Below are 57,481 nucleotides of genomic sequence, written 5' to 3' on the forward strand. Positions count from 1 at the left end.
CCCCGCCCGGCTCGGGCTGGACCTGCGCAACATGAAGGACATCTGGGTCGCCGTGGGCAACCTCTCCGGCCGCGCCGGTGTCTTCCTCTACAAGCCGTACGGAGGGGAGTACCGCGCCTTCGCCTACACGGACTGAGCCCCTCCCCGGCGACAGCCTCTCGGGCCCGCCGGGGAAGCAAGCCGGGGCTTCAGCGCAGCGCCTGGACCAGCTCGCCCAGCCGCGTCAGCCCCTTGCCGAGCACCTCGCGCGAGGTGGCGAAGCTCATGCGGATGTACCCCTCCGCGCCGAACGGATCTCCCGGCACGGCGGCGACGCGGAAGTCGTCGAGGAGAATCTCCGACAGCTGCAGCGAGCCCGTCACCGCCTTGCCCTTGTAGGGACGGCCATACAGGCCCCGGACGTCCGCGAGCGCGTAGAAGGCGCCCTCCGGCATCCTGCAGCGCACGCCGTCCAGCGCGTTGAGGCCGCCCACGAAGAAGTCCCTGCGCGCGCGGTACTCCGTCACCATGGTCGCGATGGTGTCCGGCGGCCCCTCCAGCGCCGCCAGCGCGGCCTTCTGGCCGATGGACGAAGCGTTGGAGGTGGACTGGTCCTGCACCAGCTGCATCGCGGAGAGCACCTGCCGGGGCCCCGCCGCGTAGCCCATGCGCCAGCCCGTCATGGAGTACGCCTTGCTCATCCCGTTCACGACCACGAGCCGGGGCACCAGGTCCGGCGCCACGTCGCTGATGCCCAGCCGCTCTCCCGTGTAGAGGAGCTTCTCGTAGATGTCGTCCGTGACGATGAGGCAGTCATGGCCGCGCACGGCGTCGGCGATGCCCTCCAGCGCGGCGCGCGAGTACACCGCGCCCGTCGGGTTGCCCGGGCTGTTGATGAAGACGGCGCGCGTGCGCGGAGTGAGGGCCCGGCGGATGGCGTCCGGGTCCGGCGCGAAGCCGTCCTCCTCGCGCGTGGCGACGATGACGGGCGTGGCCCCCGCCAGCCGCACCATGTCCGGGTAGCTGACCCAGTACGGCGAGAAGATGAGGACCTCGTCCCCTTCGTCCAGCACCGCCTGGCAGAAGTTGTAGAGCGCCTGCTTGCCGCCGGACGTGACGAGCACCTGCTCCGGCGTGAAGCGCAGCCCGTTGTCGCGCTCCAGCTTGCGGCAGATGGCCTCGCGCAATTCGGGGATGCCCGCCGTGGCCGTGTACTTGGTGAAGCCGGCCTTCAACGCGTCGATGGCCGCCTGCTTGATGTAGTCCGGGGTGTCGAAGTCCGGCTCGCCGGCCGCCAGGGCCACCACGTCCACGCCTTGGGCCGCGAGCGCCTTGGCGCGGGAGTTGAGAGCGAGCGTTGGAGACGGCTTGATGGCCTGGAGCCGACGGGCGAGTTTCATGCGCGAATGCGTAGCGCGGCGGCGCCGGCCCGACAAGTGCCGCGACGGGGCTACGTCTTCCGCGCGAACTTCGCCTTGAGGGCGTCGTGCACGTTGGGCGGCACCAACCCCGTGACGTCGCCGTTGAAGGAAGCCACTTCCCGCACGAGCTGGGAGGAGATGTAGAAGTAGTCCTCACCCGTCATCATGAAGACGGTCTCCACCGTGGGGGCCAGCTTGCGGTTCATGTTGGCGAGCTGGAACTCGTATTCGAAGTCCGACACCGCACGCAGGCCCCGGACGATGACGCTCACCCCTCGGCGCTTGACGTAGTCCACCAGCAGACCGTGGAAGGCGTCGACCTCCACCCTCGGGTCCTTCACGGCGTCGCGAATCAAGTCGCGCCGCTCGTCCTCGGTGAAGAGCGGCGTCTTCTTCGGGTTCACCGCGATGGCGACAATGACCTTGTCGAACATCTTCAGGCTGCGCTGAATGAGGCTCAGGTGCCCGTTGGTGAGCGGATCGAACGAACCTGGGTAGATGGCGACCGGCATGTGACGGAGAGTCTCGAACGGCCCCGGATGCCGGTCAAGCAATGGTCAGGGAGCCCGGTAGAAGCTCACCAGGGTGTCCCCGAACCGGCGCTGGTCCTCCAGCGTCAACCCCGCATGGGCGTCCGGGGCGCCCTCCCGCTTGTCGTGCTCCACCACGAGCATCCCGCTCGGCGCCAGCAGCGCCGCCCCCGTCACCCCCTCCAGCACCGTCTCCACGACGCGCGCGGCATAGGGTGGGTCAGCGAAGATGAGCTCGAAGCGCTCGTTGCGCCGGCGCAGGGACTCGAGCGCCCGGACCACCGGCTGGGCGAGCAGCTCCACCTGGCTCGCGAAGCCCAGCGCGTCCGTGTTCTGCCGACAGAGGGCCTGGGCCTCCCGGTCCTGGTCCACCAGCACCACGTTCCCCGCGCCTCGGGACAGGGCCTCCAGGCCCAGCGCGCCGGTGCCCGCGTACAAGTCCAACACCCGCTGGCCGTCCAGGAACTGGCCCAGCACGTTGAAGATGGTCTCCCGGACGCGGTCCGCCGTGGGGCGGATGTGGAGCGACGTGGACTTGGGACCGGCGATGGCCCTGCCCTTCGCGGAGCCTGAGACGATTCGCATAGGCGGCCCTTCTACACCGCGCGGCGGCTACTCGCCCCGGTTCTCCGCCAGGAAGCGCATCACGGAGCCGCCCGTGCCCACCGCGCCCAGCGCGGCGAAGACCTCCGAGGCCTCCGCGAATGACAGCGCCTCCAGCCGCTCCCGCGCCTTCGGCTCCAGGGGCGGCAGGCTGTCCTCCAGCACGCTCAAGAGCTCTCCCGCCGCCACGCCCGAGGCCCGCGCCTTCTCCTCCACGCTCGCGCGGAGGTCCGCGGACCAGGAGCCCAGCGCGATCCGCTCGAAGGGGCCCACGCAGTCGACTTTGCGAGCGCCCGCCGCGACGTACGTGGGCAGCGTCCGGGGGAAGCCCTCGCGCACGTCGCCCACGCAGACCACCGCGCCGTATTCAGCGGCCAGGTCCACCACGGAGCGCAGCATGCCCACGTCCGGCTCGCCGCCGCCCAGATCACGCTCCGAGACGCGCACGAAGCGCACCGGCACCTTCCACTGCGTGAGGCCCTCCAAGAGCGTGCGGTACGCGTCCAGCAGGCCGCCATGGGCCGGCGCCGGGGCGCTCAGCTCCAGGGACAGCTCCCGCTCCGTCACGGGGCCCGCCAGCGCGTTGACGGCCTCCACCGCGGCGTAGGAGTCCAGCCGCGACAAGTCCAAGGACACCAGCGAGAAGCCCGCGTCCACCACCCGGAAGAGGCCTTCGCGCAGCGGACCGAGCGAGTCCTCGTCCGCGCCGTTGACCCGAATGGGCCCGGCCTGGAGGAACAGCGGCCGGGAGTGCTCGGCCTCCACTGCCGCCTCGTGCACCGCCGCGACGAAGCGCTCCGCCGCGCCCCGGTCCGCCGTGGGGTGGGGACACGCCAGGCCCAGGACGGTGTCCTCGGAGCGCGCCGCGCGCAGCAGCCCGGGCAGCGCGCCCTTCGCCTGCAGGGGCAGGCAGGGCAGCGCCACCGGGAAGCGCGCCAGCGCGCGCAGGGGCTCCCGGGGGTTGAGCAGCGGAATGCGAGAGCCCGGACCCACTCGGGCCACCGTGTTGCCGGGTCGCAGTGACAGCACCTTGTCCAGCACGCTCATGGGGCGCGGAGAATCGTCCGCGCACGCGTCAAAGCGCAAGGTGAAGCTTGAGGGAGCGTCCGCTCCGCTACGCGGCCCCCACCCGCGAGGGCAGGTCGGCGAGCGCCCGCTCTTCAGTGCACCTCGCCCAGGTGGGCGTAGGTCTCGCTCTCGATTTGAATGGTGGTGTGGTCGATGCCGAACCGGTCGAAGAGGTCGTGCTTCACCGCCGAGAGGATCTCGTCGTTGTTGCAGACCATGGGGTCCAGCACCACCAGGTGCGCGGAGAGCGCGTACACGCCGCTGGAGATGGTCCACACGTGCAGGTCATGCACCGCCGTCACGCCGGGCACGCGCAGCATCAGCTCCTTCACCTGCGGCATGTCCACGTGCGAGGGAACCGCCTCCATCAGCACGTCCACCGCGTCGCGCACCAGCCGCACCGCGCCCACGACGATGACCACCGAGATGACCGCGGAGATGATGGCGTCCACCACGAACCAGCCGGTCAGCGCCATGATGCCCGCGCCAATCAGCACGCCCACCGAGGACAGCGTGTCCCCGAGCACGTGAAGGAACGCGCCCCGGACATTCATCGAGTGCGTGCGGTGCAGGAAGCCCAGCGCGCCCAGGTTCGCGAACAGGCCCACCGTGGCGACTATCGCCATGGGCCCCAGCTTCACCGGCGTGGGCGTCTGGAAGCGCTCCCAGGCCTCGAAGAGGATGAAGCCGGTGATGCCCAGGAGCAGCACGCCGTTGAGCAGCGCGCTCAGGATCTCCATCCGGTAGTAGCCGTACGTCTTCTTCACGTCCGCCGGCTTGCCCGCGAACCACAGGGCGACGAGGCTCAGCCCCAGCGCCGACACGTCCGTCAGCATGTGGCCCGCGTCGGACATCAGGGCCAGCGACTGTGTCAGCCATCCTCCCACCGCCTCCGCCAGGGCGATGGTCGCTGTCAGAACGAGCGCGAAAATGAGGCGAGTGCGGTCCTTGCGTCGCTCCTCCGCCAACCCACCCTTCCGGGGGCCATGCCCATGCCCGTGCCCATGCCCGTGATGATGGTGACCATGCCCGTGGTCGTGGTCGTCATGCCCGTGTCCTGCCCCGCCGCGAGTGTGAGTGGAGGTAGTCACGGGAGAGAGAAGTGCGGATACAGTCCGGTCCTGGGGTATGAGAAGCGTGAAACACGATTCCGACGGCCCGGTTCCCTCCCCGGTGCGCGGGCCGGACGGAGGTAGGGATGGACTTCGAAAAGCACCAGAGCCTGCACACCATCATCATGCTGAGAGATGTCATCCGCAAGTGGTGGCAGATGGAGCTCTTTTTCGCGGACCGGCAGGGTGTGGTGCACGAGTGGCAACGCGGGGACATCGCCCCGCCCCCCAACCCCTTCTGCCGGATCTCCCTCTTCTCGAAGGAGGGCCTGCGGCGCTGCAGCCAATCGGTCCGGCAGCTGCACGAGAAGTTCCGCGGCAACAAGAAGCTGCGCCGCTCGCTCTTCCACGACTGCCACCTCAACTTCAGCATCGTGGGTGCGCCGCTCTACGTGGACAACGAGTACGCGGGCTGCCTCTTCGTGGAGGGCTTCGCGCGACAGACGCTCAACGCGCGCGACGTGGAGGTGCTGCGCTCGCGGCTGCTCCAGTTCGCCCCGCCCTTCTCCGACCTGGACCGCGCCGATGAGCGCGTGCCGGTGCTGGACGGCATGGAGCTGGCGAAGCTGTCCGACCTGCTGGAGTTCGCGGCGCAGGAGATCGCCACGCACGAAGCGGAGCTGGCGCGGCGCGAGGAGCAGGCTCCGCCCCCGTCCCCCGAGGCGTTGGAGCGCTACCGCTTCGAGAAGATCATCGGCCGCTCCGGACCGATGATGGAGATCTTCCGGCTGATGGAGAAGGTGGCCAACTCCGACTCCACCGTCCTCATCAACGGCGAGTCGGGCACGGGCAAGGAGCTGGTGGCCCGAGCCATCCATCACAACGGGCCGCGCAAGGACCAGCCCTTCGTGGTGCAGAACTGCTCCGCCTTCAACGACAACCTGCTGGAGAGCGCCCTCTTCGGCCACACGCGCGGCGCCTTCACCGGCGCGCTGCGCGACAAGAAGGGCCTGTTCGAGGTGGCCGACGGCGGCACCTTCTTCCTGGACGAGGTGGGCGACATGTCCCCCGCCCTCCAGGTGAAGCTCTTGCGCGTGCTCCAGGAGGGCACGTTCCTGCCCGTGGGCGGAACGCACCACAAGGAGGTCAACGTCCGCGTCGTCGCCGCCACGCACAAGGACCTGGGCGAGCTGGTGAAGCGGGGCGAGTTCCGCGAGGACCTCTTCTACCGCATCAACGTCATCCGCCTGCAGCTCCCGCCGCTGCGCGAGCGCCGCGATGACATGCCCGTCCTCATCGACCACTTCCTGCGCAAGCACCACCGCGAGGGCCAGCGCACGCGCGGCCTGGCCACCGAAGCGCTGGCCATCCTCGGGGCCTACGCGTGGCCGGGGAACATCCGCGAGCTGGAGAACGAAATCGAGCGGCTGCTGGTGCTCGGCGGAGACCTGGAGATGCTGCCCGCGGAGCTCTTGTCCAGCCGCATCCGCGACGCGGTCATCCCCGGCGGCGGTCCGTTCATCCCCCCGCGCGCGCACGGCCGGCTGCACGAGGCGGTGGAGGCGCTGGAGCGGGAGATGATCCACCAGGGCCTGTTGCGCACGCGCAACAACAAGAGCCGGCTGGCGCGGGAGCTGGGCATCAGCCGCTCCAACCTCATCTTGAAGATCGCCCGGTACGGGTTGGACCGGGGCATGCCCGAGGACGAAGAGGCGGAGGCCGAGGCATGAAGGCGGAGGCCGTCTACTTCCACCAGGACTACCTGCACGTCCCGGACGGCGCGGAGCTGTACTACCAGGTCACCGGCGACGGCGAGCCAGGCGTGGTGCTGTGCGACGGGCTGGGCTGCGATGGCTTCGCCTGGAAGTACCTGGCGCCCTACCTCTCCCGGCGCCACCGCGTGCTGCGCTGGCACTACCGGGGCCATGGCCGCTCCGGCATCCCCGAGGACCGCGAGCGCATCGGGATGCTGTACACCTGCGATGACCTGCAGCGGGTGATGGACGCTGCGGGCATGGAGCGCGCAGTCCTCTTCGGCCACTCCATGGGGGTGCAGGTGGCGCTGGAGTTCCACCGCCGCTACGCCAGCCGCGTGCAGGGCCTGGTGCTGCTGTGTGGCAGCTACGGCAACCCGCTGGACACCTTCCACGACTCCAACGTGCTCAAGAAGATGTTCCCCACGCTCCGGCGGGTGGTGGAGCGCTTCCCCGAGCAGTCCGCGCGCCTCATCCACGCGGCGCTGCGCACGGAGCTGGCGGTGCAGCTCGCCATCACGCTGGAGATGAATCGCGAGCGCATCGCCCGCAATGATTTGGCGCCCTACTTCGAGCACCTGGCCCGCATGGACCCCGTCGTCTTCGTGCGGACGCTCGACTCGTTGTCCGAGCACTCCGCCTGGGACCACCTGCTCCACGTGGACGTCCCGTCCCTCGTCGTCGCCGGAGAGCGCGACAAGTTCACCCCCGGCTGGCTGTCGCGGAAGATGGCCTCCCGGATTCCCGAGGCCGAGCTGGTCCTCATCCCCGACGGCACCCACACCGCCCCCCTGGAGGCCCCAGGACTGGTCGAGGTCCGGGTCGAACGCTTCCTCCGCGAGCGGATGGGCATGCCCTCCACCGCCAGCCCTGGGGGCTCCCAGGCACGGAATTCCTCCCAGGCAGGTTCCCGGGAGTGACGTCGGGGTGACGAGATGCCCCGGATACCCGGCCTTTAGCCCGTCAGGAGGGATGTACCCCCTGACTGAACGCCCGGGGAGCGTCCGCGCTCATTGCAGGAGCCGCACTCACGGCATATAAGCCCCCGCCTTCCGGGTTCCGGTGGGGATCGGGAGACCTGTCCACAACGCGGCTTCCCCCCCGCCATTCACCTCAGTTTGGTTCGTATGATTCCTCGCGAAAACATCCGTAACGTCGCCATCGTCGCCCACGTCGACCATGGCAAGACCACGCTCGTCGATCACCTGCTGCGGCAGGCGGGCACTTTCCGTAGCAACGAGCACGTCGCCGAACGGGTGATGGACTCCAACGACCTCGAGCGCGAGAAGGGCATCACCATCCTCGCGAAGAACACCGCGGTCAGCTACAAGGGCATGCAGATCAACATCATCGACACCCCGGGCCACGCCGACTTCGGTGGTGAGGTGGAGCGCGGTCTGCGCCTCGTCGATGGCGTCATCCTGCTGGTGGACGCGGCCGAAGGTCCCCTGCCCCAGACGCGCTTCGTGCTCACCAAGGCGCTGGCCATGGGCCTGAAGACGGTGCTGGTCATCAACAAGATCGACCGTCAGGACGCTCGCGCTCCCGAAGTGCTGGACCTGGTCTACTCGCTCTACATCGACCTGGGCGCGGACGATAAGCAGCTGGAGATGCCCGTCCTGTACACCGTGGCCCGTCAGGGTCAGGCGTCCACGTCGCTGGAGGTGCCCGGCAAGACGCTGGAGCCCTTGTACGACGCCATCATCAAGCACATCCCGCCCCCGTCCGCGTCGGAAGAGAAGACGCCGCAGCTGCTGGTGGCGAACCTGGACTACGACGACTACGTCGGCCGCCTCGCGGTGGGTCGCGTGCAGGCCGGTCGCTTCACGCCGAACATGCCCATCTCCGTCGTGCGCGAGGGTGGCAAGATCGAGCAGGGGAAGATCGTCAAGCTGTTCGGCTTCTCCGGCCTGAAGCGCGTCGAAATCCAGGACGCGGGTCCGGGCGAAATCGTCTCCATCGCCGGCATCGAGGACGTGTCCATCGGCGACACGTTCGGCGACCCGGAGAAGCCCGTGGCGCTGCCGCGCATCACCGTGGATGAGCCCACGATGATGATGATCTTCAAGGTCAACGACGGGCCGCTGGCTGGCAAGGAAGGCAAGTTCGTCACCTCCCGCAACCTGCGTGAGCGCCTGTACCGCGAGTCCTACCGCAACGTGGCCGTCCGCGTGGAGGACACGGAGACGCCTGACGCGTTCCGCGTCGTCGGCCGCGGCGAGCTCGCGCTGGCCGTCATCATCGAGAACATGCGCCGCGAGGGCTACGAGCTGACCGCCTCCAACCCGGAGCCGATCACCAAGCACATCGACGGCGTGCTGCACGAGCCCATGGAGCTGGTGTTCTGCGACGTGCCGGAGAACAGCGTCGGCGTGGTGACGGAGCGCATGGGGCCTCGCAAGGGCCGCATGGCGGACATGACGCAGCTGGGCTCGGGACGCACCCGCCTCCAGTTCCGCATCCCCGCGCGTGGCCTCATCGGGTTCCGCTCGGAGTTCCTCACGATTACGCGCGGTGAGGGCATCATGAGCAGCCAGTTCGACGGCTTCGAGCCGTGGTTCGGCTACATCCCGAAGCGGAAGAGCGGCGCCATCGTGTCGGACCGCCTGGGCGACACCGTGCCCTACGCGCTGTTCAGCATCCAGGAGCGCGGCGCCCTGTTCGTCTCCGCCGGCACCACCGTGTACGAGGGGATGATCATCGGCGAGCACGCTCACGAGTCCGAGCTGAACGTCAACTGCTGCCGCGAGAAGAAGCTCACCAACATCCGCGCCGCTGGCCGCGACGAGAACGTCATCCTCACCACGCCTCGCGAGATGGGGCTGGAGAAGGCCCTGGAGTGGATCGCCGACGACGAGCTCGTCGAGGTGACGCCCAAGTCCGTGCGCATGCGCAAGAAGGCGCTGGCCGTGGGCGAGCGCTACCGCGCCGAGCGCGACCGCAAGCGTGAAGAGCGCGCGGCCGACTAGTCCCGACGCCGGCCCCAGGCCGGTGTAGCACCGAGGGCCCGTTCCCATGCTTCCGGGGGCGGGCCCTTCGTGCGTCCAGGCTCAGGGGCCACGGGGCGCGACGCTCAGAACGTGTACTTCACCTTCGGGAAGATGGCGAAGGAGGTGATGTTGGGGCCGATGACGTAGCGGGCCAGCAGGTCCGCGCCCACGGAGAAGTGGTCCATGCCCGTGGCGTACTCAAGGCCCACGCCCACGCCCGCGTTGGGCGAGCTGACGGCGCGGCCGGGGTCTCCCTCGTCCGGGTCCACCGGCGCCGGGTCCATCCGCGTGTAGCCCGCGACGAGCTTGGGCGTCAGGTACAGCCGGTCCATCAGCCGCACGTGGTACGCGGCCGTGACGTCCAGGAACTGCATGGTGAAGTTGTCGGAGAGCGCGCACGTCTCCGTGCCCGGCAGGTAACCCGCGAAGCAGTTCTGCGCGGACGAGCCCATGCCGAAGTGCGCGCCTAGGGAGATGCGCTCCGTCAAGTCGTAGCCCACGCCGAGCTGCAGGTAGGTCTGCGCGTTCGAGTACGCGTTCTCACCGCCCACGGTGAAGAACACGCCGATGTTCGTGTCGGTGAAGAAGCCGCGGCGCGGCTGGAACTCCACCCCTTCCAGGGGCGTGGCCGCGAGGGCCGGAGACGACAGCAACACAAGCGCGGCAACCAGCTGGGACTTCTTCACGGGTCCTCCCCACGCGGTGCCCTCCCGGTCCAACCGGAAGCGGCGCAGGACGTTAATGACGCCCCCCTCACTTCGGCAATCAGGGGCTGAAATGAAAGTGGCGTGGACCGTTCCGTCCACGCCACTTGAGAGACAGTCAGGCCGTCTCGACGGTGCTCGCGTCCGCTACCCCTCGCCTTCCGAACCGGCCGGCGAGAACATCCACGGATACGTCACCGCCACCACACCGCCGCCCTTGGGCTCCGGGAACTTCCAGCGACGGATGCGGGAAATCATGCACTGCTCCGCCTTGGAGTTGCCCAGCGTCGACTCGGAGACGGTGGCGTCGGAGACCGCACCCGCCGGGTCGATGGTGAAGGCCACCGCGACCTTGCCCGCCAGGCTCGGATCCTTGTTCAGCTCCGACTCGTAGCAGTACTTGATCTCGTTCTGGTGGCGCCGGATGACCTTGGCGATGACGTCCTTGTCCAGGCCGCCCACCACCGTCGTCTTGCCGGGGATGACCTTGGTGATGGACTTGCCACGGCCGCCCAGGTCGATACCACCCGAGCCGCCCGCGCCGCGTCCGTCACCCTTGGTCCCCAGGCCGCCGATGCCCATGGCCGTGCCGCCACCGCCGGTGCCGGCGCCACGCGAGCCCAGGCCACCCACGCCCTGCGCGTCACCCATGGCCCCGCCGCCCTTGAGGCCGCCCAGCGCGTTGTTCAGGCCGGTGCCGAAGCCGCCCGGGCCGAACACGTCCGAGGCACCACCCTTCATGCCCTTGAACGCGCCCAACAGGCCGACCTTGCCCACCACCTGGCGGTCCTTCTCCTTCTTCGTCTTGTCGACGACGGGCGTGCCGGGCTTGGACGGAGCCGCTTCCGCCTGCTTCGCGTCCTCCTTGCCGAACTTGCCCTCCTCGTCCTTCGCCTTCGCGCCCTCTTCCACGCCCTGGAGCTGGAGCTTCTTCGCCTCGAGCTTCTTCTCCGGGGTGACGAGGAACTTCGCCACGCGCTGCTGGGACTCGAAGATGTCGTCGTGCGGAGCCCGCTCCGCGCGGGGCGTCAGCGCCATCGCCAGCACCACCGCCGCGCCCGCCATCAGGCAGATGGCGGTGATCTTGAAGAACGTGTAGTCCGCCTCCACCAGCGCGTTGGCTGCAATCGCCGGCGACGGCTTCACGTACCGAGCGACGAAGGCCACCGTGCCGAACGACACCTCGACGCGGTCATGCAGGCCCAGCTTGAAGACCTGCTCCTTGTCCTCCGCCGTCCCGGTGAGCTGCCCCGCCGCGCGCAGCGCGTCCTTCGACTTCACGTTCCCACGCTCGGTGACGATGGCACCCGAGCCCGCCGGCACGTGCACTTCCAGCACGTCCCCTCGGCCCACCGCCAGCTCGTACCGCTTGCCCACGGAGGGCGCATAGACGTGGAAGAAGTTCTTCTTCCCCTCGCCGATGGTGACGGGGACGCCGTCCTTGAAGTGCTGCACGGACAGCAGCGTGTCGCCCCACAGCATCGACACCTGGAGCACCTTCTCCTTCGCCGTGGGCATGGCCTCCGGCGGGAGCTGCTCCTGCAGGTGAGGAAGCACCGCGCGCCTGGGCGCCACGGTGATGGGCGGCGCGTGCGGCACCGGAGCAGGACGTTCCACGCGCGCCGCCGGAGGCGGAGGTGGAGGTCCCACGCGATTCACCGCGGGCGGTGTCACGCGCTCGGTGCGCAGTCCGCCCACGGACTGGGCTGGATTGGGGCGAGGGCTCGTGAAGACGAACCCTCCACTCGTGGTGCCAGCTCCCGCCGAGGGAGGTGTCACCACCTGCGGTACCGCCATGGGCACCGGTGTCGGCGCCCGCTGCGTCACCGAGCCCTGGAAGCGCGGTCCGGACACCTTGGCTCCCGCGGGAGCCTGACGCTCGGGTGGGTCGCCTCCAAAGAGGACCTCCACCCGCGTGCCGCCCACGCGAAGCACGTCCCCGGGTTTGAGTGGCGTGGGGATGACCAGCTTCTGGCCGCTCACCTCCGTGCCGCCCTCGCTCCCGAGGTCGATGGCCGTTACCGAGCCGTCCTTGTCTACCTTGAGCATTACATGGAGATTGGAGACCCGCGGATCCTGAATCTTCACCGCCGCTTGGGCGCCCGACCCCACGATAACGCTCTCCGCCTCCGAAACGGTTTCCACCGTGGAGCCATCAGGCCCCGTGATTCGAAGGGTCAAGCCGTTTTTCTTCGCCGCCGCCATGAGGATTCTTCCTTCTTCCCTTCCGCTCCCGAAAACGCCTGACCGCCGCCGCTAGAGGTTGTCGACCGACTTCTGAAGCTCCGGGTCGAAGTTCTCCCGGACCTTGATGAGACTTTGGAAGTCGGTCTTCTTGCGGTGGATCATGTACGAGCCTTCTGGCTTCGTCAGCTCACCCTCCACCGCGACATCGGTGAAATCGATCACCGTCTTCTTCTGGAAGACCGTGCGGTCCTCCTCTTGGATGACCTTCACCGTGTCCTTCGATTGACCCTGCTCCTGCGCCACCGCCGCCGGCGCAATGAACAGCAGCCCCACCACCGTCACCGTCGATGCCAGACGTCTCATACCCAAACCTCCTGTTGCTTCCTCGGGTGTGACAGCGGGTTCTCGAAGAGGTTCCCGCGAGTCATTGCACGGGGCGATCCAAACCCAAGTCCCTGAATCCTATGGAACTCGCTCGCCGCCTTCCAACTGGGGGCCTGGAGGATGGAAAAAACTTCCCCCCTGCCCTGTCATCCCTGCCGTCCTACTTCGTGGGCGCGGGGCTCGTGCCCTGCTGCGTCGGAGCGCTCGCCCCCTGGGGCGCAGGCACCGGCGCGGGAGCAGGCGCACCCGTGCCCTCCCCGCTCGGCTGCGCGGGCACGCTGTCAGCGGGCTCGGGTGACGTGCCCTCGGCGGCCTCGGCACCGTCCTCGGTGGGCGCGCCCTCCGCGGGTGCGTTCGCGTCCTGCGGGAGCTGGTTCAGCATGGAGCCCGCGCCGCCGGTGGCTTCGTCCTTCTTCTCGCCTTCGGCGCCCGCGGTGACTGCCTCGGGCGGTGGCGCCTTGAGCATGTTCTGGAGGCCCGTGACCTTGGCGGTGATCATCTGCCGCTCTTGTTCAGTGGTGGACTCCAGCGTCTTGCAGCGGTCCAGGAAGGCCACGGCGCGCTCCCAGCCCGCGCGGTCCGAGGCGAAGGCCCAGCCCGCACCGCACACGGCCTCGGGCAGCTCCGCGCGATTGGCGAGCACCTTCTCGAAGGCCTCGCCAGCCGCGAGGCCCTTCTTGGAGTCGCGTCCCTTCTGTCCATCCAGCGCCCAGGCCAGCGACAGGCGCGCCTCGGTGGAGTCCGGCTCCAGCTCGAGCGCGCGGCTGAAGGCCTTCTCGGCGCCGGCGTAGTCGCGATAGCTGAGCGCCAGCGCGCCGAGGTTGAGGTAGCCCGGCGCGTACTTCTCGTCGAGCGACACGGCCTTCTGGAACTGCGCGAGCGCGCGGGGGCGCTCATCGAGCTTCAGGTAGACCATGCCCAGCAGGTTGTAGAGGGCCGGGTCCTTCTCCGCGTGCTTGCGCGCGGTGCCCACGAGCAGCTCCGCCTGACGGTACTTCTCGCGAGCGTAGGCCACGTACGCCAGGTTCTTGTACGCGCCCGGGTGGTCCTTGTTGCGCTCCAGCACCTTGCGCGCGGTGGCCTCGGACTGGTCCAGCTTGCCCAGCTGCCGGTACGTCGCGGAGAGGCCGTTGAGCAGCGCGGCGTCATGCGCGCGGCCCGGCGTCTTCAGCGCCTTCTCGAAGAGCGCAATCGCGTCATCGCCCCGCTCCTGCGCGCGGTAGACGTTGGCCAGGTTGACCACCGAGGGCGTGTGCGCCGGCTCCAGCAGCAGCACCTTCTCGTAGGCGCCGCGTGCGTCGTCCACGCGGCCCTGGCGCTCGGCGATGACGCCCAGGTTGAACTGCGAGTTGAGGCTCTGCGGCGACTTCGCCAGCACCTTCTCGAAGCCCTGACGAGCGGTGTCCAGGTCTCCCGCCTCATAGGCCTGGATGGCCTGGGCGAACGTATCCGAGGCGTTGGTCTCCGTCGGCGCGGGCTTGGCGGGCGACGCCGAGGCCACGGGCGCGGAGGGCGCCTGCGTCTCCGGCATCGCGGAGGGCTTCTGCTGAGGACCCGTCGCGCAGCCGGCGGTGAAGGCCAGCGAGCCGACGACAATCGAGCGGAACCATTTCATCGGCATCTTTCCCGTGGAGATCTTCGAAGTGTCGCGAGTCATGGCCGCACCTCCAGCACCGCGGCCGTGGGTGCCTGCGTTCTATCGTCCGAGGCGGGCGGCTTCGGAGCGCCGTCCTCGGGCTCGGCGGGAGCGGCGGGCGGCTCCGGGTTCGTCGCCGGCGTGGCGGTGGCGCCCGCGGGACCTCCCGGCTCCTTGGCGAGCTCAGCCGCCACGAGCGAGTCGCTGTTGCGGTAGCCCACCTGCTTCACCTGCGCGTAGGCGCCCGGGTGGAAGCGGTTTACCTGGTCCTGCGCGGCCAGCGTCCACGGGCCGTAGAGGCCCAGCTCGTAGGACTTCTCCAGCGCCTTCTCCAGCGCCTCGTTGGCCTTGTCCTCCAGCGGCAGCGCCAGGGTCTCCAGCTCCGAGCGGTACATGCCGAGCTGGTCCTCGTCGAGCCCCGTCGGGTCCGGCGAGTCCATGATGTTGCGCGCGAAGTCCGCGTACGCCAGGCCGATGCGCGTCAGGGCCGCGATGCCCCACTCACCCGAGCCGGTGGACAGCACCCCGAGGTACTCCTTCTCGATGCGCTGGATTTCGCGCTGCTTGGCGGTCAAATCCCGGCGGATGGTGCTCACCCGCGTGAAGCGGATGTCCGCGTAGCGCTTCCACGAGGGCTCCAGCGCCAGGAAGCGCGCGTGAGCATACGCGTTGAGCGTCGCGTCCTCCTTGCGCACCGCCTCGGGCAGCTTGCTGTACGCGCGCACCAGCTCCGCCTGCACGCGCTCCTGCTCCCGCGCGTTCTTCAGCTGCTGCCACGCGAGCAGCTCGTGGTAGCGCGCCAGGTAGAGCTGCGCGGGCGTGGCACGCGAGTCCCGTCCGTAGCCGTCCGCGAAGGCGCCGAAGGCCCGGGCCGCATCGCTCCACTTGCGCTCCTTCTCCCAGACGAGCGCGGCCGAGTAGGCCACCTGCGGCACGTCCTTGCGCTCCTTGAAGCGCGCCACGTAGGCGTTGTAGGCGGAGACGGCCTTCTGGCCCTCGCCAGCGCCCTCCCACCACACGCCCGCGTTGAACTGGGCATCCGCCACCCAGGCCCCCGCCTCGGCCACCAGCGACTTGCGCTCGGCGGCCTTCTGCGCGCGACGCGAATCCGCGTCCTCCTCGCCTCCCGGCGTGTCACCCTTCTTCGCCGTCGTCTTCGCGCGGGCGTCCTTCGCCTTCTTCGCCTCGGGCTCACCGGCCTTGAGCGCGGCGTCGTACTCGGCGACGAAGGACTCGGCCAGCGTCGCGGCCTTGCGGTAGTCGGCGACCTTCTCGTAGAGGCCCGCCAGCGTGTAGCGCGCCTTCAGCTCGAAGGGGCTGCGCGGGTACTCGGCCAGGACGCGCTCACCCGCTTCGATTCCACGGTCCAGCTCGCCGGCTTCCTGGGCGATGGACATGGCGTAGACGAGCGCGCGGTCGGCGTTCTCCGACTTGGGGAACTCCTTCACGAACTTGAGGAACTCCTCGGCGGCCTTCTTCGGGTTCTTCTCCTGTTTGTAGACGACCTCGTCCACCCACTTGTAGTGGCTGCCCTCCACCACGCGTCCCACGCGAATCGCGAAGTCGGAGCCGGGCTTGGACAGCTTCTTGTTGTCGAGGAACTTGCGCGACAGCGTGGCCAGCTCCAGCCACTCCTGGCGGCTCTCCAGCACGTACATGGTGAGGTCCGCGGCGTCACGCGAGCGCCGCTCCTCGGGGAACTTCTCGATGATTTCGCCGAAGCGCCGCGCCGCGTCCACGAAGTGGCTGCGGTCATAGAGGATGACGGCCGCCTGGTAGCGCAGGTCGATTTCATCCTGCGTGCCCGGGTAGAGCTTCACGTACGTGTCGCACGCGGAGACCAGCCGCTCCTCGAACTTCGTGAGCGACTCCTCTTCCTTCTCCTTCGCGTCGCGCTTGACGATCTTCTGCCGCGCGACGTCGCCCTTGTCCTTCTTCTCGTCGACCTTCTGGCCGTCCTTGAGGTCGCTCTTGGCCAGCTGGCCGCGCTCGATCTTCACCAGCTTGTCGTAGGCGAGGATGGCGTTGAACGAGGCGCTCTTGCGGTAGCTCTCGCTGGAGACCTCGCGCGCGGAGTCGCGGTCCGGAATCTTGAACGCCACCACCGCGTCGTACTCGGCGGCGGCGACCTGCCACTCCTCGAGCGCCCAGAGAATCTCCGCGTAGAAGAAGCGGAGGTTGAAGGCGGAGTCCGCCACGTACTCCGGGTTGGAGCTGGAGGCGAAGGCGTCCACGTACTGCTTGTAGATGTCGCGCGCGAGCCGGTACGTCTCCACCTGGCGCGTCTTCTGCGCCTCCTGGTGGTACTCCGTCACCATGACGCGCATCGCCTCTTCCGTGACGTTGAAGGCGTTGCGCAGCACGGGGGCCTTGCCCTCGTTGGCCTTCCACCACTCGCCACCCGGGCTGTAGAGGTCCACCATCAGCTTCATCTCCTTGCGGACCTGCTGCCGCTGGCGGAGACCCTCGAAGGCGCGGACGATGGCCTGCTGGTACTCGGGCGCGCTGGCGCCCATGGGCTCATCGGTGATGAGCGTGCGATAGAGGAGGATGGCGCTGTCGAAGTGGCCCGCGTCCACCAGGCCCGCCGCCGTCTTCGCGATGAGGCGGCCCTGGCGCTTCACCGGCGCCTTCTCGCGAAAGTAGGTGATGGCCTGCTTGGGCTGATCCAACTGGACGTAGAAGACCGTCAGGTCGTTGAGCGCCTCGGTGCGCAGGTCGCCCATCTCCGGCTGCTTCGCGGCGTAGTCCACGACTTCGTGCAGCTTCTTCAGGCCCGCGTCGTAGTCACCGGTGTTGTAGTCGCACCAGGACAGCTTGTAGACGGCGTAGCCGTAGATCTTGGGCACCCCGGAGTCGCGGGCCTTCTCGTAGTTGGCCTTGGCGGGGATGAGCTTGTTCGACTCGAAGTAGTGATTGCCGAGCTGGATGTACGCGTCCGGCACGAACTGCGAGCGGGGGAAGTCCTTGATGAGCTCCTCGTAGCGGGCCACGGCGTCCTCGCGCCGGCCCAGCTCGTAGAGGTTGTAGCCCATGGAGAAGAGGACCTCGTCGCGCTGCGGGTACTGCGGGTAGCCACGGAGGATGTCCTCGTAGATGCCCATCGTCTCCGTGCGGTAGCGCTCGCTCTCGCGATGGTCGCGCTTCGGGGCCTCCACCTTCTCGCCGCGCGCCTCCGCCGCGTCGGCCTTCTTCTCCTCCGCGAGGAAGCGCTCCATCTCCATCTGGTAGAGGTACTTGGACTTCTCCCAGTACAGCTCCGACAGGCGGTAGAGCATCTCCGCCTTCTGCGGGTTGCCGTCCTGGAGCTTGGGGATGAGGCGCTTGAAGGCTTCAATCGCCTCGTCGCGCTTCTTGTCCGCCAGCGCGTTCTTGCGCGAGTCCGCGATGCGGGGGATGTCGGCGAACTTCGCGGTGGCGGGCTTCACGCGCGCGGGACCGCGCCGCACGTCCTCCGGCGCGACACCCGGCGGCGGGGCCGCCTTCTCCTCCGCCTTCTTCGCCTGGGCGCCCTTCTTGCCCTTGTCCGCCGCACCGGGAGTCTTCGACGCCGACGTCGCCGCGGGCTTCTTCACCGCCTTGCGCGCTGGCGCTTCCGCCGCCTCTCCCACCCCGCCGCCAGTAGCGAGCGCAACGCCCACCGCCAGCGCACCGAAACGAAGCACCACCTTCATGCGAGCTCCCGACTGTGAAGCCGCCCCGACCACCGAGCAGCCGTTCGCCCGGGCACGAGGGACGAACGAAAGTAGACGCGCACTCCACGAATGAGAAGTGGTGTGGAACGCCTCTTGCGACAGGGTTCACGCTTCCGACAACGACGAAGGGGACCACCTCGGCACCTGATGTGCGCCAAGGAGGTCCCCTCGTGGACGATGTCTGGGCGACCATGGCCCATGGCGTCACGGCTGTTGTTGCTCGGCTGTCTTCGCCGGGCAGCCACGCTTCAGCGTGTACTGGTAGTACCCAATCTCGTCGATCCAGAACTCGCCCTGGAACTTCCAGTAGTTCCACGCCGCGCCCGGCATCTTCGGCCGGTAGAGCGACTGACGCGTGAGCAGCGCCTTCTGGTCCACGCCCGCCTGCAGCAAGTCCTTCTCGTCCAGCGCCGTCTGCACGCGGATGATCTCCGCCTGGTCGGAGAAGGTCCGCAGGTTGTCCGCCGCTTCGCGGATGCGGCTGCGCGCCAGCGTGCCGCCCACCTGGAGCAGCGTGCCGCGCACGTCCTCCAGCGAGGCCACCGTCTGCTTCGCCAGGGGCGTGCCACGCCACGAGCCGCCGCTCAATTCCTTCTTCTCCTCGTCCAGCTTCTCCAGCACGCGCATCACCTCGCGGATGCGCTCGTTGTTGCGCAGCCACAGGTACACCGGACGCGGCAGCCGGCGGTTCTCCGCGGCCACCAGGTTGTAGGCCTGCACCAGGTCGCCGTCCTCGGCGGTGAAGGGCTCCAGCTGCTTGGCCATGGGGCCATACAGCTCGTCGAAGGCCGCCAGCGTCGTCTTCACCTCGTCGTAGAGGCACGAGTAGTAATAGACGGTCGACTTGAGGATCCACGACTCGGGCTGGAAGGCCCCGGCGAACTGCGGCGCGTGCAGCGCCTGGAGGCTGCCGAGCGCCCCGCCGAAGTCCTCGTTCTGGAAGCGCGCGAAGCCGTTCTCGAAGAGGGCCTGGTCCCAGTACCGCGTGTAGCGAGGCACCTGCTCGTAGGCGACGGTGGCGTCCGCGTACTCGCCTCGGCGGTAGTGCAGCCGGCCCAGGCCGATGAGGGCCAGGTGCTGCGTCGCCCTCAGCTCCACCTGCGGCTCCTTCGAGGACAGCGAGGCGTTGAAGGCGGCCAGCGCCTCCTTGTCCAGCGCCTCGCCTTCGCCGGGACGTCCCGGGAAGCGCGGGTCCGCGAGCACCACGCCGAGCAGGTAGCGCGCCTTCGCATAGACGCGGCTGTCCTTGGGCACCGCCTCCAGCAGCGAGCGCGCCTCCTCGAAGCGCATGCGGCGCTGGCTCACCGTGCCCACCAGGTAGTTGATGCGGGCGAGCACCTCCTTGGGCAGCGTCACCCACTTGTCCCGCACCTCCTCCGAGTACGCCTGGTTGAGGATGCTGGGGATAAGGTTCTGCTCATCCAGTTGCTGCTGCATGTCCACCAGTCCCTCCACCGCCTTGAGGTACGAGGGGTGCGAGGGCCCGGCGTTGACGATGGCCGCATAGGAAATGAAGGCGGAGACGGGCAGGCCCTTCTTCGCGAGCGACTGCGCGAGGAAGTACTCCGCCTTGCCCTTCGTCTCCGCGTCACCACCGGCTTCGGACGCCTGGAAGAAGAGCGGCGCGGCGGTGTCGAAGTCACCAGCGTTGAAGGCGGCCAGCGCGCGGTTGTAGCCACCCGAGTCCTGCTGGGCGGCCACCGCGAACGGCGCCAGGACGACGAGGATGTGGAGCAGTCGTTTCATGGCGAGTCGTGCCTTCATGGGCGCAATCAGAAGAGGAACGAGAAGCCTGCGTAGAAGCTGATGTTGTTGAGGACGTCGGAGGACGGCTCGGACACCAGGTCGCGGCCGAGGATGATGTCCTCGCGGTAGTTCTTCTTCGTCTTCGGGTCCACGCCGTCGAACTTCTCGTACTTGCAACCGCCACTGAGCGGCAGCGAGCCGAACTCCTGGCCACTGGCGCGCGCGGCCTCCAACTGCTCGAAGTCCGCCAGGTTGCAGCCGTCCACCTTGTCCACGCGCGCCGTGTAGATGAGGTCCCTCACCTCCAGCCGCAGCGCGTACGACTCACCGAACTGGAGGCGGAATCCGCCGCCCACCGAGCCCAGGAACTTGGTGCCCGTGTCACCGAAGCGCGCCGGGACGTTGTAGCGCTGCCCGTCGACTTCGTTGGACACTTCGGGACGGATGAGGTGCCGCGTGGAGCCCACGCCGGCGCCGCCGCTCAGCACCAGGCTGAACTGCGCCAGCTTGTCGTCGAGGAACGCGAACTTCCCGTACAGCGGCGTCACCTCCACGCCCGCCTGCGCGCCCCAGACGAGCAGCAGCGATGAGGCGGCCTGCGCCTGCTCGCGCACCTTGTCGATGAGCTCCAGGTTGAAGTCGCTCTCGTTGGTGTGCCAGTTGTACTGGCCCGTCACCTGGAGCCCGAAGTTCTCCTGCAGGTGGTAGATGTAGTGCAGCGCCGTGCCCGCGTGGTTGGTGTACTTGCCGTTCACCTGGACGACGGCCGGGTACAGCGCCAGCTCGTGCTTGCTCTCGTCCGCGAAGCGCTTCTTCTGGACGATGTGCAGCGACACGTTCGGGTTGTAGAGCGGCGCGCCGTTCACCAGCCGCTGCTGCTGCACGTCCGTGGTGCGCGGCGCCTCGTCCGACGAGGCCAGCACCGGCGCGTCGTCCGGCGTCACCGGCGCGGCCACGTCGCGCTCGGGCTCGGGCTCGGAGACGACGGGCTGCTCGTCCTGCGCGTCGTCCATGGGCGCGAGCGCGGGCTCGATTTGCGGCGCCCTGGCGGCCTCCGTGGGCACGGTGGGCTCCGGACGCGACGTGGGGGCGCGAGGCACCTCCAGCTTCGGCTCCGGAGGCCGCGCGGGAGGCGGAGGCACGGACGTCTCCGCGCCCGGCCCGGGCACGGATGGAGCCTCCTCCGCCTGGGCGAGCACGACAGCGGGCGTCGGGAAGCGCGGTGGGGCGGCCTGGGCCGCCGCCGCGACGAGGAGCGCGAGGGACAGAATCGGTCGCATGGTTTTCAGGAGTCCCTAGAAGGAAAAGGTGTAGCCGAGGTCGAACTGCACCAGGTGCGTGAGGCCGGGACTGGAGGCGACGTCACCCGTCACCCGCCCCGCCTCCCAGTCGTCGCGAACCAGGTTGACGCGGTAGTTGTCGCGGAACACCCAGTCGCGCAGCTCCAGCCGCACGCCGTGCTTGTCGAGGATGAAGAAGCGGAAGCCCACCGCCGCGGACACCACCGGCGCCATGCGCGTCTCGCGCACCCAGTAGTTCTCCGACGCGGAGCCCCGGTCCTCCAGCGAGGTGCGGTTGTCACAGACGCCCAGCTGGCGGTCCACCACCTGCGAGCACTGGATGACGGAGTTGCGCTGGAAGCTGCCCACGCCACCGCCGGCCCAGACGTACGCCTGGAAGTGCGCCGGCAAGTCGGACACGAGGCTCAGCTTCCCGTAGATGGGCGCCCAGCGGATGCCAGCCACCCCGTGGAAGTTCATCTCCCAGAGGTCCTCCAGCTCGTCGGTGACGCGCTTGTCCTCGCGCGCCAGGAAGCTCTCGGAGATGGAGCGCGCCAGGCCCGTGTGGCGGCTGGCCGCGTAGCCCGCGCGCGCCTCCAGGGCGAAGGTGTTGAAGAGGTTGTAGGCGACGCCAGCGGTGAAGAAGTAGTGCGCCGTCAGGTGCGACTGGACGGGCAACCCCACCCCCAGAGACACCTCCAGGTGGCCACCCGGCTCGTACAGCCGATTGCGGACAACGACGTTGTCGAGGACAGCCTCGTCGTCCTGCGCGGCGGCCCCAGTGGCCGCCAGCCAGACCAGCAGTGCAGCGAAGACGCGGAGCGTGCGTGCGTTCATGGTTCCTGCCCGGCCCAAGGGGATGGGCCGCCGTGTGCGGGAGTTCAAAGCCTCCCCCATCCAGGGCGCCTGCGTCACCCGACGCCAGGTCCCTTCGTGGCGCATCCATGTGCGCACGGCTTCCACTCACGACAAGGCATTCGGGCCACGAGGCGGAATTATTTTCACCCTCGGGCCCTCGCGCCGCCCACCGGTCAACGTTTCAGGGCGGAGAAGTGCCCACGCCAGGGCAGGACTCGGGCCGCGCCTTCCCACCGGGGGCACACCCGTGCCCACCCGGCCCCAGCGAAGCCCGCAAAAGAAAACGCCCCGCCCGGATGCCCGACGAGTCGGGCCCGGAAGCGGGGCGTCAAGAGCGCTTCAGAAGAAGACGCTCAGCAGCGGATCAACCGCGGCGCGCGGCCTTGTGCTGCTCGCGCATGGCCACCTTGATGCTGGGGCGCAGGAAGACGATGGCGTTGTTGTGGCCGGGGACGGCGCCCTTGACCAGCACAAGGCCCTTCTCCAGATCCACGTCAACGACGGTCAGGTTCTGCGTGGTGACCTGCTCCACGCCGTAGTGACCCGGCATCTTCTTGTTGGGGTAGACGCGGCCCGGCGTCTTGCGCTGTCCGATGGCGCCCGGGTGACGCTGATACTCGTGCGTACCGTGCGTCTTGGTCTGCGAACCCTTGAAGCTCCAGCGGCGCATGACGCCGGAGAAGCCACGACCCTTGGTCACGCCCGTGACGTCCACGAGCTGGCCCTTGGAGAAGAGGTCCGCCTTGACGGCGTCGCCGACGTTGAAGGAGGAGGCCTCCTCCACCGTGACGCGGAACTCCTTCACGTGGCGGCGGTACGGGACGTTGGCCTTCTTGAAGAAGCCCCGCTCGCACTTGTTCAGAATCTTCTCGCGAATCTCACCAAAGCCCAGGGTGACCGCGGAGTACTCATCCTTCTCCGGAGTACGCTTGCCCACGACCTGGCAGGTGCTCACGTCGATGACCGTCACGGGAACGAGGTTGCCCTCGTCAGTGAACACCTGGGTCATCCCGATTTTCTTGCCAATCAGACCCTTCACGTCGTCCTCACACTGCCAGCGCGCGTAGGCGCGGAAAAACCCAATAAAATCAATGATCTGGCCCGCGAACTGAACTGCGGTCCCCAGGAAGCGGCGCAATGTAGCAGACATACCCCCTACGTCAAGCACTACGGGCGGGGGAGCACCTCACTGAGCGCGATCAAGCCTTGGGTAGAAGGCCGCGAGTTGCGCGTCAGCGATTCGTTGAGCGTACACGTCCTCGCCCAACAGGAACAGCGCTTGATCCAGATAATCCTCGGCGGCCTTGACCTGTTCCTCCAACGTCGCGATGGATTGGTCCACTTCCGCCATGCGCCGATCATGCTCGGCCAGTCGGTTCTCGGCCTCGTCCTCCATCTCCAGCAGGCGCTTGTGGGCCAGGATGCCGGCGGAGCCGGGCTGACCGGGCTCCGGGGTGAGGGCGGTGGACAGCCGCTCGTCCAGGTCCTCGACCTCCCGGCCCAGCCGCATCTGCGTGAGGCGGTTCTTCTTGAGGTTGGTGCGAGCGACGTCGATGCGGGCGACATCCTGCCGCGTCAGCTCCATGTCGGCGATCTTCGCCTCCAGCTTGAGGAGGCCGTCGGCGGCGTAGCGCAGCTCCGCGCGCTTGGTGGCGAGCGTCTTGCGCAGGTCCTTCACCTTGCCGTCGATGGCATCCACCGCCTTCTTCCACTTGCGGACGATGGCCTGGTGGCCGACCTTCTCCGCCTCTTGTTCGTCAAGGAACGCCTGATAACCGGCGTCCTCGTCGTTCATCTCCTGCTCGAGCGCCGCCAGTTCGTCACGGCGCGCCACCACCGCCTCCTCCGCCTTGTAGACGCGGTCCATGGAGCGGGGGCAGTTCGGCTTGCCCGGGAGCCTGTCCCGGGCGAGGTCGCCGAGCTGAAAGATGAGGTCGTCGTAGCTCTCCTTCGCCATGGGCGGATTTCTACGCCCAACACGCGGGGACTGTCACCGTTAGAGCGAGCGCCCGACGCGGGTTTTCAGGAGTCGGCGGGCGCGGCGGCGGCGGGAGCGCTGACCATGGTGGACGCGGCCAGGGCCCCTTCGGCCAGGGCAAGCAGCTCCCGGGCCCGGTCCTGCTCCTCGGTCCGGTTGAGCTCGCAGACCCACGCGGAGGACAGGTCCGCCTGCTGCCGGGCCAGCTCCGCGGTCGTCTCGTAGCGGGCGGCGGACGCGCGGGCGAAGGCGCCCTCCCGCCGCAGCTCCTTGAGCGTGTCCGCGTCCAGTTCAATCTCCTCGGGGGGCACTGGCAGGGGCCCCCGTCCCAGCGCCGCCAGCCGCGCGAGCAGCCGCGAGGCATGCGCTCGGCAGAAGGCGGCGAGCACCATCAGCCTCGCGCGGACCCGCGCGTCCGAGATCCGCTCGGCCAGCATCGTCATCCGCCGGGCGGAGACGACCTCCGCCTCCCACGCAGCAGCCAGTGCAGCGGCCAGCCGGGTATGCCTCGCACCCATCTACGTCCCCCAATCCCTACCCACTTCGAGCCCAACGTAGGGATGGGTGCCGCCGGATTCAACCGAGGGCGCGCTCGACCATCCAGTACCCACCAGCCGCGAGGATGCACACGGACAACACTTGCACCGCCCCCCGGTGCAGCACGGGCCTGCGCTCGAGCATGCGCAGCGGCGGCAGCAGCACCACCACGACGAGCGCCTGCCCCAGCTCCACGCCCAGGTTGAAGCCCACCAGCGACTTCACCACCGAGGTCCCCAGGCCATAACCCGCCAGGACGCTGGCGAAGCCGAAGCCGTGGATCAGCCCGAAGAGGAAGGTGATGAGCGCGCGGTGGCGGTGCTCCTTCAGCACCAGGTTCTCCACCGCCACATAGATGATGGACGCGGCGATGGCGGCCTCCACCCAGCGCACGCGATCTCCGTCGAGCACCACCCAGCCGAGCGCGGTGGCCCCCAGCGTGAGCGAGTGCGCCACCGTGAAGGACGTCACCAGGAGCAGCACCCGCTTGAGCCCGCCCCCCACCAGCAGCACCGCGAGCAGGAAGGCGAGGTGATCCACGCCCTCGAAGATGTGGCGCATGCCCAGCCCCACCCAGCCGACGAAGCCGCTGACGGCCGACGGGCTCCCCTGCCCCGCTTCGGGAATGGCGAGCGAGGGCTGCGCGGCGTCCGCGAAGAGCGCCCCGGGCAGCTCACCGTCCACCGCGCTGCCCAGGATGACGCGATAGCCCGCGGGCAGCACCGACAGCACGGCGTAGCGCTGCTGGAGCGGCCCCTCCGGACAGGTGAAGGTGGCCGACAGCTCCACGAAGGTCTGCCGGAGCAGCGCGGCGTGAGACGTGCGCGCGCAGGGCTGGCCACCGGCGGTGAGCGGCATCGCGTCCCACACGCCGACCTCGAGCGCGGGACGGCGGGCGTCGAGATCCGCCTGCGACACCGTCCCATCCCCGTCCGCGTCCGCGGGGACGAGCAGGCCCAGCGTGCTGGCGGTGAGCGTGACGACCTGGCGCACCTCGGCCTCGGCGGGCCCGCCGCGGCGCACCTGGGTATAGAGGATGTCGGCGTCGTGGGCGGAGGCGGTGCTCGACAGCAGGCACAGGCCCGCGAGCAGTCCTCTCCAGGGGAACCTCGTCATGGCGCGCGAGCCTGCCGTCCCAGGCGGCCCGCGTCCACCGGCCCCCGGTCTATTCCTGGATGATCTCCAGCTGGACCTGCTGCCGACCGCTCAAGCCCCCATGCCGCGCGCCGCAGCGGGGACAGAAGATGAGCTGATCCCACTCCCAGAGCAGCTTCACGTCCTCGCCACAGCACAGCATCGGAATCACGCGCAGCAGCTCGTCCGGCTCCGGCTCCATGGGCCCGGGCAGTGACTCCGGCGCCACCGCGACGAAGGTCGGCCGGGGGTTGAGCGACAGCGTGCGCGATATATGCGCGAGCTGCTCGTAGCGGACGTGGTTGGCCCACCCGCGCGCCACCGACTCCAGATGCGTCTGCTGCGCGGGGGTGAGGAACCCGTCCGCCTCCGCGCGATGGCCGCAGTAGGGGCAGCGCCACACGGGCAGCCCCTCCTCGCCCTCGTGCGCGTTCTCCAGCGCGAAGAAGGCCTGCAGCTTGTGCAGGAGCGCGCGGGCGTCATGCGGGCCGGGCCTCGTCTTGAAGGGGCGCATGCAGCTGGGACACTCGCGGCGCGTGAAGCCCGCGGTGTCCCGAGGCAGCTCCACGCCCTCCGCCTCCAGGCCACTCATGACAGCGCCGCCCGCCGGCCCCGCGACACCACGCCCATGACAAAAGCCAAGAGCGCGAAGACCAGGAACAGGTGCACCCAGTAGCCCTCGGTGGAGCCCGCCGTCAGGCCCAGCCCCCACAGCACCATCAGGATCATCCCTATCGTCCAGTACACGCGGCACCTCCCCTCGTCCCCTAGCCGGACCGGCGCAAGCTAGGAACGCGGATGCCCCCAGGCAACCCATGTGCTTTTCACAGGAAGCAAAGTTCCCTCTCCGGGCATTTTTTCCGACCCGTGAGAAGCCACGCACCTCATGAAGCCGTCGGAGTTCCAAGAGATCTATAGGAGATAGAGGCGAACAACCCCCGCCGAGGGCGCTGGCACGGCGCCTGCTTGGGTGTCTCCCCGTCGGAGTCGAACGAACTGGGGAGGGTGGGATGAGGGGTTGGACGGTGGCGGTGACGACGGCTGCGATGTTGGTGGGTGCGGGTGCTCAGGCGTTTCCGGTGCAGGTGCCCTCGGGCCCGCAGGGAGAGCCGGCGGAGGTGACGCAGCTGCGCACCCAGTTGGAGCAGCGGGAGCTGGAGCTGCGGGCGGCGCTGGCGAAGCTTCAGGCGTACGAGGACGAGGCGCTGCACGAGGAGGCGGAGCGGCTGGGCGTGGTGGAGCTGGTGAAGGCGTCGGGCCTCCCGGTGCACCAGCAGCGCCGGCTGTCGGTGGCCATCGTCCGCGAGGCGAAGCGCAACAACGTGGACCCGCTGCTGGTGGTGGCGGTCATCAAGTGCGAGAGTTCCTTCAACAACTACGCGGTGTCCCACGTGGGCGCCATGGGGTTGATGCAGGTGATGCCGGACACGGGCACGTGGCTGGCGGACAAGGCCGGCTACCGGCTGGGCCGCAGCACCAACCTGTTCGACGCCGAGACGAACGTGGCGCTGGGCACCGCGTACCTGGCGGACCTCATCGAGCGCTTCGGCTCCGTGGAGAAGGCCCTGGTCGCCTACAACGCGGGCCCCGGGCTGGCCCGGCGCATCCTCGCGAAGAAGGAAGCGCGCACGAAGTTCATGGCCGGCTACCCCACCAAGGTGGTGAAGGAGTTCCGCAAGCTGAAGGCCTACCAGGAGCGTCAGCTCACCCTGGCCGATCAGCAGAAGACGATTGACCGGCAGGGTTGATCGCCAGGCGACACCCGGGGCGCCCTTCACCTGACAGTCGTGTCAAAGTTACCAAACCGGGGCTGAAACTCCTTCCCGTTCCGGGGCAGTGTTCGCGCCCGGCGGTGCACCCCATGGATTTTCCATGGGTTTTCCGGACGCGAAGTTGGCCCGGAATGTGCTCCTGCCGCCGTGCCCAAGACATTTGGCACAGCGCGCACACACCATCCACGGGAGAGCACAGCAATGGCGGGTTTGCAGATCCACCGCGAGGACGTCTCAGGTCACATCACCCTGCGTTTGGAAGGGGTACTGGACGGGAAGACGGCCCACGAGGTCCAGCTGTCGTTGGACGCATTGAAGGGCTGTGAGGTGGTGCTGGACTTCACCCATCTGCGCGAGTTCAAGGACAGCGCGGTGGGAGTCTTGACGCGGAACATGGCGCACTCGGTGAAGCTGCAGGGGCTGGCCACGCATCACGAGCGGATGTTTCGCTACTTCGGGGTGGGCGCCAGCGTCGTCGCGCACCGGCCCTACTACACCCCCGAGGACGTGCTCTCCCTCTGAGCTGACGAGGAAGCGGGCGTCCCAGGGGGGCGCCCTGGAGTTGGGTGTGCCGGCCCCCGGGGGAGTCGGCTAGAGTGGCGGGGAGATGAATCAGCCCGCCCGCGTTCTCGCCGCCGCTGCCCCTACCCCCGCAACCGCGCGCACGGCGATGGAGCGCATCGCCGCGGAGCTGGGCCGGGCCGTCCAGGGCAAGGAAGCCCAGGCCCGACTCGTGACGACGTGCCTGGTCGCCGGCGGGCACCTGTTGCTGGAGGACGTGCCAGGTGTCGGCAAGACGACGTTGGCGGAGGCCCTGGCCCGGGCGTGCGGGCTGAGCTTCGCGCGCGTCCAGTTCACCGCGGACCTGATGCCGGCCGACATCCTCGGCGCGCAGATCTTCCACGCCCAGACGGCCACCTTCCAGTTCCGCCCCGGTCCCCTCTTCCGCCAGCTGGTGCTCGCGGACGAGCTGAACCGCGCCCCGCCCCGCACGCAGTCCGCGCTGCTGGAGGCCATGGCGCAGGGCCAGGTGTCGCTGGATGGGAGCACGCACGCGCTGCCCTCGCCCTTCACCGTGGTGGCCACCCAGAACCCGGTGGACTTCTCCGGTACCTATCCCCTCCCTGACTCGCAGCTGGACCGCTTCATGCTGCGCCTGTCCCTGGGGCACCCCGCCCCGGACGTGGAGGCAAAGCTGCTGGCCACCCGGGGACGCGCACCGCCCCTGGACGCCGTGCAGACGGTGTCCAGCCCCGAGGAAGTGGCCACGCTACGGACACTCGCCGCGGAGCTGAGCCTGGACGGCACGGTGGCCGACTATGTGGTGCGGCTGGCGCGGGCGACGCGCGAGCACGGCGACATCGAGCGAGGCGCCTCCACGCGCGCGGTGCTGGCGCTGGGCGCGGCGGCTCGGACGCAGGCCTTGTGGGAGGCGCGTGACTTCGTGACGCCCGGGGACGTGCGGGCGGTGCTGGTGCCGTGCTGGGCGCACCGCGTGCTGCTGCGCAGCGCCGTGCAGGGAGTGGCCGCGCGCGACGAGTCGGCGCACCTGCTGGAAGAGCTGACCCGAAAGGTGCCGGCGCCGCGGTGAAGCCCGGCCTGAAGCGACGCTGGGCGCGCCTTCGCGCCTGGTTGAGACCGCCGCGCACCCTCAAGGTGACGCGCATTGGCCGCACGTACCTGGTGGTGACGTTCGGCGTGGGACTGGGCGCGCTCAACACCGGCAACAACCTGCTGTACCTGCTGCTGGGCCTGCTCTTGAGCATGGTGGTGGTGTCCGGCGTGCTGTCGGAGCGCTGCATCCGGGACATCTCCGTGCGGCGCGTGGGCACGGACGCGGCCTTCGCCTCGGAGCCCTTCGCCTTCCGCTGGGCCGTGTCCCGCAAGCAGGGCCATGCCTTCGCCCTCACCCTCTCGGAGGCGGACTCCCCGCTGTCGGGTGAAGGCGGCGTGGGCTACCTGCCGGCGAACGTGGAGCATGTGGTGCGGGCCAACCTCACCGCGCCGCGCCGCGGGCCCGTGAGACTGACGGGCGTGCGAGTCACGACGACGTGGCCCCTGGGCCTGTTCGCCAAGACGCGCGTGCTTGCGCTGGAGGGCCTGCTGCTCGTCTATCCCCGGCGCACCTATGCGTGCCAGGAGCCTGGGGACGCGGAGCGCGGGCCCGTGGGCGACGCGGGCAACCCCCGCCGCAACGACGGCAGCGGCGACGTGACGGGCCTGCGGGAGCTGGCCGAGGGCGAGGACGCGCGCCGCATCCACTGGCTCAAGAGCGCGTCGATGGGGAAGCTCTTGCGCGTGGAGCGCGAGCGCGAGGAGCGCCGCACGTGGGTGCTCACCGTGGAGGCGGGGCTCACGGGCGAGGCGCTGGAGCGGAGATGCGAGGAGGTGGCGGCGCTGGCGCACCGGCTGCTCGACGAGGGCCATGAGGTGGGGCTCAACACCACCGACGAGCGACTGCGCTCCGGCGCGGGCTCCGGGCAGGAGAAGCGCATCCTGCGCGCCCTGGCGTGGCTGGGCTTCGAGGGCGCTCGCGAGGAAGAGGAGGAGGCGGCATGACGCGGGGCACTCGACTGCGACTGGTGCTGAGGGACGTGGCCTCCGGCTGCGCCTTCGCGTCGATGGCGGTGTCGGGTCAGCTCCCGCTGTGGACGCTGGGCCTCTGTGGCTTCGCGCTGGTGGCGGCGCTGATGGGCAAGCGCCTGTTCGCACGGCGCGCGAAGCTCACCGCGCTGCTGCTGCTGGGCGTGGCGGCGGTGCTGGCGGTGAATGTCACATCCGGCGCCCTCAACCTGGTGGTCGCCGCGTGTGCCTTCGCCGGCCTCATCTCCGCGCACCGGCTCTTGTCCGCGCCGGACGCCGCCACGGATGGACAGGTGCACCTGTCCGGCCTCTTGATGGTGGCGGGTGGCGCGGCACTGTCAGGAGAGCTGATCTACGGCCTGTTCCTGGTGGCCTTCAGCGTGCTGTCCAGCGTGTCCATGGCGCTGGGCGTGGTGGAGGCCGCCGTGCCGGAGGGCGAGCCCGTCCCGGTGCGCCAGGTGCTCCGTCCCCTGGCGCTGGGCGTCACCTTCGCGGTGGCCGGGGCCATGGCCTTCTTCATCCTCTTCCCCCGCCTGAACTGGAACATGACGGGCCCTCGCGCCGCGCCGGGACTGGGTCCGGCGACGACGGGGTTCTCCAACACCGTGCGGCTGGGCGGCGCGGGCACCATCAAGGACAACCCGCGCATCGTCCTGCGCGCGACGCTGAACCCGGACCCGGGTGTGGACGCGCTCAGCTCGTATTGGGTGGGCCGCACCTACGACATCTTCGACGGCCAGGAGTGGACGAACGCGGGCGGCGTGCGCCGTGAGCGCGAGCCGCTCCTCACGCTGCGCCCTGGCGGTGACAACCTCATCCACCAGCGCGTGGAATTGCTGCCCGCCTACGGCGCCCGCACGCTCATCGCCCTGGAGACACCGTCACGGTTGGGTAACGCCGTCGCCAATGGAAGCACGGGCAGCCGACGCACCTCCCTCCAGGAGCTGTCCGGCGGCGAGGCGCGCTTCCTGGAGCCGGGCCTCTCCTACGCCTACGAGGCCTACAGCCTGCCTCCGGGCGGCAGCGGCGACACCTTCCGGCGCCTGCCCTCCGTGGAGCAGGACGCGCTCCTCGCGCTGCCGGAGGCGTTGGACCCTCGCGTCTCCCAGACGGCGGCGCGCGTGCTCAATGGAGAGCGTGAGCCCCTGGCCGCGGCGCAGAAGCTGGCCGCGTGGCTCCAGCGCGAGCACGCGTACACGCTGGAGCTGAGCGGAGACCGGGAGGATCCGCTCGCGGACTTCCTCTTCGACCGCAAGGCCGGCCACTGCGAGCACTTCGCCACCGCGCTCACGTTGATGCTGCGCACCCAGGGCATCCGCGCCCGGCTGGCCACGGGCTTCTTCGGCGGCGAGCGCGTCAATGATGGCTACATCCTGCGCGCCGGCGACGCGCACGCATGGACGCATGTGCTGGTGCCCGAGCGGGGCTTCGTCACCGTGGACGCGACGCCTCCGGCCCACCGCACCAGCCAGGGCTCGCGGCTGCTTCAGCGGCTGCTGGGCCTTTACGAAGCGCTGGAGTCGCGGTGGCGCAACTCCGTCGTCGACTACTCCTTCCGAGACCAGGTGGACGTGGCGCGCGCCCTGGTGCGTCCGCCGAAGGGCTCCGAGAACACCGAGCGAAGCCGCCTGCCTCCGCCGCGCGCCTGGGGCGCCGCCCTGCTGGCGGGCATGGCCGTCTACGCCGCGTGGCGAGGGGTGACGCGTCTGACGGGGCGCCCTCGCCCGCATGAGGCCACGCGCTTCGTCGACCTGGTGGAAGCAGTGCTCCTCCCGGCGCGCCTGTTCCGAGCCGAAGGCGAGACGCTCGAGGACCTGGACGCGCGGCTGGCGCGCGAGGGCCATCCGCTGGCGCCCGCACTGGCCCCCGCCACCCGGCGCTATCTGGAGGCCCGCTTCGGAGGGCGTCCCCTGCGCCAGGGCGAAGCGGAGCAGTTGATTCGCGTGCTCCAACACGCCGTCACTGCGCACGTGCGGCTCGAGGCTCAGCGAGCGCGCGCGGCGGCACAGCCCCAGGCGCGCGCGTCCTGACCCTCGCGCGTCCGGATGCCCCCCGGGCGTCCCTTCGCTCGCGGAAAATGCTCCCGGCCAGCATCCCACGCCGTCGTTAGCCGTTCCTCCACGGGAAGACGACACCGGCCCATGCGGCCGTGTCGCCAGGGGCCCTCTTGCCTGGCTGCCAGGGCTCCATGCTCGCTTCGCGTCACGGGTGCAGGACCCTGGCGCTCCTCACTGGAGGCGTGTCGTGCACAGAGGGGCACATTCTACAGCCGAGAAGTCGCGGCGAGTTCCCAGGTCGGCCGTAACCGTTACAGCCCTCCTTCTTTGTACATGAGCGCAGCCGCCGCCAACCCCCCGCAGACATTGGGGAAGGTGTGGGACTTCGCGCTGGCACCGCGGTTGCTCTGACAGCCTTCGTTCAGTCGTCAAGCGGTCCGAAAACCTAGCGGCCTCGTCAGCGAGGCCCCACGTCGGGAGAAACCATCCATGCAGGCGTCCACCGAGCAGTCGTCCAACTCCGGCTCCCTGGCGATGTACCTCTCGGAGATCAACCACTACAACCTCCTCACCGTGGAGGAGGAGCAGGCACTTGCGCGCAGCTTCATCCGCGGCGAGCTGGCCGCGGGCCACCGGTTGGTCACCTCCAACCTGCGCTTCGTGGTGAAGGTCGCCTACGAGTACCGCTCCTACGGCATCAAGATGTCGGACCTCATCCAGGAGGGGAACATCGGCCTGATGAAGGCCGTGCAGAAGTTCGACCCGGACAAGGGCATCCGCCTCATCTCCTACGCGGTGTGGTGGATCCGCGCGTACATCCAGAACTACATCCTCAAGAGCTGGTCGCTGGTGAAGCTCGGCACCACGCAGGCGCAGCGGAAGCTGTTCTTCAGCCTGGCGCGCACGCGCCGCGAGCTGGAGAAGTTTGGCAACGGCGAGGCCGTGGTGAACGTGGAGGAGATCGCCCGCCGGCTGCACGTGAAGCCGGGCGAGGTCCGGGAGATGGAGCAGCGCATGGGCGGCCGGGACCTGTCCCTGGACGCGCCCATGGGCGAGGACGGCGGCAACAGCCACGTGGACTTCGTGGTCAGCGCCGCGGCGCCGCAGGACGACGAGTTCGCCGACAAGGAAGAGGCGGGCCTCATCAACGCCCGCGTCCGCACCGCGCTGATGCGGCTGGACCCCCGCGAGCGCTTCATCATCGAGCAGCGGGTGATGAACGAGCGACCCATGACGCTCAAGGAGCTGGGCGAGCACTTCGGCTTCTCCCGCGAGCGCGCCCGTCAGCTGGAGATCCGCGCCAAGGACAAGCTGAAGGGCGAGCTGGCGGCGCTGATGGCCGAGGTGGATCCGGACGCCGCGGCGATGCAGCAGTAGCCCCTGCCTGACGCGGCAGGTCGGGCCCTTCGCGACAGGGCGACCAGGCGCCTCCACTCCACTCGGGGTGGGGGCGCTTGTCATTTAGGGGCCATCACTTCGCTGGCGGGCGGGGCCCTGCTAGAAGGGGCCGGATTCCCTCGTAAGGAGCCTTTCGCTTGGCCCACGGTACCCCGCCGGTCGTCGACGAGCGCGCGCCGGTCGCGCAATCGCACGCGCCACACCTGCACATCCCGTACGTCCCACCCGAGCAGTCTCCCACGGAGATGACGATTCGAGCCCTGGTGCTCGGCTCGGTCCTGGGCATCGTGTTCGCCGCTTCGTCCGTGTACCTGGCCATCAAGGTCGGCCTCACGGTGTCCGCGTCGATTCCGGTGGCGGTGCTCTCCATCGCCATCTTCCGGGCGCTGGGCAAGTCGAACATCCTGGAGAACACCATCGTCCAGACGACGGGCTCGGCGGGTGAATCGCTGGCCTTCGGCGTCGCCGCCGCGCTCCCCGCGCTGCTGCTGCTGGGCTACGACATCAGCCTGACGCACGCCTTCCTCGTGGCGGCGCTGGGCGGCGTGCTCGGCGTGCTGATGATGATTCCGCTGCGCCAGGGCCTCATCGTCCAGGAGCACGGCAAGCTGCCCTACCCGGAAGGGACGGCCAGCGCGGATGTGCTCATCGTCGGTGAGCAGGGCGGCACCAACGCGCGCACGGTCATCATCGGCTTCCTGGTGGGCGGCATCTACAAGTTCGCCTACTCCGGCATGAAGCTGTTCCGCGAGGTGCTGAGCACCCCGCTCAAGGGCCTCAAGAGCGCGACGCTGTCCACCGAGGTGAGCCCGGAGCTGCTCGGCGTGGGCTACATCATCGGTCCGCGCGTGGCGGCCATCACCTTCGCCGGTGGCGTGCTGAGCTACCTCATCCTCATCCCCGCCATCTCCTTCTTCGGCGCGGGGTTGGATCAGCCGCTCCTGGTGCACAACGGGCAGCTCATCCGGGACATGTCCCCGGACCAGATTCGCAACGCGTACGTGCTCTACATCGGCGCGGGCGCCGTCGCGACGGGCGGCCTCATCAGCCTCATCCGCTCGCTGCCGACCATCATCGGCGCGTTCAAGCGCGGCGTGGAGTCGCTCAAGGCGTCGCGCGGGCACGGTGGCGGGCCGCAGCTGCTTCGCACCGAGCAGGACCTCCCCATCACCGTGGTGCTGGTGGGCAGCATCGCGCTGGTGCTCGCCATCTGGCTGGCGCCGCCGCTGGAGGTGAACTTCATCTCCGCCATCCTCATCATCATCTTCGGCTTCTTCTTCGTGACGGTGAGCGCGCGCATCACGGGTGAGATTGGCAGCTCCTCCAATCCCATCTCCGGCATGGTGGTGGCCACGCTGCTCGTCACCTGCCTCGTCTATCTGCTGGCCGGGTGGACCAGCTCCGAGGACCGCTTCATGGCCCTCACCACGGCGGCCATCGTCGGAATCGCCGCCTCCAACGGCGGCACCACCGCGCAGGACTTGAAGACGGCCTTCCTGGTGGGCGGCACGCCCAAGAAGCAGCAGATCGCCCTCTTCGTCGGCGTGCTGACCAGCGCCATGTTCATCGGCTTGGTGCTGGTGACGCTGAACAAGGGCGCCACCGTGACGATTCCGGAGCCGCACCCCGGCGTGCAAGTCACGGAGATGACCCAGGAGACGCGCACCCAGTACACCTTCCCGTGGGCCGTGTCCGCGCAGGCGCTGACGTCGCGTGGGCTGGACGAGGCCGCGCTGCGCAAGGCGGCCTGGGCACAGGGCTATGACCTGGCCTCCCAGGATGGCGCGCTGGTGCTGCACAGCTGGCGGCAGGTGAGCGCGCAGGACGTGGGCGGCGTGACGCTGAGCCCCACGGGCGGCTCGCAGGTGAAGGTGTCCGAGCTGGGCGCCATCACCGAAGGGCCCCAGCGCACCTTCAAGGAAGGCTACGTGCGCGGCGCGGACACCGCGGTGCCCGCCGGCAAGTACCTGGTGGATGACGGCGGCAGCATCCAGTACGTGGTGGACCCGGGCATCGGCGGCCGCATCAGCTCCTACGAGGGCCAGGCCCTCACCCGCTACGCCGCGCCCAAGGCGCAGCTCTTCGCGCTCATCATCGACGGCATCCTCACGCAGCGGCTGCCGTGGGACCTGGTGCTGCTGGGCGTGTTCATCGCGCTGATGCTGGAGCTGTGCGGCGTGTCCTCGCTGCCCTTCGCGGTGGGCGTGTACCTGCCCATCAGCAGCAGCGCGCCGCTCTTCGTGGGCGGCATGGTGCGCTACTTCGTGGACCGCCTGCGCGGTGGCAGCGAGTCCGACTTCTCACCGGGCACCCTGCTCTCCTCCGGCTACATCGCCGGTGGCTCGATTGCCGGGGTGCTCATCGCCTTCCTCGAAATCGCCACGGACGGCGCGGGCTCTCGCGCCATCAACCTGCCGGCCGTGTTCGGCCACGAGGGCGCCTTCGGTGGCTTCCTCAACGCGGTGGGCGAGAGCGAGCTGGCGCACCCCCTCTGGTCCAACCTGTGGGGCCTGCTCTTCTTCGGCGGCCTGACGCTGTTCCTGCTGCGCTCCGCCCTCAAGGGCACCAGCGCCGCGGTGTCACCGCCGCCCAGCGGAAAGTAGGCCCGTGAGGTGACGGCGCTCCCCGTACTTGGGAGCGCCGTCCCTTCGGATACCGCTGAAATCCGAAGCGGCTCGCGGCCTTAGAAGTTCGTGTTCTGCGAGCTGTTGACGAGCCTGAGATAGTCGCAGGTGCCGCTCGCGTCCCAGCTCACCCGGAAGAAGCCCCGGTTGCTCAGGGCCTGCTCCCAGAGCGCGGAGACGGCGGCGTTGGGGATGCAGGTGTAGATGATCGGGCCGGTGCCGCCCGCCGGGGTGAACCACGCGTCGAAGCTGCGCGCGCCGGCCAGGTCATCACGGAAGGACGCGGAAGAGGTCGACGTCGCGTCCTCACGGAAGCCGACGAAGTTGCCGTAACAGAGCCCCGAGCCATCCGCGTTCTTCTGGCAGAAGACTGTCTGTGATTGGAGTCCTCCCCAAGCGACGGGAGCGAGCCCCAGGACAGCGAGCGCCACCCCAGGGAACAGGACCCCGCGGAGAAGGGGTTTCGAAAAGGAGAGCTGCTTCATGTTTTGACTCCTGAGCCGTGCGACGTTCGACTGCTCAAAGGGAAGTGAGACCTACGGCAGGCCATCGAAACCCGGGGCGGGGATGAGCCGGTCCTGATTGATGGCGACGACGAGTTGCTTGCGGAGCGCATCCGCCTCGGGGCGACCTCGGAGGTGGACGAGCTCACGTCGAATCTCGAGTACGTCTTCGGCTGTCATGCGCCCGCTGGAGACCACCCGGTCCACCATCGTGCCCGCACGCGCCACGGCCTCGCGCTGCTCCGAAGACGGCTCTGGCGCGGTGGGAACGGGAGCCTCTGGCGCCGAAGCACCCACGACGGACCCTCCCGACTCCTTCAGCAAGGTGGCCACCCGCAAGGCCATGGCCTCCTGGTCCTCGACGGAGAGACGACTCTCCCTCGGAGCCAGGAGGGTGGCGGTGCCCACCAGGCTCGCTCCAGTGGCACGGGAGCTGGACTCCAGCGCCCGGCGCAGCGAACCCACTTCGTCGGTGAGCTGCTCCACTCGCTGCGCCTGGGATTGCTGCGCCTGGCTCACCGCGAGCCAGCACCCCACGGCGCACCCCACGGCTGTGGTCAGGCTTGGAAGCCAGCCACGCAACACCTGGGTTGTCATGGAGTGGATCAGAAATGCGAGTAGTGGCTGCCGTTGATCAAGAACAGCGAATAGCACTCACCCGAGGCCGACCAGTAGATGGAGAAGAAGCCCTCGTGGTTCATGGCCTTGCTCCACTGCGCCGCCGTCTCCGTATTGGCCAGGCAGTTGAAGTACGTCGTCGTCGCGCCCGAGGTGAGGGTGGCGGAGAAGTACGGCGAGCCGTTGCTGACCCGCGTGAAGGACGCCTGGGTATTGGCGCCAGCGTGGTTGCGGAAGCCAAGGAGGCTGCCGTGGCACCGACCAGAGCCATCCGCGTTCCTGTAGCAGTTCGCGGACTCGGTCTGGAAACCAGCGAACACCACGGGTGCGGCCAGCAGCGTCACGAGACAACCAGCCGAAGCCGCGTGTTTCAAGACAGGGTTCATTTGAATTCCTCTCCAAAAAGAGGCCAGCTCTTCCGGCCCCTTGAAATGAACCATAGAGAGGGCGTCTGACATCTCACGTCAAAGCGGCGCGATGGAGTCTGGCACCTGCTCCCGCTCGGGCGCCGCCCGCATGGACGTCACTCCTTCCGCGCAGACGTACTCCGTGCGCAGCGGCGTGACGAAGCCCACCGTGCCCACGTAGACGAGCGCGCCCCACCAGGGCCAATACACGTCCACGCGCGACACCCCGTGGCGACACTCCGACGCCGACACGTTGGCCGTCGACAGCCCGTACACCAGGCTCACCCCCGTGCGCGCCTCCGGGAGCCCGTCCCGTGGAGCCCCCGTCCGCACGCTCATCCGGAAGCACCCCGTCAGCCCCCACAGCAGCACCCCACAGGCCATGACTCGCAGCATGCGCTCGACACTCCTCACGGTACGGCGGCGGGCGCACGATACCCGGGAATTCCCGTGCGATAGCGTCGAGGTACACCCATGTCATCCAAGTCCGCGAACTTCCAATCGCCGTCGGCTGGGGCCCCAGGGATTTTCGCGGTAGGCTGGGGCTACCGCCCGAGCAGAGAGTTGCACGCGCATGGCCCATCCCCAAAAGACCCAGGAAGCGAACACGGAGCCCGAGCAGACTCCGGAGATCCGCGAGAAGGTGGAGCTGGCGCGCACGTTCGCGTTCCATCTGCTCAAGGGCATCAAGCAGATTGGCATGTACCGCCACAACGATGCGCGCTTCCCGGAGTTCCTCGCCAAGGCCCTGGAGTCCATCACCCAGTTCACCGAGAAGTACGGGCCCCTGTCGCTCAAGGTCGAGCAGCAGAACCTGACGCTGCACAACGACTCGCTCTTCTCCGAGGACACGCCGCTCCCCTACAAGTTCTTCCGGGACGGCATCCGTCAGCTCATCTTCCGCCCCGGGCTGATGGTGGAGGAGCTGGTCAGCTTCACGATGATTGCCTTGTCGGAGCCGGAGCGCGGCGCCGAGGACGTGCTGGCCCAGCTGTGGCGCGCGGGCATGGAGCACGTCGAGTACGTCGTGGTGGAAGGCTTCTCCATGGAGAACGCCAGCGAGGAGGAGGTGCAGGTCGAGGTGGACAAGGTGGTGGGCTACCTCTACGCGCGCCTCCAGACGAAATCCGACGACTACCTGCGCTTCGCTCGCGTGTCCGCGGAGGACCTGGACGCGAAGCTGGACGGCATCGAGCAGATTCGCGGCCTCGTCGTCGGCGGGCGGCACGCGTCGGATGACCTGAAGGCGAAGCTCCAGCGCGAGGTGTCGGAAGAGGAAGGCGCGCGGCTGTTCCCCAAGCTGGTGAGCGCCGTGTTCCAGGTGGTGGAGGGCGGCGTCGAGGACGGCGCGCTGCTCGAGGAGATCTTCGTCCAGCTGCTGGACATGCTGCTGCTCCAGGACGACTTCGGCACCATCAACCAGATTGTCCTCAAGCTGCGCGCGCTGTCGCAGAAGGAAGGCGGCGCGCCGCTCGAGAAGCTGCTCGAGTCCTTCCTGCACAAGATGGGCGAGGAGCAGCGGTTGATGCGCCTGGGCGAGTCGCTCAAGGGCTCACGCGCCAAGGCGCCCGCGGACGTGACGCGCTACCTCCAGGCGCTGGGCCGCGACTCCGTCATCCCCCTGCTCACCGTGCTGGAGACGCTGGAGATTCCGGAGAACCGCGCGCTCTTGTGTGACGCGCTGGCCGTCGTCGCCAGAGACCTGCCGGAGCCCTTCGTGGCGCGGCTGGTGTCGGACCGTCCGCAGACGGTGCGCGACATGGTGTACGTGCTGGAGAAGAGCAACCACCCCGAGCGCATCAAGATGTTCGGCCTGGTGCTCAAGAGCCCCAACCTGGTGGTGAAGCTGGAGGTCATCAACATCATCGGGCGCGGCCGCACCGGCGAGGCACGCCGCCTCATCTTCGAGGCGCTCGCGGACCCCGTCTCCCAGGTGCGCATGGTGGCGGCCAAGATGCTGCCGGAGTTCGACCGCGACAAGGCGTTCTCCGACTTGATGCGCGTGATTCGCGAGCCCACCTTCGACAAGAAGACGCCCGACGAGCGCACCGCGTTCTACATGGCCGTCGGCGCCACGGGCACGCCGGGCGCGCTCTCGCACATGCAGCAGTTGCTCGCGGTGAAGCCCTCGCTGCTCAACAAGAAGCGGGTGCTGGACGACAAGATGCTGGCCATCGCCGGCCTGCAGGGCGCCTGCTCCATCCAGAGCTACAAGATGATGCAGACCATCCTCGAGGACCGCACCCAGCCCGTGGAGCTGCTCACGGCGGCGCGCAAGGCGATGTACCAGACACGCAAGACGCTGTTCGGTGACTCGGCGCTCCCAGAGGAGGCATAGCCCATGGCTGAGAACCTCAAAATCACCCAGAGCCAGGAGGAGAGCACCAACGAGTTCGGCCGCGAGCACAACGAGAAGCTCCAGGCCCTCTCGCGCTCCATGGTCGCCGGCCTCTACATGCTGGTGCGCTCCGTGAAGATGTATGACCCGGAGAACGGCGTCTTCCAGAAGCCGCTGCATCAGCTCCAGGACATCATCAACCAGATCATCGGCAAGGAAGGCCGACTGGAGCTGGCGGGCGTCAAGGACTCCTTCTACCTGAACAGCATGCTGGTGAAGGTGGACCTGAACTCCATCGAGAACCAGCGCTATCTGCTGACGGAGATGCGCGCCAAGGACGTGGGCGGCTTCACGCTCACCAAGCCGGTGACGGTGCCGGAGCTGAAGAACTTCATCTGGATCTTCAGCAAGGAGCAGACGACCACCTCCGACGAGGACGGGCTCGCGGGCCGCAAGCTGCTCAACATGCGGGTGGCCAAGTTCTCCAAGCTCAAGGAGAAGCTCGACAAGGACATGAACGACGTGGGCGACCAGAAGGTCGATCGCAAGAAGTACGCGATGACCGTCTATGCCCGCGCGGTGTTCTTCCTCTCCAAGTACCTGGAGTCGGTGCGCGCGGGGAAACCCATCAACGCCTCCAAGGCGCTGCGGCTGGTCCAGGACTTCGTGGACATCAGCTACGAGCAGAAGACCCACTTCCTGGGCATGACGACGATGCGGCGCGAGGACGACTACCTCGTGTACCACCAGGTCAACGTGTGCCTGATGTGCATCGTCTTCGGCGCGGAGCTGGGGCTGACGAAGCCGCAGCTGCGCGACCTGGGCTACATCGCCCTCTTCCACGACGCGGGCATGACGACGCTGCCGGAGGAGCTGGCCACCAAGCGCGGTGCGCTGACTCCGGAGGAGCGCGTGGCGGTGCAGCGCGCGCCGCTCATCTCCGTGCGCAACATCCTCATGGAGAAGGGCTTCAGCCGCTCCACCCTGCTGCGCGTGGTGACGACCTTCGAGCACAAGACGGACTTCGGTACCGCCGTGCGCGACTCACGCGGCAACATCCAGATGATCATCCCGAAGACGAACCTCGGGGCCTACGCGAAGATCATCGCCATCTGCGACGCGTACGACGCGCTCACCTCCAAGCGCCCCTACCGTGACGCGTACGGCCCGGAAGTCGCGCTGATGTTGATGTGGACGGAGATGCGCAACAAGTTCGACCCCGAGCTGCTCGAGGTCTTCATGCGCGTCATGGCCATCCAGCCCGTGAAGGTGCTGTCCAAGCGCCAGCAGTCGCTCAGCGTTTCCGGCTTGTAGTCGCCGCGGCGCGCTTCTTCGGCGCCGCCTTCTTCGGAACCGCCTTCTTCTTCGCCGCCTTCTTCCGCGCCGGGGCCTTCTTCTTCGGCTTCGACGCGGGCTCGGGCTCGGGAGCCTGGGGGCCTCGCAGCAGCGTGAGCGCGGCGGTGAAGTCGTCGGGCAAGGCCGCTTCCAGCGAGAGCGCCTTGCCCGTGCGCGGGTGCGCGAAGGCCAGCTTCCACGCGTGGAGGGCCTGACGTCCCATCCGCTCCTGCGCCGTCCCGGCCTCGCCCTTCGCCTTTCGCCCGGCGCCGTACAGCGTGTCTCCGAGCAGCGGGTGGCCCGCTTCCGTCAGGTGCACGCGAATCTGGTGCGTGCGCCCGGTGAGCAGGTCCACCTCCACCAGCGCGGCGCCGTCGAAGACCTCGAGCACGCGATACACGGTGATGGCGGGCTTGCCCTCTCGCACCTTGCCGGTGAAGCGCTGACGATTCACCGGGTGGCGGCCGTAGAGCGTCTCGATGCGCCCTTCCGCGGGGGGCACGCCGTGCACCAGCGCCAGATACGTCTTGGTGACCTCGCGCCCCTTGAAGGACTTCTGGAGCGCGACGAGGGCCCGCTCGTTCTTCGCGACGACGAGGCAGCCCGTGGTGTCCTTGTCCAGGCGGTGGACGATGCCGGGGCGCAGCTCGCCGCCGACGCCGGCCAGGTCCTTCACCCGGTGCAGCAACGCGTTGACCAGGGTTCCGGAGGCGTGGCCCGCGCCCGGATGCACCACCATGCCCGCGGCCTTGTCCACGACGACCAGGTCCTTGTCCTCGTGGAGCAAGGTGAGCGGAAGCTCCTCGGCCTGAGGGGACGCGGCGACGGGGGCGGGAACGTGGAGACTGAGCAGCTCGCCACCGCGCAGGCGCATCGCCGCCTTCACGACCCTGCCGTCGACGAGCACGTGCCCGTCGTCGATGAGGCCCCGGATGCGGGAGCGCGTCAGGTCGGTGAAGACGGTGGCGAGATATTGATCAATGCGCTCTCCGCGTGCCTGGGGCGGGGAGCGATACTCTCGGGTGTCGGGCGCTGCCACGAGGAGCGGACTACCAGATCTTCGACTTCACGTGCGCCTTGGAGCGCAACACGATGTCGTTGATGGCGCGCTCGAAGAAGTTCGCGTTCGTGTAGACATCCTGGCTGACGCGGCTCTTGTAGAGCTCACGTCCCTCTTCCAGTTCCTCCCTGAGGACCTCGAAGAGGTTGTCCTGCTCGATACCCTTGATGATCTTCTGCTCGTTGTAGAGCGAGATATCCGAGGCAATCGCACGGGCGAGCCGCATCGCCTTGATCTTTTCCTCGTCCGTCATCGTCCTCCCTACATAGGCACCGCTCGGGGGGGAGTCAACTTTCCTTGTGGTGCGAGCGCCAGTTGGCTGCTCCCCAGGTCCGCATCACTTCTTGCCCGACTTCTCAGAAGCCAGGCCCAGGTAGCTCCTGGACACCCGGAGCGGATCCAACCCCAGCTCGCGAGCCAGGTTCATGAGGATTCCGCGCAGGTACACGGGCGGGGGCAGCAAGGTGTAGCGGTCCGCCTCCACGTTCTCCAGATGACGCGCGGAGATACGGGTGCGGTCCGCGACCTGCTGGAGCGTGAAGCCCCGGGTCTCCCGGACCCTGCGGAGCAGCTCGCCGTTGACCTCGGCATCAGCGGGGATGTCTGGGGTGCGCGGACGGACCTCGCGCACGCGGGCGGAGACCTGGGCCATGGCGGCCTCGGCCGTGGCGATGGCCGCATCCTGGGCGAGCACCTGCGCGTCACCGAGCTGGCGACCCGGGCCCCGGGTCTGCGCGGACGCCCCCGTGGTGGGACGGGATGTGCCCGTCGACCGGCTCGGCGGCTGGGATACGACGATGGACGTGGACGGCGGCTCGGATGCGGGAGGCTCCGCCGCAGTGACGGGCGGCTCGGCGGCGACCGCCGGCACGGGAGCGTCCTGGACGGGGCTGCTCGGAACGGATGGCACCTGCGCGACGACGGGCGCCTCGGGGACAGAGGGCTCCGGCTCGGTGGGGACAGGACTCTCGGGAGCCTGGGCGCCTTGCGCCTCCGCGCTCACGTCCGCCGAGTTGGAGCTGACGGTGCCCGCGGGCACCAGGGCAGCCACCGGGCTCTCGGTGCTCGGGGAAGCGGGGCTCTCGGTCGACGGAGCCACCACGACACTCTCGGTGCTGGAGACCACTGGGCTCGCGGTCGACGGAGCCACCACGACACTCTCGGTGCTGGAGACCACCGGGCTCGCGGTCGACGGAGCCACCACGGCACTCGGCGCCTCAGCGGCGACACTGACGGGAGCAACGACCGACGCAGCGGCGGCCGACGACTCCGCGCCCGTCTCCACCGTCGCGGCGGCCGAGGCCACGGGGGCCACACTCGAACCCGCCTCGACAGGGCTCGCCGCCCCCGCGTCCATCCTGCCCGCCGCGGGCATGCCCACGAACCCACCGCCGAACGGCGCGGTCTGCAAGGAGCTCGTCACGTAGGACAGCGAATAGCCACTGACGAAGCTCGCCCGGAACGCCGCCGGACCGCTCAGCTCGGGCTCCGGCTCCTCCGTCGTCCCCTTCCCCGCCTCGGCAATCGAGGGCGCGGCCGACGACTCCACCGCGCTCGCGAGCGCCTCGGCCGCGCGCTGCGTGGGCCCCGCCTCGGGTACCGGCGCCGTCACGGCCTCCGCCACCTTCCTCGCGGGCAGGCCCAGGTCCTTGTCGTACTCGACGCGCAAATCAGCGTCCGTGAGGATCTCCATCGCCTCGGTCATCCGAGCGCGGAGAGCGTCCACCTGGTCCGCATCCACGAGCGCGTACACCGCGATGGAGTCCGGCGCATAGAGTTCCATCAGCCGCGAATAGGCGGCCTGGATATCCTCCATCTGCGCGGTGACGGGGACCTCCAGGAGCTCGTAATAGGTCTGCTGCGCGAAGGGCTTCATGGCGTGGCGGGAATGGGGGTTCCGTCGATTGCGAGCAAGCGCGAGGCGATGCGTTGAATGGCCAGAGCCGCCGGAGAATCCGGCCGCTCAATCAGAACGGGGCGCCGCTTTCGCACCGCGCGCCACGCTTCATCGTCATACCGGATGGCCCCCAGGTCATCCATGTCGATCCCAAAGAACTTCTTCCACGCCGAGGCCACGGCTGTTCCCACGTTCAGGTCCGCGTCCGTCCGAGCCTGGTTCACCACCAGCCGGATGCGGAAGGCCGCCAGCTCCCGCTCCAGTCGCTCCGCACCCACCGGGTCCTTCCGCCGGACCTGCTCGAGCACGTCATGAAGCGTGCGCAGCGAGCCCTCCCGCGTCGTGAGCGCGCTGTCCACCAGCTCCTGGATGCCGTACTCCGACTCCATCTGCTGCAGCCGCCGGAAGAAGGCCGCCTTCGCGAAGCGGTACGCGTTCTCCACCGATGTGGGCTCCGGCAGCACCACCAGCAGCCCGTGGTCCGCCATGATGAAGAAGTCGATGGTGTTGAAGCTCGTGCCCGCGCCCAGGTCCAGGATGAGGTAGTCCGCCTGCGCGCCCAGCAGCGTCTTCAACAGCTTCTGCTTCTGCGCGTACTTGAGGTTGGCCGCATCCAGCGCGTCCTGCGCGCCCGCGATCAGCGACAGCCGGGGCACCCCCGTGGGGACGATGACGTCCTCCAGCTTCGCCTTGTTGCGCCGCAGGAAGTCGGACAGCGTCGCCTCCGGCTGCCCTACCCCCAGGCACGTGTGCAGGTTCGCCCCGCCCAGGTCCGCGTCCACCAGCAGCACGTTCAGCCCGGACTGCGCCAGCGCCACGCCCAGGTTGGCGGACACCATCGACTTGCCGATGCCGCCCTTGCCACCACCCACCGCGATGATGCGACGGGGCCGCTCACGACGCCCTAAGCCCGGAGGTCCCGCACGCACCGGGTCGGAGGACGGGGACCCCAGGGCACGGGCATCGGCCTGGGGTGCTCGCGAAAGTTTGGACATGGGCAGTCGCATCAAAGCCCGTCCTACCGCCCGAGTCGACTCCCCGCCAATCCCCGGCCATTTCGTGGATCAACCCCCACACCGCGCAGAGGAGGCGACCCCCAGAATTACAGGGCTCGCATGGCTGGCCAGTGAACAGCCAGCCAGGCGTACCGCCCTACTCGTCCAGCAGCTCCACGTTCCAGTACGAGGCATCCGCGAGGTGCAGGAAGGGCAGCCACTCCTGATACGTCACCTTGCGCGACGCACCCCGGAACAGGGGCGTCCAGCGCGGGCGCACAGGCTTCTTGAGCAGCCTCATGTCGGCCTGCTCCGGCGTACGGCCCCCCTTCTTCAGGTTGCACGGCACGCACGAGCACACGACGTTCTCCCACGTCGTCTTGCCGCCCTGCGTGCGAGGCATGACGTGGTCCAGGTTCAGGTCGCTGCGCGGGAGGTTCTTTCCGCAGTACTGACAGGTGTCCGCGTCGCGCGCGTAGATGTTGAGCCGGGAGAACCGCACCCTCCCTCGGGGAAGGTGGTCATACGCGCTGAGCACCAGCACCCGGGGAACGCGGATGGTCCGGTTGATGGTGGTGATGCAATCGTTGGTGGCGCTCAGTGCCGCCCAATCGGCGAACTCGTAGAGTCGATACTGCTGGTCGATGGCCTTGGCGACGCCCTGATACAGCAGCGAGAACGCCCGCTTCACCGACGTGACGTGCACCGGTTGGTAGTACCGGTTGAGTACGAGGACGGCGCTGTTGATCATGGTGGTTTCCCGGGACTTGCGGTCGCCACGCTTTCAGCGACCGACGCGAGTTCCTCCTTCGCGAGACAGCGGACGTCGAGGACCACCTCGCCATCCGCGATCCTGCCAATAACCGGCACTCCGCCGCCGCGCAGGCGTTCGAGGAATGATTCCGGTGCACCTACGCTGAGGCTGCACGCGAAGGAAGGCAACCGGGCCAGCGGCATGGCGCCCCCGCCCACCTGTCCCACCACCCCGTCCACTCGGGCACTCACACCTCGCTCGGCCAGCAAGGCCTGGAGTCGCAGCGCCCGTGCGCGCAGCTCCTCGGCCGACTGAGCGAGCAGCCTGTATGTGGGGACGGCCTCCGGCCTGCCATCCCGGTACAGCTCCAACGTGGCCTCCAGCGCGGCCACCGTCAGCTTGTCGACACGCAGCGCCCGCGTGAGCGGATGCGCCTTGATGCGCGACACCAGCGCGGCACGTCCCACCACCACTCCGGCCTGCGGTCCACCCAGCAGCTTGTCTCCGGAGAACGCCACCACGTCCGCCCCCGCGGCCACGACTTCGGGAACCGTGGGCTCCTGCCCCAAGCCCTCTCCCGCCATGGGCACCAGCGCGCCGGAGCCCAGGTCCTGGAACACGGGCACCCCGCGCTGCCGCCCGAGCCCGGCCAGCTCCGCGACGCTCGCCTCCTCCGTGAAGCCCACCACCGCGAAGTTGGAGCGGTGCACCTTCAACAACAGCCCCGTCTCCGCGCCCACCACGCTCGCGTAGTCCGCCAGGCGCGTGCGGTTGGTGGTGCCCACCTCCACCAGCTTCGCTCCGGACTGGCGCATGACGTCCGGCACCCGGAAGCCGCCGCCAATCTCCACCAGCTCCCCGCGCGACACGACACACTCGCGGCCACCCGCCAGCGCGGCCAGCACCAGCAACACCGCCCCCGCGCAGTTGTTGACGACGAGCGCGTCCTCCGCGCCCGTGAGCTGACGCAACAGTCCGACGAGCGGCGCATACCGGCTGCCGCGCTCGCCTTCGTCCAGGTCGTATTCGAGGTTCGAGTACCCCCGCGCCACCTCTGCCACCCGCGCCACCGCCTCCGGCGCCAGCGGCGCGCGCCCCAGGTTGGTGTGCAGCACCACACCCGTCGCGTTCAGCACGGGGCGCAGGCCCGGCGTGGACAGCGTGCTCAAGGCCTCGCCCACGTCCGCGTCGTCGAAGGCGCGCGACTCACCTTGCAGCAGCCGGGCTCGGGCCCGCTCCACCGCGAGCCTCAGCGCGGACACGGCCTTGGCCCGGGGAACACCCGCAAGCAGCGGCTCCAGCGAGGGCCGCCGCAAGAGCTGCTCGATGGAGGGGAGGGCGCGCAAGAGCGCGTTCTTCCCACCGTCTACATGGTTCGACGGGGGTCCCACGCCTCCGAGTCTAGGAGACGAGGCACCCAATCTCCAAACGACGCAGAGGTGTCAAGCAGGTGACGGCCCGCTCGCGCCCGAGTGCCGCTCGGCGCTCTCCGCTCGACTCAGGGAGTCGTCAGATACAGGCTGATATCCTCGGAGGCCCCTGGCATCCGGATGTGCTTCTCGAACTTCATCCCCTGCCGCTCCAGCACCTTGATGGAGCTGGCGTTGTCGTTCGAGACGATGGCCGCGACGCGCTTCAGGCCCAGGTCCTTCCGCCCGTAGGCGAGCGTGGCGGAGACGGCCTCCTGGGCATAGCCCTGCCCCCAGTACGCGGGCAGCAGCGCGTAGCCGATATCCACGTGCTCCAGCGAGTCGCGCTTGAGCAGGCCACACATCCCCAGCGGCGCGCCGTCCGACTTGCGCTCCACCAGGTACAGGCCAAAGCCATGGCGCTCGTAGGACACCAGCGGGCCATTGGCGATGTAGCCCCACGCGTCCTCGAGCGTCTTGACGCCCCGGTCGCCAATGAAGCGCAGCCACGCCGGCTCATTCACCAACACCAGGATGAAGGGTGCATCCTCCCGCGCCACCCGGCGCAGGACGAGCCGCTCCGTCTCCAGGACTTTCATGCGAAGCTCTCCTCAGGACGGCCCAAGGCAACCCTGGACGGAATCATCCAGACACGTCAGCCTGTGAGCCACCTTGGAGGATGTACCACGGATGTCCACCCCCTCGAGCCCCGACGCCCGGTTCCAGATTGAAGTCCTCAAGCTGCTCCTCCAGGTCGCCAGTGGCGACGACGGCGTGAGCCGCGCGGAGATCGACCACATCCTGGACACCGCGCGCGGCATGAGCGTGCCGTTGCCGGACCTGGCCGAGCTGGCGAAGTGCCTCCAGAACGGTGTCCCGCTGCCCGCCCCCAACCTGGGCGTCCTGCGCACCAATCCCACGGCGGTCATCGAGGCGACCCACGCCCTCATCTCCAGCGACGGCCACATCCACCCGAGTGAAATCGAGATGCTGCGGCAGATTCGCGAGATGCTCGGTGTCGCGGGCTGATTGAGCGTGGACGCGGGCCGGGAGGAGCGCTCCCGGCACCGTGTCCGTCCAGCGTCTACGCGTCGACTTCGTCGACTTCCAGCTCGCTGCCCGCGCCGCTCAGCAGCTCCAGCAGCTCCGCCGCGCCACCCTCGCTGTCCTTCAGCGAGGCGAGCTTGCCGCCGCCGAGGAACTGCATGATGAACTGCTTGCGCATCTCGCAGCGTCCGCCCTGAACCTCTCCCAGGACGGTCAGCGTGTTCGGCTCGCCCTCGCCGACAATCTGGTCGACGATTTCACAGTTGCCCAGCACGAGCACCGTGGAGTGCAGCTCCGCCGAGCCGACCTTCAGGTCTCCGAGGACGAGCAGCCCACCGGGGCCCTTCACCACCAACGTCTCCACGTCCATGTCACCGATGACGACGACGCAGTCGCGCGACTCCAGCGTGCGCGACTGGTCCGTCAACTCTTCGTGCAATTCGATGCCGGTTCGCAGCATCGCGGAGATATCGACGGGGGCCGCGAGCAGCGCGTCCTCGTCCAGCGCGGTCAGTCTCTCGTCGGCTGCCGCGAGCGCATCGGCGTGGTCCTGGAGCTTCTTGGGGAGCTGAGTCATGTCTACCGCCGTGAATACCCCAGATCCGGCCGTTGGGGAGCCACCATCGACCACGAGTGTGGCCCCCGTCACGAATCCCGCTCCCTGAGCGTGCGGGCCGCCTCCTAGGGCCGGAGCTTCAGGTGCAGCAGGTCCAGCCGGCGCAGGCGGGGCGTGTACCAGGTCCCATCCAGCTCGAAGGGCGCTCCCAGGTCCCCCGTCACCACGACCCCGTCCCCCACGGGCGCCAGGAGGAGGCTCGACGCGAGCGGGTCCAGCCCCCTCACCCAGCGCGTCCCCAGGCCGGGCGTGAAGCTGGCCACCGTGGGCCGGTTCAGCTCCTGGTGCTCGGGCAGGCCGACGGTGCCCAGTCCCAGCAGACTCCCCCACCCCGCCAGCGACGTCACCAGGTTCCCCGAGGCGTCGACGGCGAGGGAGTCGAAGGCGAGGCCGCGCCAGCTGGGGTCCTGGAACCGGCGCAGCGCCACCTCCGCGCCCGTGGCGCTCAGGCGTCCGAGCATCGCGTCGCGCTGGCCGTCGTAACCGTCATCCGGGTCCTTGCTGGCATAGGGCGTTCCCGCGAAGGTGAAGCGCCCGTCGAAGTTCCCGGTGAAGGCCACGCTCCCATCCGGAAGGACGCCCACCTCGTGCACGTCCGCGAAGTGCCCGGAGGGCGTGGGCAGCAACCAGACCCACAGCGGCGCACCCCCCACACTCCACCGCGCGACGAATGAGCCCCGCTCGGGGATGGGGCCCGTGCCGAAGTCGGTGCCCTGGGCCGCCCAGCCACCGACGGTGACATTCTCCTGCGCGTCCACGGCCACGCTCGCCGCGTGGGTGCCGCGCAGTGACTGCCCGGCCAGCACCCGAGCCCACTGGTAGGCACCGTCCCACTGGACCTTCAGGACGAAGGAGTTCGGGCCCTCGTCGTCATAGGGGCGTGGCTTGCCGGAATAGACGGGCCCGGCTCCGAAGTCGGTGTAGCCCCAGAATCCGCCCGTCACCACCACGCTGCCGTGCGCATCCGTCGCCAGGTCGAACACGACCATGGGGTTGTCCTCGAGCCCGTCCGGCCCCTGGCTCCAGGAGGTGTAGCCCCGCGTCCAATCCACCGCGCCCGTGGGCGTGAGCTTCATCACGAACATGCCCCGCCCCTGGGGCAGCGCGCCCTTGCCCAGGTCCGGCGCGCCGGAGTACTCGCCGGCGACGAGCACGTTGCCCAGGGTGGTCACCGCCACGCGCCTGAGCTCCACCTGCGCCTGGGGGAACTCGCGCGTCCACGCGACGCTCCCGTCCGCGCGGTGGAGCGTGACGACGTCGGTCTGCTCCTGCCAATACGGCCCATCCTGCGTCTGCTCCACCGCGCTGAGCACGGCGAAGCCACCATTCGGGGCGGGGGCCGTGTGACGCGAGCGCTCCGCCGCGGGGCTGTTCGACTGCTTCGTCCACACCGTGGTTCCGGCGGGCTGCGTGCCCCGGTACGAGCAGAACGGCGCGCTCTCCGTGACGACGACCAGACGGGGCGCGGCGTCCAGGATGTTCTCCCGCATCGCGTCCACCGACGCGAAGCTCAGGCCGTCGTACGAGTAGGGATACAGCTGGAAGGCGTGGCGGCCCGACGTGGTGATGGCGGCCGTCACGTCGTACTCCACCCACTCGTCCTTCTTCACCGCCCAGGCGTCCGCGAGGAAGTCGCCGGTGAAGGGCGGCGGCTGATACCAGGTGGTCACCGTGGGGTCGAACGGCACGGACTTGTAGAGCCGGGGCGCGCGGTCCGAGGCCTCCAGCGCGTACAACTGGAGCAGCACGCGGCGGACCTGACCGGCCGGCAGCTGCACGTCGAAGTCGAGGTAGCTGTAGAACCCCGGCTGCGTGTCCACCTTGAGCGACGCCTCGCGGTGGAACGTCGTCTCCGGACGGTACTGGTCGATATAGGTGTCGTGCAGCGGATAGGTGGTCGTGGAGACAATCTCCCGACGCGTCAGGCACGCATCACCCGGCGCGGTCCGGGGCGCGCCCGTCCAGACGAAGAGCTGAGGCCCCGACGCGGAGGAGGAGGACTCCCTTGAGACGAACGTCACCGGGGTGGTCGAGTTCCCATACAACCCGAACGAGACGTCCCCGTTGCCACGCACCAGGTCCGTCACGTCGTAGTCCACGGTGCCGAGGGGCGCGAGGAACGGCACGTAGGCCAGCACGCCTCCCACCCGCTGCGGGCGCGTGTTCCAGGTGACGCTCGACTCACTCCAGGCCCCCTGAATCGCATACACGGAGGGCCCCGCCGCGGACCCCTCATCGGCGACGTTCAAGCGCAGCACCGCGCGTTGGACCGTCTCCGTCAGGCCTTGCACCGAGAAGCGCAGAGAGGCCTCCCGCTTCTGCCCATTGTCCACCCACAGCTTCGGCTCCGTACCTCCGGCCGAGGAGTTCGGCGCGGCCTCGGAGACATACGCGTCAGCGCTCGCGTTGAAGAGCGTGGGCGGACCGGACACCGGGAGCGGCGCGGGGCGGTTCACGGGATGGTCTTCAGCGGACTCGACGGTGAGGACGAGCTGGGGGCGCAGCGCGGCGTTCGGATGCTCGCTCGACGCAATCGTCACCCCGTCCGTGCTGTCGGCCCTCAGGTGGACATCGGTAAAGGCATTCTGGGAGATGGCCAGGGCGGAGATATCCAGCTCAATCCAGGTGCCGCTGGTGACGGCGCCCGCGCTGGCGAGGATGTCATTGGCCTGGGGCGGACGCGTGGTCCACGTCGTCAGCTCGTTCCAATTCCTTCCACCGAGTCGGGGGTCATGCGCCGTGGGCCCATCCGAGGATCCATCCAGCGCGTACACCCGCAGCCGCGCCGTCGTCAGCGTCCCCTCGAATGGAGTGATGAGGAAGCGCAGGTACGCCTCCGACTCCGGGGACTTGTCCACTTCCATTGTCGGTGACGAGCCGAAGCTCGTCGTTGGTGATGTCGCCACCACGTGCGTGTCCGCCGCCGCGATGATGGTCACGGTCTGCGTCACCAGCTCATCACGCCGCTGGCCCTCGGGGGCCACCTCCAGCGTGGAAGCAGACACATCACTCGGAGAACTCCCGCACCCACCCAGGAATGCGAGCGCCACACCCAGACTCCAAACCACGACTCCGCCTGTCAGGTATCTCACGTCATCTCTCCTTCGGGTCCAGCCAGGACGATGCGTGAGCAACAGGTGCGCCAACCCGTGCGGCTGTTGGCCCACACCGCGCTCAAGGGCGGAGCTTGAAGTGCAGCAAGTCCGCGCGACGCTCGCGGGGCGTGTACCAGCTGCCCTCCAACTCGAAGGGCGTCTTGAGGTCCGCTGTCACCACGAGGCCATCACTCACGGGCGCCAGGAGGAGGTTCGACTGGAGCGGGTCAAATACGCGAACCCAGCGCGTCTCCAGGTCGATGCCGAAGCCCGCCACCGTCGGGCGCAACGACGCGCCCTCTTCCGTCGGGCCGACGTCCCCGAGTCCCAGCCTGCTTCCACCTCCGAGCAGCGTCGTCACGACGTTCCCCGAGGCGTCCACCACCAGGTCATCGAAGGACACGTCCTGGAGCTGCCGCAGCTTCACCTCGGCGCCCGTCGCGCTCAGGCGCCCCAGCATCGTGTCGCGTCGCCCGCCGTCGTATTCGTCCGGATCCCGGCTGGCGTACTCCTGTCCAGCGAAGCTGAAGCGGCCTCCGAAGTTACCCGTGAAGACGACACCACCGTCGGGCAGCAAAGCCAGCGTGGACAGCACACTGAAGTGGACCGGAAGGACTCGGGACCAGCGGGGTGCTCCGCTCGCGTCCCAGCGCGCCACGAAGGCGCCGCTCTGGGTGATGGCGCCGCCTCCGAAGTCCGTGCCCTGCCCTACCCAACCGCCGACCGTGACATTCTCCTCCGAGTCCACGGCGACGCTCGTCGCCTGTGCTCCCCGGAGCGAGTCCGACGTCAGCGTGCGTGCCCACTGATAGGCGCCATCCCACTGGAGCTTCAGGACGAAGGAGTTCGGATACGTGTCGTCATACGGGAACGGCTTGCCGGAATAGACGGGCCCCGCGCCGAAGTCCGTATAGCCCCAGAAGGTCCCCACCACGAGCGCGCTGCCATGTGCATCCGTCGCCAGGTCGAGCACCTGCATCGGGTTGTCGACGGACTCGTCCATCTTCTGGAACCACGCCTTGTAACCGCGCGTCCAGTCCACCGCGCCCGTCGGCGAGAGCTTCATCACGAACATGCCCTGCCCTTGCGGCAGCGCGCCCGTGCCCAGGTCCGGAGCGCCCAGGTAGCTCCCCGCCACCAGGACGTTGCCCTGCTTCGTCACCACCACCCGCGTGAAGTACACCTGTGGCTGGGCGAACGCGCGGCTCCACGCGACGCTCCCGTCCGCGCGGTGGACGGTGACGACATCTGTCCGCTCGGCGGACAAGGGGCCGGTCTGCGGCGGCTCCACCCTGCTGATGACCACGAAGCCACCGTCGGGCGCGGGGGCCGTGTGAGTCGAGAGCTCCGCCGCGGAGTCATTCGACTGCGTCACCCAGGCCGTCGAGCCCGACGGAGGCGTGCCCTGGTAGGAGCAGAACGGCTCGCTGTCGGTGATGACCACCAGTCGCGGCGCGACGGAGAGCAGCCCTCGCTCCTCCATCTCGGACGAAGCGAAGCGCATCCCATCAGCGGAACCATCGAGCAACGCGAAGGCGTGACGCCCCGACGTCGTCACCACGTCCGTCACGTCCAGCTCCACCCACTGGTCCTTCTTCAGCGCGCCCAGGTCCCCCACCACGCCCCCCATGATGGCCGGCTTGCGGTACCAGTCCGTCGTCACCTCGTCGAACGGCTCGGCCTTGAACAGCCGGGGCCCGTTCCCCGAGTCATCCAGCGCATACAGGCGCAGCAACACGCGGCGGACCGGCGCCGTCCCGAGGTTCACGTCGAACTCCAGGTAGCTCTCCGCGCGCGGTGACGCCTCCACGCGCAGCGAGGCCTCCCTGTAATGCTGCGTGGTGGGACTCTCCGGCGTGACGAAGGTGTCCTGCGACGCGAGGATGGGCGTGGCGAGGACCTCCTGCCTCGTCAGACACTCATCTGTCGGAGGAGTCCGGGGCGTGCCCGTCCAGACGAGCAACTGGGGCTCGAGTGACGACACCTCGCGCGAGTGGAACGACACCTCATCGCTGGATTTGGAATACAGGCCGAAGGTGACGTCGCCATTGCCTCGCACCCGGTCCGTCACGTCGTAGTCCGCGAAGCCAGACGCCGCGAGGAACGGCGCGCGATCCAACGTGTCGCCCACCTTCGACGGGCGGGTGTTCCAGGTGACGCTCGACTCGCTCCAGTCGCCTTGCGTGGCGAAGACCGAGGGCCCGCCCTCCGTGCCGTCTTCGGCGACGCGCAGGCGCAGCACCGCGCGCTGCACCGTCTCCGTCAGCCCTTGCACGGAGAAGCGCAGGTGGGCCTCCCGCTCGGGCGTGCCTCCGACGCGGAGCGACTCCGACACACCCCCGGCCGAGGAAGCCGGCGCATCGGCGGAGACGAACGTGTCGGCGCCAGACGCGAAGGCAACGGGCGTCCCCGACACGGGGATGGGCTCGGGGCGCGGCGGCGGATGGTCCTTCACGGACTCGACGGTGAGGACGAGCTGGGGACGCAGCGCGGGGTCCGGATGCTCGCTGGACGCGAGCGTCACCCCATCCGCGCTGTCACCTCCCATGAAGATGTCGAGATAGCTGTTCTGGGAGACGTTCAAGTCACTGACGTCCAGCTCCATCCACGTCCCGCTGGCGACAGGGCCCGCGCTGACGAGCGCCCAGTAACCGCCCCACTGAGGACGGGTGTCCCACGTCGTCAGCGCGTTCCAGGTCCGGACTCCCGGCGGGTCATAGACGGTGGGCCCGTCCACAGTGCCCTCCAGCACGTACAGGCGCAGCCTCGCGGCCGTCATCGTCCCCTCGAAGGGCTGGATGAGGAACTTGAGGTACGCCTCGGCGTCGGGCGAGCGGCCGAGCACCAGCGCCTCCGAGGAACCGAAGCTCGTCGTCGGAGACGTGGCCACGACGTGCGTGTCCGCCGCCGCGACGAACGTCACCGTGCGCGTGGTGAGGTTCTCGTTCCGAACCTCCGGAGTGGCGACCACCTCGGGAGTGGAACTCGACGCCACACCTTGGGAAGCGCCGCACCCACCCAGGAGCGCGAGCGCCACACGCCAGCCCCACCACCCCGCCCCGCCCGTCATCTGACTCACGTCACCGCTCCCTTGAGACCAGAGAGGGCGATGGATGAGCAACAGTCACGCCATCCGGTCGGCGCGCTCCCCCTGCCGCACAGAGGGCGAGGGAGCGAGCACCGTGCCCGGGAACGTTCGTCAGTACACGTTGTACTTCTTGCGCAGCGCCTCGTGCTCCTCCGCGTTGCGCGAGGGGCGCAGCGTCTTCTGCGCGTCGTGCAGGTAGTACCAGAACTCGCTCGGCGTCGGCGCCATGGCGGCCTGGAGCGACTCCACCGTGGGCGCGCCGATGGGGCCCGGCGGCAAGCCCTTGCGGTGACGCGTGTTGTACGGGTCCTCGGGGTCTCTCAGCCGCTGGAGGAAGGCCTTGCGGTCATTCCACTGCGCCAGCACGTACCGCGACGTCGCGTCCACTCCGAGCGGATAGCCCTTGTCCACGCGCTTCCAGAGGATGCCCGCGACCAGCGGACGCTGGGCCGGCACGGGCTCCTCGCGCTCCAGCATGGAGGCCATCACCACCACCTCGTGGAGCGTCCGCCCGCTCTTGGAGATGACCTCCCGGTTGGGCGTGAAGAAGCGCTCCGCGAAGGCATTCAACTGGCGCTGGATGAAGTCCTCGACGTCGAACTTCCCCGGAATCACGCCGTAGGACTCCGGGTACAGGTAGCCCTCCAGCGAGCTGGTGGGCAAGGGGAACGCCGCGGTGAAGCGACTGGGATTGCTGGCCGCGGAGATATACGCCCCCGCGGTGATGTACCCCGCCGCCGCGAGCGCCGCGTCGGTGTCCCGCAGGCGCCAGCCCTCCACCACCAGGAACGGGATGTCGTCGGGGAGCGGGTTGCCCTCCAGCGTCGTGGCCAGCTCCGCCACCGTCATGGACGCGCTCACCGGGTGCCGTCCCGCCTTGGGCGAGAACGAGCCGCGACGGAAGAGGTGCCAGCGCCAGATGCGCGCATCCTTGATGAGGCCCTGGTTGGCGAGCAACGCGCCCAGGCCCCTGCCGGAAGTGCCCTTGGGAACGGTGAACTCCACGGGGGCCGCTCCAGGGGCCGCGACGGCTTGATGCGCCGCCTGCTCCACCCACCAGAACGCGCCCGCACCCGCGACCGCCAACAGCACGAAGACGACTGCCAGACTCACGAGGACTTTCTTCATCGCGGCGCAGGGTAGCACCGTCGTCCCGCCGTGCATCATTCGAGTCACCGGATGTCATCTCCCGAGCGCTGGCCCGGCCGCCAGCCGGGCGGAACGGCCCCCCTTCGAGGGCCATCCCCGCTTCCAGCCCCCGGGTCAGCCGTTCTTGATGAAGCTGGCAATCAGGTCCGCACAGAGCTGTGGGGCCTCGTGCTGGGGCCCATGGCCCATCTGCGGGAAGACCATCAGGTGCACCGAACGCGTCTGGGGCGCCAGGTCGAACCAGTTCTCCACGGGGAAGACAATCTCCTGGTCACCGGAGATGACCAGCGTGGGGATGCGAGTCGTCTTCATGAAGTCGCGATAGCCATTGTCGTCGACGAAGATGTCCTCGGCCTTCGTCTCCTCCAGGAGCTTGAACACGGTTGCAATCGGAATCGCGGGGCTGTGGTCCGTGGTGCGCGCGGCGATGCGCTCGTGCGAGGCCACCGCGGCGGCGCGGGACTTCTCCGACTCCGGGTGGAAGAACAGCACGACTTCATCCGCCAGGTCGTTCACCGGCTTCAGGGCGTGCTCGAAGAAGACGGCCTTCGCGGGGAGGCGGACCTTGCCCGGAGGAGAGGTGCCGATGAGGAGCGCCTTGAGGATGCGCTCGGGATGCAGCCGCATCACCACCTGTGCGGCGAGCCCTCCCAGCGACCAGCCCCCGATGACGAAGCGCTCCAGGCCCAGCGAGTCCGCCAGGTCGATGACGTCGCGAGCCATGTCCGTGCGCACATAGCTGGGCTTGCCCGTGGACTGGCCCAGGCCGGAGTAGTCGAAGGTGATGACGCGGTGATGGGCCGCCAGCGCATCGAGGAACGCGGGGTCCCACGAGTCGAGCACGCCCCGGAACCGGAGGCACAGGATGAGGGGAACGCCCTGTCCCAGCTCGCGGTAGGCGATGCGGCGGCCGTTCACCTCGGCGAAGCGGGTGGGCGTATTGACGGCGGTCGCGGCGGGGGAAGCGGTGGACATGGTGGGCTCCGGGTTCGTCGCCAAGGGCCCGCATGCCCAGACGCCCCCCACCACGAGGTGCGCTGGCCGCCAGGCTCGAACTCCCTTGCGAACGTGGGAGTGACTATGGCGACGGAACGCGGCGCCGTCTTTTGTACAGAGGGTCAGCCACCCTAGACCTTCGTATAGGGGCCAGCGAGCCAGGGGTTGATGGCGGGATGGCGTCACGGGGCACATCTTCGCAACGGCTTCACCCCACCCTTGAACCGAGGACGACCCCCGTATGGCCACTCAAGCCGGCAAGCT

General features: G+C 68.7%; 49 protein-coding genes (1 of these 49 cut by a window edge). 14 read left to right on the top strand and 35 right to left on the bottom strand.

All coding sequences use genetic code 11. The features are described 5' to 3' along the window. Positions 1-188 precede the first annotated feature (188 nt). From ACN469_RS09500 to ACN469_RS09520, 5 genes are all read right to left on the bottom strand, one after another. On the bottom strand, positions 189-1,379 hold the full coding sequence (locus ACN469_RS09500) for a pyridoxal phosphate-dependent aminotransferase (RefSeq protein ID WP_498766352.1): 1,191 nt from the start codon (positions 1,377-1,379) through the stop codon (positions 189-191). A gap of 50 nt (positions 1,380-1,429) precedes the next feature. Next, positions 1,430-1,912, bottom strand: coding sequence for a pantetheine-phosphate adenylyltransferase (gene coaD, locus ACN469_RS09505; RefSeq protein WP_163870476.1), 483 nt, complete (start codon positions 1,910-1,912; stop codon positions 1,430-1,432). 45 nt (positions 1,913-1,957) lie between these two features. Beyond that, complete coding sequence (gene rsmD / locus ACN469_RS09510) at positions 1,958-2,515, bottom strand: 16S rRNA (guanine(966)-N(2))-methyltransferase RsmD (protein WP_498766354.1); 558 nt, start codon at positions 2,513-2,515, stop codon at positions 1,958-1,960. Between the two features lie 27 nt (positions 2,516-2,542). After that, positions 2,543-3,580, bottom strand: a complete 1,038-nt coding sequence (locus ACN469_RS09515; protein WP_498766356.1) for a hypothetical protein — start codon at positions 3,578-3,580, stop codon at positions 2,543-2,545. A gap of 113 nt (positions 3,581-3,693) precedes the next feature. Next, positions 3,694-4,692, bottom strand: a complete 999-nt coding sequence (locus ACN469_RS09520; protein ID WP_498766358.1) for a cation diffusion facilitator family transporter — start codon at positions 4,690-4,692, stop codon at positions 3,694-3,696. A gap of 107 nt (positions 4,693-4,799) precedes the next feature. Here ACN469_RS09520 and ACN469_RS09525 point away from each other — a divergent pair, with 107 nt between their 5' ends. The 3 genes from ACN469_RS09525 (at position 4,800) to typA (ending at position 9,376) form a co-directional block, all read left to right on the top strand. After that, positions 4,800-6,383, top strand: a complete 1,584-nt coding sequence (locus ACN469_RS09525; protein WP_498766360.1) for a sigma 54-interacting transcriptional regulator — start codon at positions 4,800-4,802, stop codon at positions 6,381-6,383. After that, on the top strand, positions 6,380-7,327 hold the full coding sequence (locus ACN469_RS09530; RefSeq protein ID WP_498766362.1) for an alpha/beta fold hydrolase: 948 nt from the start codon (positions 6,380-6,382) through the stop codon (positions 7,325-7,327). Before ACN469_RS09525 ends, ACN469_RS09530 begins: the two co-directional genes overlap by 4 nt. A gap of 207 nt (positions 7,328-7,534) precedes the next feature. After that, a complete protein-coding gene (gene typA, locus ACN469_RS09535) occupies positions 7,535-9,376 on the top strand; it encodes a translational GTPase TypA (RefSeq protein WP_498766364.1) in 1,842 nt (613 codons plus the stop codon). A gap of 104 nt (positions 9,377-9,480) precedes the next feature. Here typA and cglE read toward each other — a convergent pair whose 3' ends face one another. The 14 genes from cglE to ACN469_RS09605 form a co-directional block, all read right to left on the bottom strand. Beyond that, a complete protein-coding gene (gene cglE / locus ACN469_RS09540; RefSeq protein WP_498766366.1) occupies positions 9,481-10,083 on the bottom strand; it encodes an adventurous gliding motility protein CglE in 603 nt (200 codons plus the stop codon). A gap of 165 nt (positions 10,084-10,248) precedes the next feature. Next, entirely contained in the window at positions 10,249-12,306 is a 2,058-nt protein-coding gene (locus ACN469_RS09545; protein WP_498766368.1) for a TonB family protein, read from the bottom strand. Between the two features lie 51 nt (positions 12,307-12,357). Next, a complete protein-coding gene (locus ACN469_RS09550; protein ID WP_498766370.1) occupies positions 12,358-12,651 on the bottom strand; it encodes a hypothetical protein in 294 nt (97 codons plus the stop codon). 181 nt (positions 12,652-12,832) lie between these two features. Next, positions 12,833-14,329 carry a tetratricopeptide repeat protein gene (locus ACN469_RS09555; RefSeq protein WP_498766372.1) on the bottom strand — a complete coding sequence of 499 codons (1,497 nt, stop codon included), beginning with the start codon at positions 14,327-14,329 and terminating at the stop codon, positions 12,833-12,835. Further along, the gene (locus ACN469_RS09560) at positions 14,326-17,982 is read right to left on the bottom strand and encodes a tetratricopeptide repeat protein (RefSeq protein ID WP_498766374.1); all 3,657 of its coding nucleotides are present in this window, start codon (positions 17,980-17,982) and stop codon (positions 14,326-14,328) included. Before ACN469_RS09560 ends, ACN469_RS09555 begins: the two co-directional genes overlap by 4 nt. Positions 17,983-18,207: 225 nt before the next feature. Beyond that, on the bottom strand, positions 18,208-19,749 hold the full coding sequence (locus tag ACN469_RS09565) for a tetratricopeptide repeat protein (RefSeq protein WP_498766376.1): 1,542 nt from the start codon (positions 19,747-19,749) through the stop codon (positions 18,208-18,210). 26 nt (positions 19,750-19,775) lie between these two features. Beyond that, complete coding sequence (locus ACN469_RS09570) at positions 19,776-21,029, bottom strand: outer membrane beta-barrel domain-containing protein (RefSeq protein WP_498766378.1); 1,254 nt, start codon at positions 21,027-21,029, stop codon at positions 19,776-19,778. A gap of 15 nt (positions 21,030-21,044) precedes the next feature. Then, positions 21,045-21,866 carry an outer membrane beta-barrel domain-containing protein gene (locus tag ACN469_RS09575; RefSeq protein ID WP_498766380.1) on the bottom strand — a complete coding sequence of 274 codons (822 nt, stop codon included), beginning with the start codon at positions 21,864-21,866 and terminating at the stop codon, positions 21,045-21,047. 385 nt (positions 21,867-22,251) lie between these two features. Further along, positions 22,252-22,926: a 50S ribosomal protein L3 gene (rplC, locus tag ACN469_RS09580; RefSeq protein WP_498766382.1), complete on the bottom strand. Its 675-nt coding sequence runs from the start codon at positions 22,924-22,926 to the stop codon at positions 22,252-22,254. Between the two features lie 147 nt (positions 22,927-23,073). Then, positions 23,074-23,844: a hypothetical protein gene (locus ACN469_RS09585; protein ID WP_498766384.1), complete on the bottom strand. Its 771-nt coding sequence runs from the start codon at positions 23,842-23,844 to the stop codon at positions 23,074-23,076. Positions 23,845-23,909: 65 nt separating this feature from the next. After that, positions 23,910-24,383, bottom strand: coding sequence for a hypothetical protein (locus ACN469_RS09590; RefSeq protein ID WP_498766386.1), 474 nt, complete (start codon positions 24,381-24,383; stop codon positions 23,910-23,912). A 58-nt stretch (positions 24,384-24,441) separates the two neighbouring features. Continuing rightward, positions 24,442-25,518, bottom strand: a complete 1,077-nt coding sequence (locus tag ACN469_RS09595; protein ID WP_498766388.1) for a HupE/UreJ family protein — start codon at positions 25,516-25,518, stop codon at positions 24,442-24,444. A 49-nt stretch (positions 25,519-25,567) separates the two neighbouring features. After that, positions 25,568-26,128: a hypothetical protein gene (locus ACN469_RS09600; protein WP_498766390.1), complete on the bottom strand. Its 561-nt coding sequence runs from the start codon at positions 26,126-26,128 to the stop codon at positions 25,568-25,570. After that, positions 26,125-26,283 (bottom strand): lmo0937 family membrane protein, encoded by a 159-nt coding sequence (locus ACN469_RS09605; RefSeq protein WP_498766392.1) that lies wholly within the window; start codon positions 26,281-26,283, stop codon positions 26,125-26,127. The genes ACN469_RS09600 and ACN469_RS09605 overlap by 4 nt, the downstream gene beginning before the upstream one ends. A gap of 263 nt (positions 26,284-26,546) precedes the next feature. Here ACN469_RS09605 and ACN469_RS09610 point away from each other — a divergent pair, with 263 nt between their 5' ends. The 7 genes from ACN469_RS09610 to ACN469_RS09640 all read left to right on the top strand — a co-directional run bounded on the left by ACN469_RS09610 (position 26,547) and on the right by ACN469_RS09640 (position 35,889). Continuing rightward, a complete protein-coding gene (locus tag ACN469_RS09610) occupies positions 26,547-27,284 on the top strand; it encodes a lytic transglycosylase domain-containing protein (protein WP_498766394.1) in 738 nt (245 codons plus the stop codon). A gap of 225 nt (positions 27,285-27,509) precedes the next feature. Next, positions 27,510-27,830, top strand: a complete 321-nt coding sequence (locus tag ACN469_RS09615; protein ID WP_498766396.1) for an STAS domain-containing protein — start codon at positions 27,510-27,512, stop codon at positions 27,828-27,830. An 85-nt stretch (positions 27,831-27,915) separates the two neighbouring features. Further along, positions 27,916-28,899 carry an AAA family ATPase gene (locus tag ACN469_RS09620; protein WP_498766398.1) on the top strand — a complete coding sequence of 328 codons (984 nt, stop codon included), beginning with the start codon at positions 27,916-27,918 and terminating at the stop codon, positions 28,897-28,899. Then, positions 28,896-29,867 (top strand): DUF58 domain-containing protein, encoded by a 972-nt coding sequence (locus ACN469_RS09625; protein WP_498766400.1) that lies wholly within the window; start codon positions 28,896-28,898, stop codon positions 29,865-29,867. Before ACN469_RS09620 ends, ACN469_RS09625 begins: the two co-directional genes overlap by 4 nt. Continuing rightward, entirely contained in the window at positions 29,864-31,921 is a 2,058-nt protein-coding gene (locus ACN469_RS09630) for a transglutaminase TgpA family protein (RefSeq protein ID WP_498766402.1), read from the top strand. The genes ACN469_RS09625 and ACN469_RS09630 overlap by 4 nt, the downstream gene beginning before the upstream one ends. 456 nt (positions 31,922-32,377) lie before the next feature. Continuing rightward, positions 32,378-33,265, top strand: a complete 888-nt coding sequence (locus tag ACN469_RS09635) for an RNA polymerase factor sigma-32 (RefSeq protein ID WP_498766404.1) — start codon at positions 32,378-32,380, stop codon at positions 33,263-33,265. Positions 33,266-33,423: 158 nt separating this feature from the next. Next, positions 33,424-35,889, top strand: coding sequence for an OPT family oligopeptide transporter (locus ACN469_RS09640; protein WP_498766406.1), 2,466 nt, complete (start codon positions 33,424-33,426; stop codon positions 35,887-35,889). A gap of 80 nt (positions 35,890-35,969) precedes the next feature. Here ACN469_RS09640 and ACN469_RS09645 read toward each other — a convergent pair whose 3' ends face one another. From ACN469_RS09645 to ACN469_RS09660, 4 genes are all read right to left on the bottom strand, one after another. After that, on the bottom strand, positions 35,970-36,395 hold the full coding sequence (locus ACN469_RS09645; RefSeq protein ID WP_498766408.1) for a hypothetical protein: 426 nt from the start codon (positions 36,393-36,395) through the stop codon (positions 35,970-35,972). A 51-nt stretch (positions 36,396-36,446) separates the two neighbouring features. Continuing rightward, positions 36,447-36,950, bottom strand: coding sequence for a hypothetical protein (locus ACN469_RS09650; RefSeq protein WP_498766410.1), 504 nt, complete (start codon positions 36,948-36,950; stop codon positions 36,447-36,449). Positions 36,951-37,018: 68 nt separating this feature from the next. Next, positions 37,019-37,417, bottom strand: a complete 399-nt coding sequence (locus tag ACN469_RS09655) for a hypothetical protein (RefSeq protein ID WP_498766412.1) — start codon at positions 37,415-37,417, stop codon at positions 37,019-37,021. Between the two features lie 78 nt (positions 37,418-37,495). Beyond that, the gene (locus ACN469_RS09660; RefSeq protein WP_498766414.1) at positions 37,496-37,834 is read right to left on the bottom strand and encodes a hypothetical protein; all 339 of its coding nucleotides are present in this window, start codon (positions 37,832-37,834) and stop codon (positions 37,496-37,498) included. Between the two features lie 178 nt (positions 37,835-38,012). Here ACN469_RS09660 and ACN469_RS09665 point away from each other — a divergent pair, with 178 nt between their 5' ends. Both ACN469_RS09665 and ACN469_RS09670 read left to right on the top strand, forming a co-directional pair. Further along, positions 38,013-39,776 carry a HEAT repeat domain-containing protein gene (locus tag ACN469_RS09665; protein WP_498766416.1) on the top strand — a complete coding sequence of 588 codons (1,764 nt, stop codon included), beginning with the start codon at positions 38,013-38,015 and terminating at the stop codon, positions 39,774-39,776. Positions 39,777-39,779: 3 nt separating this feature from the next. Continuing rightward, positions 39,780-41,090: an HD-GYP domain-containing protein gene (locus tag ACN469_RS09670; protein WP_498766419.1), complete on the top strand. Its 1,311-nt coding sequence runs from the start codon at positions 39,780-39,782 to the stop codon at positions 41,088-41,090. On the opposite strand, the gene ACN469_RS09675 is transcribed toward ACN469_RS09670, so the two are convergent. The 7 genes from ACN469_RS09675 to ACN469_RS09705 all read right to left on the bottom strand — a co-directional run bounded on the left by ACN469_RS09675 (position 41,071) and on the right by ACN469_RS09705 (position 47,825). Next, complete coding sequence (locus ACN469_RS09675; RefSeq protein WP_498766421.1) at positions 41,071-42,150, bottom strand: RluA family pseudouridine synthase; 1,080 nt, start codon at positions 42,148-42,150, stop codon at positions 41,071-41,073. The genes ACN469_RS09670 and ACN469_RS09675 overlap by 20 nt on opposite strands. A 10-nt stretch (positions 42,151-42,160) precedes the next feature. Further along, positions 42,161-42,424: a hypothetical protein gene (locus tag ACN469_RS09680; protein ID WP_163870441.1), complete on the bottom strand. Its 264-nt coding sequence runs from the start codon at positions 42,422-42,424 to the stop codon at positions 42,161-42,163. 84 nt (positions 42,425-42,508) lie between these two features. After that, on the bottom strand, positions 42,509-44,047 hold the full coding sequence (locus ACN469_RS09685) for a helix-turn-helix domain-containing protein (protein WP_498766423.1): 1,539 nt from the start codon (positions 44,045-44,047) through the stop codon (positions 42,509-42,511). Next, positions 44,044-44,997: a P-loop NTPase gene (locus ACN469_RS09690; protein ID WP_498766711.1), complete on the bottom strand. Its 954-nt coding sequence runs from the start codon at positions 44,995-44,997 to the stop codon at positions 44,044-44,046. The genes ACN469_RS09685 and ACN469_RS09690 overlap by 4 nt, the downstream gene beginning before the upstream one ends. 223 nt (positions 44,998-45,220) lie before the next feature. Beyond that, entirely contained in the window at positions 45,221-45,814 is a 594-nt protein-coding gene (locus tag ACN469_RS09695) for an HNH endonuclease (RefSeq protein WP_141647233.1), read from the bottom strand. Then, a complete protein-coding gene (gene selA / locus ACN469_RS09700) occupies positions 45,811-47,208 on the bottom strand; it encodes an L-seryl-tRNA(Sec) selenium transferase (protein ID WP_498766426.1) in 1,398 nt (465 codons plus the stop codon). Before selA ends, ACN469_RS09695 begins: the two co-directional genes overlap by 4 nt. A 107-nt stretch (positions 47,209-47,315) precedes the next feature. Further along, positions 47,316-47,825 (bottom strand): GNAT family N-acetyltransferase, encoded by a 510-nt coding sequence (locus ACN469_RS09705; RefSeq protein ID WP_498766428.1) that lies wholly within the window; start codon positions 47,823-47,825, stop codon positions 47,316-47,318. Between the two features lie 91 nt (positions 47,826-47,916). Here ACN469_RS09705 and ACN469_RS09710 point away from each other — a divergent pair, with 91 nt between their 5' ends. Further along, positions 47,917-48,255 (top strand): tellurite resistance TerB family protein, encoded by a 339-nt coding sequence (locus ACN469_RS09710; RefSeq protein ID WP_498766430.1) that lies wholly within the window; start codon positions 47,917-47,919, stop codon positions 48,253-48,255. Positions 48,256-48,310: 55 nt separating this feature from the next. Here the strand turns inward: ACN469_RS09710 and ACN469_RS09715 are convergent, their stop codons facing one another. The 5 genes from ACN469_RS09715 to ACN469_RS09735 form a co-directional block, all read right to left on the bottom strand. Then, positions 48,311-48,850, bottom strand: a complete 540-nt coding sequence (locus ACN469_RS09715) for a hypothetical protein (RefSeq protein WP_498766432.1) — start codon at positions 48,848-48,850, stop codon at positions 48,311-48,313. A 104-nt stretch (positions 48,851-48,954) separates the two neighbouring features. After that, the gene (locus ACN469_RS09720) at positions 48,955-51,939 is read right to left on the bottom strand and encodes a CBM96 family carbohydrate-binding protein (RefSeq protein ID WP_498766434.1); all 2,985 of its coding nucleotides are present in this window, start codon (positions 51,937-51,939) and stop codon (positions 48,955-48,957) included. Positions 51,940-52,063: 124 nt separating this feature from the next. Further along, a complete protein-coding gene (locus tag ACN469_RS09725) occupies positions 52,064-55,054 on the bottom strand; it encodes a CBM96 family carbohydrate-binding protein (protein WP_498766713.1) in 2,991 nt (996 codons plus the stop codon). A gap of 129 nt (positions 55,055-55,183) precedes the next feature. Further along, the gene (gene mltG, locus ACN469_RS09730) at positions 55,184-56,200 is read right to left on the bottom strand and encodes an endolytic transglycosylase MltG (protein WP_498766715.1); all 1,017 of its coding nucleotides are present in this window, start codon (positions 56,198-56,200) and stop codon (positions 55,184-55,186) included. A gap of 135 nt (positions 56,201-56,335) precedes the next feature. Then, entirely contained in the window at positions 56,336-57,196 is an 861-nt protein-coding gene (locus ACN469_RS09735; protein ID WP_498766436.1) for an alpha/beta fold hydrolase, read from the bottom strand. 262 nt (positions 57,197-57,458) lie between these two features. Here ACN469_RS09735 and ACN469_RS09740 point away from each other — a divergent pair, with 262 nt between their 5' ends. Further along, positions 57,459-57,481, top strand: partial view of an alpha/beta fold hydrolase gene (locus ACN469_RS09740; RefSeq protein WP_498766438.1) — the 5' end (the start) only. It continues 832 nt past the right edge of the window; the window shows 23 of its 855 coding nt (coding positions 1-23); its start codon is at positions 57,459-57,461; the stop codon falls past the right edge of the window.

The sequence above is a fragment of the Corallococcus terminator genome, assembly GCF_049194865.1.
Lineage (GTDB): Bacteria > Myxococcota > Myxococcia > Myxococcales > Myxococcaceae > Myxococcus > Myxococcus terminator_A.

Excerpts from the sequence above, each read along its gene's own strand:
- ACN469_RS09500 (WP_498766352.1), bottom strand. The coding sequence starts at position 1,379 with ATGAAACTCGCCCGTCGGCTCCAGGCCATCAAGCCGTCTCCAACGCTC.
- coaD (WP_163870476.1), bottom strand. The coding sequence starts at position 1,912 with ATGCCGGTCGCCATCTACCCAGGTTCGTTCGATCCGCTCACCAACGGG.
- rsmD (WP_498766354.1), bottom strand. The coding sequence starts at position 2,515 with ATGCGAATCGTCTCAGGCTCCGCGAAGGGCAGGGCCATCGCCGGTCCC.
- ACN469_RS09515 (WP_498766356.1), bottom strand. The coding sequence starts at position 3,580 with ATGAGCGTGCTGGACAAGGTGCTGTCACTGCGACCCGGCAACACGGTG.
- ACN469_RS09525 (WP_498766360.1), top strand. The coding sequence starts at position 4,800 with ATGGACTTCGAAAAGCACCAGAGCCTGCACACCATCATCATGCTGAGA.
- ACN469_RS09530 (WP_498766362.1), top strand. The coding sequence starts at position 6,380 with ATGAAGGCGGAGGCCGTCTACTTCCACCAGGACTACCTGCACGTCCCG.
- typA (WP_498766364.1), top strand. The coding sequence starts at position 7,535 with ATGATTCCTCGCGAAAACATCCGTAACGTCGCCATCGTCGCCCACGTC.
- ACN469_RS09545 (WP_498766368.1), bottom strand. The coding sequence starts at position 12,306 with ATGGCGGCGGCGAAGAAAAACGGCTTGACCCTTCGAATCACGGGGCCT.
- ACN469_RS09550 (WP_498766370.1), bottom strand. The coding sequence starts at position 12,651 with ATGAGACGTCTGGCATCGACGGTGACGGTGGTGGGGCTGCTGTTCATT.
- ACN469_RS09555 (WP_498766372.1), bottom strand. The coding sequence starts at position 14,329 with ATGACTCGCGACACTTCGAAGATCTCCACGGGAAAGATGCCGATGAAA.
- ACN469_RS09560 (WP_498766374.1), bottom strand. The coding sequence starts at position 17,982 with ATGAAGGTGGTGCTTCGTTTCGGTGCGCTGGCGGTGGGCGTTGCGCTC.
- ACN469_RS09565 (WP_498766376.1), bottom strand. The coding sequence starts at position 19,749 with ATGAAACGACTGCTCCACATCCTCGTCGTCCTGGCGCCGTTCGCGGTG.
- ACN469_RS09570 (WP_498766378.1), bottom strand. The coding sequence starts at position 21,029 with ATGCGACCGATTCTGTCCCTCGCGCTCCTCGTCGCGGCGGCGGCCCAG.
- ACN469_RS09575 (WP_498766380.1), bottom strand. The coding sequence starts at position 21,866 with ATGAACGCACGCACGCTCCGCGTCTTCGCTGCACTGCTGGTCTGGCTG.
- ACN469_RS09585 (WP_498766384.1), bottom strand. The coding sequence starts at position 23,844 with ATGGCGAAGGAGAGCTACGACGACCTCATCTTTCAGCTCGGCGACCTC.
- ACN469_RS09590 (WP_498766386.1), bottom strand. The coding sequence starts at position 24,383 with ATGGGTGCGAGGCATACCCGGCTGGCCGCTGCACTGGCTGCTGCGTGG.
- ACN469_RS09595 (WP_498766388.1), bottom strand. The coding sequence starts at position 25,518 with ATGACGAGGTTCCCCTGGAGAGGACTGCTCGCGGGCCTGTGCCTGCTG.
- ACN469_RS09600 (WP_498766390.1), bottom strand. The coding sequence starts at position 26,128 with ATGAGTGGCCTGGAGGCGGAGGGCGTGGAGCTGCCTCGGGACACCGCG.
- ACN469_RS09610 (WP_498766394.1), top strand. The coding sequence starts at position 26,547 with ATGAGGGGTTGGACGGTGGCGGTGACGACGGCTGCGATGTTGGTGGGT.
- ACN469_RS09615 (WP_498766396.1), top strand. The coding sequence starts at position 27,510 with ATGGCGGGTTTGCAGATCCACCGCGAGGACGTCTCAGGTCACATCACC.
- ACN469_RS09620 (WP_498766398.1), top strand. The coding sequence starts at position 27,916 with ATGAATCAGCCCGCCCGCGTTCTCGCCGCCGCTGCCCCTACCCCCGCA.
- ACN469_RS09630 (WP_498766402.1), top strand. The coding sequence starts at position 29,864 with ATGACGCGGGGCACTCGACTGCGACTGGTGCTGAGGGACGTGGCCTCC.
- ACN469_RS09635 (WP_498766404.1), top strand. The coding sequence starts at position 32,378 with ATGCAGGCGTCCACCGAGCAGTCGTCCAACTCCGGCTCCCTGGCGATG.
- ACN469_RS09645 (WP_498766408.1), bottom strand. The coding sequence starts at position 36,395 with ATGAAGCAGCTCTCCTTTTCGAAACCCCTTCTCCGCGGGGTCCTGTTC.
- ACN469_RS09655 (WP_498766412.1), bottom strand. The coding sequence starts at position 37,417 with ATGAACCCTGTCTTGAAACACGCGGCTTCGGCTGGTTGTCTCGTGACG.
- ACN469_RS09660 (WP_498766414.1), bottom strand. The coding sequence starts at position 37,834 with ATGCTGCGAGTCATGGCCTGTGGGGTGCTGCTGTGGGGGCTGACGGGG.
- ACN469_RS09665 (WP_498766416.1), top strand. The coding sequence starts at position 38,013 with ATGGCCCATCCCCAAAAGACCCAGGAAGCGAACACGGAGCCCGAGCAG.
- ACN469_RS09670 (WP_498766419.1), top strand. The coding sequence starts at position 39,780 with ATGGCTGAGAACCTCAAAATCACCCAGAGCCAGGAGGAGAGCACCAAC.
- ACN469_RS09680 (WP_163870441.1), bottom strand. The coding sequence starts at position 42,424 with ATGACGGACGAGGAAAAGATCAAGGCGATGCGGCTCGCCCGTGCGATT.
- ACN469_RS09685 (WP_498766423.1), bottom strand. The coding sequence starts at position 44,047 with ATGAAGCCCTTCGCGCAGCAGACCTATTACGAGCTCCTGGAGGTCCCC.
- ACN469_RS09695 (WP_141647233.1), bottom strand. The coding sequence starts at position 45,814 with ATGATCAACAGCGCCGTCCTCGTACTCAACCGGTACTACCAACCGGTG.
- ACN469_RS09705 (WP_498766428.1), bottom strand. The coding sequence starts at position 47,825 with ATGAAAGTCCTGGAGACGGAGCGGCTCGTCCTGCGCCGGGTGGCGCGG.
- ACN469_RS09710 (WP_498766430.1), top strand. The coding sequence starts at position 47,917 with ATGTCCACCCCCTCGAGCCCCGACGCCCGGTTCCAGATTGAAGTCCTC.
- ACN469_RS09715 (WP_498766432.1), bottom strand. The coding sequence starts at position 48,850 with ATGACTCAGCTCCCCAAGAAGCTCCAGGACCACGCCGATGCGCTCGCG.
- ACN469_RS09725 (WP_498766713.1), bottom strand. The coding sequence starts at position 55,054 with ATGACGGGCGGGGCGGGGTGGTGGGGCTGGCGTGTGGCGCTCGCGCTC.
- mltG (WP_498766715.1), bottom strand. The coding sequence starts at position 56,200 with ATGAAGAAAGTCCTCGTGAGTCTGGCAGTCGTCTTCGTGCTGTTGGCG.
- ACN469_RS09735 (WP_498766436.1), bottom strand. The coding sequence starts at position 57,196 with ATGTCCACCGCTTCCCCCGCCGCGACCGCCGTCAATACGCCCACCCGC.